General features: G+C 44.1%; 60 protein-coding genes (2 of these 60 only partly in view). 19 read left to right on the forward strand and 41 right to left on the reverse strand.

Going from position 1 to position 57,671, the window contains the following annotated elements:
- The 5 genes from topA to thiC form a co-directional block, all read right to left on the reverse strand.
- Positions 1 to 1,813, reverse strand: the 5' portion of a protein-coding gene (topA, locus tag DBT_RS04695) for a type I DNA topoisomerase (RefSeq protein WP_067617012.1). 428 nt of this gene lie to the left of the window's left edge; 1,813 of the gene's 2,241 nt are visible here — the first part of the coding sequence; its start codon is at positions 1,811 to 1,813; the stop codon falls past the left edge of the window.
- Positions 1,810 to 2,913: a DNA-processing protein DprA gene (gene dprA, locus DBT_RS04700; protein ID WP_067617015.1), complete on the reverse strand. Its 1,104-nt coding sequence runs from the start codon at positions 2,911 to 2,913 to the stop codon at positions 1,810 to 1,812. Before dprA ends, topA begins: the two co-directional genes overlap by 4 nt.
- A 49-nt stretch (positions 2,914 to 2,962) precedes the next feature.
- Positions 2,963 to 3,601 (reverse strand): YchE family NAAT transporter, encoded by a 639-nt coding sequence (locus DBT_RS04705; RefSeq protein WP_067617018.1) that lies wholly within the window; start codon positions 3,599 to 3,601, stop codon positions 2,963 to 2,965.
- 62 nt (positions 3,602 to 3,663) lie between these two features.
- Positions 3,664 to 4,644: a GGDEF domain-containing protein gene (locus tag DBT_RS04710; protein ID WP_067617021.1), complete on the reverse strand. Its 981-nt coding sequence runs from the start codon at positions 4,642 to 4,644 to the stop codon at positions 3,664 to 3,666.
- A 236-nt stretch (positions 4,645 to 4,880) separates the two neighbouring features.
- On the reverse strand, positions 4,881 to 6,188 hold the full coding sequence (gene thiC / locus DBT_RS04715; RefSeq protein ID WP_141674209.1) for a phosphomethylpyrimidine synthase ThiC: 1,308 nt from the start codon (positions 6,186 to 6,188) through the stop codon (positions 4,881 to 4,883).
- A gap of 105 nt (positions 6,189 to 6,293) precedes the next feature.
- Between thiC and thiD the strand changes: the two genes are divergently transcribed.
- From thiD to DBT_RS04745, 6 genes are all read left to right on the forward strand, one after another.
- Positions 6,294 to 7,700, forward strand: a complete 1,407-nt coding sequence (thiD, locus tag DBT_RS04720) for a bifunctional hydroxymethylpyrimidine kinase/phosphomethylpyrimidine kinase (RefSeq protein WP_067617024.1) — start codon at positions 6,294 to 6,296, stop codon at positions 7,698 to 7,700.
- A gap of 2 nt (positions 7,701 to 7,702) precedes the next feature.
- Positions 7,703 to 8,572, forward strand: coding sequence for a fumarate hydratase (locus DBT_RS04725; RefSeq protein WP_067617027.1), 870 nt, complete (start codon positions 7,703 to 7,705; stop codon positions 8,570 to 8,572).
- A complete protein-coding gene (locus tag DBT_RS04730) occupies positions 8,569 to 9,108 on the forward strand; it encodes a FumA C-terminus/TtdB family hydratase beta subunit (protein WP_067617030.1) in 540 nt (179 codons plus the stop codon). The genes DBT_RS04725 and DBT_RS04730 overlap by 4 nt, the downstream gene beginning before the upstream one ends.
- A 23-nt stretch (positions 9,109 to 9,131) precedes the next feature.
- Positions 9,132 to 10,412 carry a glycosyltransferase family 87 protein gene (locus DBT_RS04735; protein ID WP_067617033.1) on the forward strand — a complete coding sequence of 427 codons (1,281 nt, stop codon included), beginning with the start codon at positions 9,132 to 9,134 and terminating at the stop codon, positions 10,410 to 10,412.
- Between the two features lie 166 nt (positions 10,413 to 10,578).
- Positions 10,579 to 10,890, forward strand: coding sequence for a hypothetical protein (locus DBT_RS04740; RefSeq protein ID WP_067617036.1), 312 nt, complete (start codon positions 10,579 to 10,581; stop codon positions 10,888 to 10,890).
- Positions 10,891 to 11,105: 215 nt separating this feature from the next.
- Complete coding sequence (locus tag DBT_RS04745; RefSeq protein ID WP_141674210.1) at positions 11,106 to 11,444, forward strand: hypothetical protein; 339 nt, start codon at positions 11,106 to 11,108, stop codon at positions 11,442 to 11,444.
- Between the two features lie 77 nt (positions 11,445 to 11,521).
- Here the strand turns inward: DBT_RS04745 and extKL are convergent, their stop codons facing one another.
- A complete protein-coding gene (gene extKL, locus DBT_RS04755; protein WP_350297501.1) occupies positions 11,522 to 12,751 on the reverse strand; it encodes a multiheme c-type cytochrome (seleno)protein ExtKL in 1,230 nt (409 codons plus the stop codon).
- A gap of 191 nt (positions 12,752 to 12,942) precedes the next feature.
- On the opposite strand from extKL, the gene DBT_RS04760 reads away from it, so the two are divergent.
- A complete protein-coding gene (locus DBT_RS04760) occupies positions 12,943 to 13,344 on the forward strand; it encodes a helix-turn-helix domain-containing protein (RefSeq protein ID WP_067617048.1) in 402 nt (133 codons plus the stop codon).
- A gap of 160 nt (positions 13,345 to 13,504) precedes the next feature.
- Here the strand turns inward: DBT_RS04760 and prfB are convergent.
- From prfB to DBT_RS04775, 3 genes are all read right to left on the reverse strand, one after another.
- A protein-coding gene (gene prfB, locus DBT_RS04765) for a peptide chain release factor 2 (protein ID WP_244155311.1) occupies positions 13,505 to 14,639 on the reverse strand; the annotation gives its coding sequence in 2 pieces (ribosomal slippage) (positions 13,505 to 14,548 and positions 14,550 to 14,639; 1,134 coding nt in all).
- 96 nt (positions 14,640 to 14,735) lie between these two features.
- A complete protein-coding gene (lnt, locus tag DBT_RS04770; RefSeq protein ID WP_067617051.1) occupies positions 14,736 to 16,271 on the reverse strand; it encodes an apolipoprotein N-acyltransferase in 1,536 nt (511 codons plus the stop codon).
- Between the two features lie 45 nt (positions 16,272 to 16,316).
- A complete protein-coding gene (locus tag DBT_RS04775; protein ID WP_067617054.1) occupies positions 16,317 to 16,847 on the reverse strand; it encodes a type I restriction enzyme HsdR N-terminal domain-containing protein in 531 nt (176 codons plus the stop codon).
- A 100-nt stretch (positions 16,848 to 16,947) separates the two neighbouring features.
- Here DBT_RS04775 and DBT_RS04780 point away from each other — a divergent pair, with 100 nt between their 5' ends.
- The 5 genes from DBT_RS04780 to DBT_RS04800 are packed head-to-tail and all read left to right on the forward strand — an operon-like array spanning position 16,948 to position 23,412.
- Positions 16,948 to 17,670, forward strand: coding sequence for an RNA methyltransferase (locus DBT_RS04780; RefSeq protein ID WP_067617057.1), 723 nt, complete (start codon positions 16,948 to 16,950; stop codon positions 17,668 to 17,670).
- On the forward strand, positions 17,667 to 18,545 hold the full coding sequence (locus tag DBT_RS04785; RefSeq protein ID WP_067617059.1) for an ABC transporter substrate-binding protein: 879 nt from the start codon (positions 17,667 to 17,669) through the stop codon (positions 18,543 to 18,545). Before DBT_RS04780 ends, DBT_RS04785 begins: the two co-directional genes overlap by 4 nt.
- Entirely contained in the window at positions 18,518 to 19,981 is a 1,464-nt protein-coding gene (locus DBT_RS04790) for a sensor histidine kinase (protein ID WP_067617062.1), read from the forward strand. The genes DBT_RS04785 and DBT_RS04790 overlap by 28 nt, the downstream gene beginning before the upstream one ends.
- A gap of 19 nt (positions 19,982 to 20,000) precedes the next feature.
- Positions 20,001 to 21,353: a sigma-54-dependent transcriptional regulator gene (locus DBT_RS04795; protein WP_067617065.1), complete on the forward strand. Its 1,353-nt coding sequence runs from the start codon at positions 20,001 to 20,003 to the stop codon at positions 21,351 to 21,353.
- Positions 21,346 to 23,412, forward strand: a complete 2,067-nt coding sequence (locus tag DBT_RS04800; RefSeq protein WP_083186633.1) for a TonB-dependent receptor plug domain-containing protein — start codon at positions 21,346 to 21,348, stop codon at positions 23,410 to 23,412. The genes DBT_RS04795 and DBT_RS04800 overlap by 8 nt, the downstream gene beginning before the upstream one ends.
- Before the next feature lie 2 nt (positions 23,413 to 23,414).
- Here the strand turns inward: DBT_RS04800 and DBT_RS04805 are convergent, their stop codons facing one another.
- The 3 genes from DBT_RS04805 to DBT_RS04815 form a co-directional block, all read right to left on the reverse strand.
- Positions 23,415 to 23,864 carry a tetratricopeptide repeat protein gene (locus DBT_RS04805; protein ID WP_067617072.1) on the reverse strand — a complete coding sequence of 150 codons (450 nt, stop codon included), beginning with the start codon at positions 23,862 to 23,864 and terminating at the stop codon, positions 23,415 to 23,417.
- Positions 23,865 to 24,067: 203 nt separating this feature from the next.
- Positions 24,068 to 24,994 (reverse strand): manganese-dependent inorganic pyrophosphatase, encoded by a 927-nt coding sequence (locus DBT_RS04810; protein ID WP_067617075.1) that lies wholly within the window; start codon positions 24,992 to 24,994, stop codon positions 24,068 to 24,070.
- Between the two features lie 335 nt (positions 24,995 to 25,329).
- A complete protein-coding gene (locus tag DBT_RS04815; RefSeq protein WP_067617078.1) occupies positions 25,330 to 26,730 on the reverse strand; it encodes a DUF342 domain-containing protein in 1,401 nt (466 codons plus the stop codon).
- Positions 26,731 to 26,815: 85 nt separating this feature from the next.
- On the opposite strand from DBT_RS04815, the gene fsa reads away from it, so the two are divergent.
- Together fsa and DBT_RS04825 are read left to right on the forward strand one after the other, a co-directional pair.
- A complete protein-coding gene (fsa, locus tag DBT_RS04820) occupies positions 26,816 to 27,463 on the forward strand; it encodes a fructose-6-phosphate aldolase (protein WP_067617081.1) in 648 nt (215 codons plus the stop codon).
- Between the two features lie 6 nt (positions 27,464 to 27,469).
- Complete coding sequence (locus DBT_RS04825; RefSeq protein WP_067617084.1) at positions 27,470 to 28,024, forward strand: lytic transglycosylase domain-containing protein; 555 nt, start codon at positions 27,470 to 27,472, stop codon at positions 28,022 to 28,024.
- Between the two features lie 26 nt (positions 28,025 to 28,050).
- Here the strand turns inward: DBT_RS04825 and DBT_RS04830 are convergent, their stop codons facing one another.
- From DBT_RS04830 to DBT_RS04890, 13 genes are all read right to left on the reverse strand, one after another.
- The gene (locus DBT_RS04830) at positions 28,051 to 31,728 is read right to left on the reverse strand and encodes a cytochrome c3 family protein (protein ID WP_067617087.1); all 3,678 of its coding nucleotides are present in this window, start codon (positions 31,726 to 31,728) and stop codon (positions 28,051 to 28,053) included.
- Positions 31,729 to 31,773: 45 nt separating this feature from the next.
- Positions 31,774 to 32,166, reverse strand: coding sequence for a hypothetical protein (locus DBT_RS04835; protein ID WP_067617088.1), 393 nt, complete (start codon positions 32,164 to 32,166; stop codon positions 31,774 to 31,776).
- A gap of 82 nt (positions 32,167 to 32,248) precedes the next feature.
- Positions 32,249 to 33,166, reverse strand: a complete 918-nt coding sequence (locus DBT_RS04840; protein ID WP_067617091.1) for a cytochrome c3 family protein — start codon at positions 33,164 to 33,166, stop codon at positions 32,249 to 32,251.
- A gap of 13 nt (positions 33,167 to 33,179) precedes the next feature.
- Positions 33,180 to 34,586 (reverse strand): hypothetical protein, encoded by a 1,407-nt coding sequence (locus DBT_RS04845; protein ID WP_067617094.1) that lies wholly within the window; start codon positions 34,584 to 34,586, stop codon positions 33,180 to 33,182.
- 186 nt (positions 34,587 to 34,772) lie between these two features.
- Positions 34,773 to 35,891, reverse strand: coding sequence for a rod shape-determining protein RodA (rodA, locus tag DBT_RS04850; protein ID WP_279614775.1), 1,119 nt, complete (start codon positions 35,889 to 35,891; stop codon positions 34,773 to 34,775).
- Between the two features lies 1 nt (position 35,892).
- A complete protein-coding gene (gene mrdA, locus DBT_RS04855) occupies positions 35,893 to 37,794 on the reverse strand; it encodes a penicillin-binding protein 2 (RefSeq protein WP_083186634.1) in 1,902 nt (633 codons plus the stop codon).
- Positions 37,787 to 38,269, reverse strand: a complete 483-nt coding sequence (locus tag DBT_RS04860) for a hypothetical protein (protein WP_067617097.1) — start codon at positions 38,267 to 38,269, stop codon at positions 37,787 to 37,789. Before DBT_RS04860 ends, mrdA begins: the two co-directional genes overlap by 8 nt.
- Complete coding sequence (gene mreC, locus DBT_RS04865) at positions 38,269 to 39,108, reverse strand: rod shape-determining protein MreC (RefSeq protein WP_067617100.1); 840 nt, start codon at positions 39,106 to 39,108, stop codon at positions 38,269 to 38,271. Before mreC ends, DBT_RS04860 begins: the two co-directional genes overlap by 1 nt.
- Before the next feature lie 27 nt (positions 39,109 to 39,135).
- On the reverse strand, positions 39,136 to 40,167 hold the full coding sequence (locus tag DBT_RS04870; RefSeq protein WP_067617103.1) for a rod shape-determining protein: 1,032 nt from the start codon (positions 40,165 to 40,167) through the stop codon (positions 39,136 to 39,138).
- A gap of 53 nt (positions 40,168 to 40,220) precedes the next feature.
- Positions 40,221 to 40,529, reverse strand: a complete 309-nt coding sequence (locus tag DBT_RS04875; protein ID WP_067617225.1) for a hypothetical protein — start codon at positions 40,527 to 40,529, stop codon at positions 40,221 to 40,223.
- A gap of 62 nt (positions 40,530 to 40,591) precedes the next feature.
- Complete coding sequence (gene dfsP, locus DBT_RS04880; RefSeq protein WP_141674213.1) at positions 40,592 to 41,212, reverse strand: DUF166 family (seleno)protein DfsP; 621 nt, start codon at positions 41,210 to 41,212, stop codon at positions 40,592 to 40,594.
- 29 nt (positions 41,213 to 41,241) lie between these two features.
- On the reverse strand, positions 41,242 to 42,414 hold the full coding sequence (locus tag DBT_RS04885; RefSeq protein WP_067617109.1) for an iron-containing alcohol dehydrogenase: 1,173 nt from the start codon (positions 42,412 to 42,414) through the stop codon (positions 41,242 to 41,244).
- A gap of 94 nt (positions 42,415 to 42,508) precedes the next feature.
- On the reverse strand, positions 42,509 to 43,207 hold the full coding sequence (locus tag DBT_RS04890) for a lipid-binding SYLF domain-containing protein (RefSeq protein ID WP_067617112.1): 699 nt from the start codon (positions 43,205 to 43,207) through the stop codon (positions 42,509 to 42,511).
- 429 nt (positions 43,208 to 43,636) lie between these two features.
- On the opposite strand from DBT_RS04890, the gene speD reads away from it, so the two are divergent.
- Genes speD through dusB form a run of 4 tightly spaced genes read left to right on the forward strand, consistent with a single transcriptional unit; the run spans position 43,637 to position 46,690 of the window.
- Complete coding sequence (gene speD / locus DBT_RS04895; RefSeq protein ID WP_067617114.1) at positions 43,637 to 44,074, forward strand: adenosylmethionine decarboxylase; 438 nt, start codon at positions 43,637 to 43,639, stop codon at positions 44,072 to 44,074.
- Between the two features lies 1 nt (position 44,075).
- Entirely contained in the window at positions 44,076 to 44,945 is an 870-nt protein-coding gene (speB, locus tag DBT_RS04900; RefSeq protein WP_067617117.1) for an agmatinase, read from the forward strand.
- 2 nt (positions 44,946 to 44,947) lie between these two features.
- Positions 44,948 to 45,715 (forward strand): metal ABC transporter ATP-binding protein, encoded by a 768-nt coding sequence (locus DBT_RS04905; RefSeq protein WP_244155312.1) that lies wholly within the window; start codon positions 44,948 to 44,950, stop codon positions 45,713 to 45,715.
- Between the two features lie 3 nt (positions 45,716 to 45,718).
- Complete coding sequence (gene dusB / locus DBT_RS04910; protein ID WP_067617119.1) at positions 45,719 to 46,690, forward strand: tRNA dihydrouridine synthase DusB; 972 nt, start codon at positions 45,719 to 45,721, stop codon at positions 46,688 to 46,690.
- Here dusB and DBT_RS04915 read toward each other — a convergent pair.
- The 6 genes from DBT_RS04915 to DBT_RS04940 form a co-directional block, all read right to left on the reverse strand.
- Entirely contained in the window at positions 46,680 to 47,450 is a 771-nt protein-coding gene (locus tag DBT_RS04915) for a GGDEF domain-containing protein (RefSeq protein ID WP_067617121.1), read from the reverse strand. The two genes, dusB and DBT_RS04915, sit on opposite strands and share 11 nt — an antisense overlap.
- The gene (locus DBT_RS04920) at positions 47,440 to 47,658 is read right to left on the reverse strand and encodes a hypothetical protein (RefSeq protein ID WP_141674214.1); all 219 of its coding nucleotides are present in this window, start codon (positions 47,656 to 47,658) and stop codon (positions 47,440 to 47,442) included. Before DBT_RS04920 ends, DBT_RS04915 begins: the two co-directional genes overlap by 11 nt.
- Before the next feature lie 345 nt (positions 47,659 to 48,003).
- Entirely contained in the window at positions 48,004 to 48,603 is a 600-nt protein-coding gene (locus tag DBT_RS04925) for a DivIVA domain-containing protein (protein WP_067617128.1), read from the reverse strand.
- 18 nt (positions 48,604 to 48,621) lie between these two features.
- Positions 48,622 to 48,921, reverse strand: a complete 300-nt coding sequence (locus DBT_RS04930) for a YggT family protein (protein ID WP_067617131.1) — start codon at positions 48,919 to 48,921, stop codon at positions 48,622 to 48,624.
- Positions 48,922 to 48,925: 4 nt separating this feature from the next.
- Positions 48,926 to 49,963, reverse strand: a complete 1,038-nt coding sequence (locus tag DBT_RS04935; protein ID WP_067617135.1) for a molybdopterin-binding protein — start codon at positions 49,961 to 49,963, stop codon at positions 48,926 to 48,928.
- Positions 49,960 to 50,556 carry an FmdE family protein gene (locus DBT_RS04940; RefSeq protein ID WP_067617138.1) on the reverse strand — a complete coding sequence of 199 codons (597 nt, stop codon included), beginning with the start codon at positions 50,554 to 50,556 and terminating at the stop codon, positions 49,960 to 49,962. Before DBT_RS04940 ends, DBT_RS04935 begins: the two co-directional genes overlap by 4 nt.
- Before the next feature lie 230 nt (positions 50,557 to 50,786).
- On the opposite strand from DBT_RS04940, the gene DBT_RS04945 reads away from it, so the two are divergent.
- On the forward strand, positions 50,787 to 51,623 hold the full coding sequence (locus tag DBT_RS04945; RefSeq protein WP_067617141.1) for a class I SAM-dependent DNA methyltransferase: 837 nt from the start codon (positions 50,787 to 50,789) through the stop codon (positions 51,621 to 51,623).
- Here the strand turns inward: DBT_RS04945 and phoU are convergent.
- From phoU to ffh, 10 genes are all read right to left on the reverse strand, one after another.
- Positions 51,620 to 53,005 (reverse strand): phosphate signaling complex protein PhoU, encoded by a 1,386-nt coding sequence (phoU, locus tag DBT_RS04950; protein ID WP_067617144.1) that lies wholly within the window; start codon positions 53,003 to 53,005, stop codon positions 51,620 to 51,622. The genes DBT_RS04945 and phoU overlap by 4 nt on opposite strands.
- Positions 53,006 to 53,026: 21 nt before the next feature.
- The gene (locus DBT_RS04955) at positions 53,027 to 53,389 is read right to left on the reverse strand and encodes a YraN family protein (protein WP_067617147.1); all 363 of its coding nucleotides are present in this window, start codon (positions 53,387 to 53,389) and stop codon (positions 53,027 to 53,029) included.
- Positions 53,386 to 54,009: a ribonuclease HII gene (locus DBT_RS04960; RefSeq protein WP_083186636.1), complete on the reverse strand. Its 624-nt coding sequence runs from the start codon at positions 54,007 to 54,009 to the stop codon at positions 53,386 to 53,388. The genes DBT_RS04955 and DBT_RS04960 overlap by 4 nt, the downstream gene beginning before the upstream one ends.
- Positions 54,009 to 54,356, reverse strand: coding sequence for a 50S ribosomal protein L19 (gene rplS / locus DBT_RS04965; RefSeq protein WP_067617150.1), 348 nt, complete (start codon positions 54,354 to 54,356; stop codon positions 54,009 to 54,011). Before rplS ends, DBT_RS04960 begins: the two co-directional genes overlap by 1 nt.
- A 2-nt stretch (positions 54,357 to 54,358) precedes the next feature.
- Positions 54,359 to 54,928: an RNA methyltransferase gene (locus tag DBT_RS04970; protein WP_067617152.1), complete on the reverse strand. Its 570-nt coding sequence runs from the start codon at positions 54,926 to 54,928 to the stop codon at positions 54,359 to 54,361.
- Positions 54,925 to 55,656: a tRNA (guanosine(37)-N1)-methyltransferase TrmD gene (gene trmD, locus DBT_RS04975; protein ID WP_067617155.1), complete on the reverse strand. Its 732-nt coding sequence runs from the start codon at positions 55,654 to 55,656 to the stop codon at positions 54,925 to 54,927. The genes DBT_RS04970 and trmD overlap by 4 nt, the downstream gene beginning before the upstream one ends.
- Positions 55,646 to 56,191 (reverse strand): ribosome maturation factor RimM, encoded by a 546-nt coding sequence (gene rimM, locus DBT_RS04980; RefSeq protein WP_067617158.1) that lies wholly within the window; start codon positions 56,189 to 56,191, stop codon positions 55,646 to 55,648. Before rimM ends, trmD begins: the two co-directional genes overlap by 11 nt.
- Before the next feature lie 19 nt (positions 56,192 to 56,210).
- Entirely contained in the window at positions 56,211 to 56,441 is a 231-nt protein-coding gene (locus DBT_RS04985; RefSeq protein ID WP_067617160.1) for a KH domain-containing protein, read from the reverse strand.
- A 20-nt stretch (positions 56,442 to 56,461) separates the two neighbouring features.
- Positions 56,462 to 56,719 carry a 30S ribosomal protein S16 gene (rpsP, locus tag DBT_RS04990; protein ID WP_067617163.1) on the reverse strand — a complete coding sequence of 86 codons (258 nt, stop codon included), beginning with the start codon at positions 56,717 to 56,719 and terminating at the stop codon, positions 56,462 to 56,464.
- Between the two features lie 87 nt (positions 56,720 to 56,806).
- Positions 56,807 to 57,671 carry the 3' portion of a signal recognition particle protein gene (gene ffh / locus DBT_RS04995; RefSeq protein WP_067617166.1) on the reverse strand. It continues 464 nt past the right edge of the window, so only the last 865 of its 1,329 coding nucleotides appear in the window; its start codon lies beyond the right edge, outside the window — the gene reads right to left on this strand; its stop codon occupies positions 56,807 to 56,809.

Here is a 57,671-nt window from a genome sequence, read left to right on the forward strand (position 1 = left end):
ACCTTGAGCACGCTATAAATTCTCCGCTTTTACCATACCGTATCACAAGTAATGAGCCGCATTCCGGGCACTCAATATCTGTTTCGATGCCCTGAGCCTTGAGGGATCTCATTTCCTTCTTAGCTCGAATCAAACTTTCCTTGAAAGGACCATAAAAACCCTTTAGTAGATCTAAATATGTAGCCTCACCTGTCTCGACTTTATCGAGCCCTTCCTCCATCTCTGCGGTAAAGTCTATCTCAAAGACCTTTGGGAAATGCTTTACTAGAAGGTCCGTAACAATCATGCCCAATTCTGTTGGCACAAAATGGCGCTTCTCCATGCGCACATAATCCCTTTGCCGTATATTTGAGAGGATAGTTGCGTAGGTACTCGGTCTTCCTATACCCTTTTCTTCAAGGGCCTTTATAAGACTTGCTTCAGTATAACGGGGTGGAGGCTGAGTAAAATGTTGTTTGGGTTCAAGCTCCAATAGCTCGAGAATCTCTCCCTCTCTAAGCACAGGTAGCTGCTCTTCTGTACTCTGGTCTTCAGCCTCCTCTTTATAAAGGACTGTGAAACCTGGGAACTTCATTACAGTACCAGATGCCCTCAAAATATAATCTCCACCTGAAATTTTGATCTGTGTCTGGTCAAAGACGGCAGGGGCCATCTGAGAGGCCATAAATCGTTTCCATATGAGTTCATAGAGTTTTAACTCATCTTCTGTCAAATAGCCCTTCACAGCCTCAGGGCTACGCTCCACAGACGTTGGGCGAATGGCCTCATGGGCATCCTGAGCAAGCTTTCCCTTTTTGAATTTCCTCGCTCCCTGTACTACGAAATCCTTACCAAATTTGTGCTCAAGGTATGCCTTTGCTGAATTCACTGCCTCTTCAGATACCCGTGTCGAGTCCGTCCTCATATACGTAATAAGTCCAACTGGACCTTCTTCTCCTATATCCACACCTTCGTAGAGCCTCTGTGCAATTTGCATGGTCTTTTTCGCAGGAAACTTAAGGCGTCTGGACGCTTCTTGTTGAAGTGTACTGGTAATAAAGGGAGGAGGTGAATTTTTCTTAATCTCTTTCTTTTTTACCTTTTCAACCTTAAAGGTTGCCCCCTTGAGATCACTGAGTACCTTTTGGCAGGCGGTCTCATCTTTAATCTTTAACTTCTCGCCCTTGTATTCAACTACGCGCCCTTGAACGACCTTCGAGGCATCAGAGGCCTTCAGATTTGCAGTTACGGTCCAATACTCTTCTGGAGTAAAGGCCCTAATCTCCTTTTCCCTTTCGCATATCAGCCTTAAAGCTACGGACTGTACCCTTCCTGCAGACAGACCGCTCTTTACCTTTTGCCATAGGAGCGGAGAGACCTCATAGCCTACGAGTCTGTCCAGGACTCGTCTGGCCTTCTGGCTCTCATACTTTTTGTCATCTAGCTCTACAGGACTCGCCATTGCCTCTTTAATGCCCTTGGCTGTCAACTCCTTAAATAACACCCTGTGAAAACTCCTCTTTTCTCCCCTTGCCTTTTTCAGCTCCTCTGCAATATGCCAGGCAATAGCCTCTCCTTCCCTGTCTGGGTCTGGGGCCAGATAAATATCGGTGACCTTGGAGGCAGCTTGTTTTAATTCCTTGAGAATCTTCCCTTTTCCCCTGATTATTTCGTACTTTGGGGCAAAGCCGTTATCTATGTCTACGCCTAGTTCCTTTTTGGGAAGGTCCTTTATATGCCCCACCGATGCCTTTACCTCATAATCCTTCCCAAGATAACGTGATAAGGTCTTAGCCTTTGTGGGAGATTCAACTATGACGAGTCCTCTTTTCATGGATTTAGCTTCTCTCCTATCTGAAAATATTTTCCCGGCAGAGCCACAACAAAGCCATCAAGTTCAAGCTCAAGCAATATGGAGCCCAAGGGGCCAGGCCCTATACCAGTCTTTTGACAAATCTCATCAATGTGAATAGGATATGGCCCTATACAGTCTAAAACTCTTTGTTTTTGTATATCATCAAGATGGACCTTTATTTCACTCTTATTTTCAACACTATGTTTATCTAAACCCAAAGCCTCTAATACATCTTCGGCAGTCTCCACAAGAGTTGCACCCTGTTTTATCAACCAATGAGTACCCCGACTCACATTGGAACGTACACTACCTGGCACTGCCATGACCTCACGTCCCTGTTCAAGAGCAAGAGAAGCAGTTATTAGAGAGCCAGAACGAAGTCCTGCCTCAACAACCACTACCCCAAGAGATATCCCACTTATTATACGATTTCTCTGGGGGAAATTCTTGGGTTCTGGAGGAGTTCCAGGCAAAAACTCTGTTATAACTGCCCCATTTTTTACTATATCCTGCATAAGGCGCCTATTTCTCAGGGGATATGGAACGTCTATACCAGAGCCTAGGACCGCTACGGTCTTGCCCCCGGCCTCTATGGCTCCTCTATGGGCAAAGGTATCAATCCCCATCGCCATTCCAGAAACAACAGTCACTCCGCTTTGGGCAAGTCCCCTTGCAATCTTCTGTGCCGCCTCTTGTCCATATCTAGTGGCCCTCCTTGAACCAACTATGGCAACGTTGGGCCCATTAAGAACTCGTTTTTCCCCAATGCCAAACAACAGCACAGGGGGATTGTAGATCTCAGCAAGAAGATGAGGATATTCTCCTTCACCTTTGGCAAGGGTCCATGCCTTTACCTTTTCAAGGGCCTTTTCACACTCTAAAAGTCTTTCCCGATCTGGTCCTTTGATTAAGGCCTCTCTAGTGGAACTGTTAAGCCATGAAATAGCCTCCAACTCTGAGCTCCTGGCACTCAGAACCCTCTCAGCCCCTTTAAAATGGGCCATAAGCCGTCCAATAGTCACAGGCCCCATCCCTCTTATTGTCATTAAGGCCAATATGAATCTCTTAGATTCTTCCATAACAAATTTTGAGGGGTACTCCACCTATTTATTAGATGTCAAGAGATTTTTAGGGTCCTTTTAATGTGGGGAAGAGATCCTGTAACCCCTTTGCCATAAATTCTACTGCTATACTTGCAAGAATAAGCCCCATGAGCCTTACAATAATGTTAATGCCTGTAGCCCCCAACCTCGCAGAGATAGGCTCTGAGAGCCTTAGAGCAATCCAAATGCTTAACCCCACCACGGCTATTATGACACATAAAATCAACTTTTGATGAAGTCCTGGGAGCTGATGTGCATAAAGTATCACAGAACTTATGGCACCAGGGCCTGCTAGAAATGGAATGGCCAGGGGGACAACAGCGACGGATTCCTTTTGAACCGCCTCTTTTGCCTCTTCTGGGCTGTGTTTTGCATGACTTATACGTGCATGCATCATGGAAATGGCCATTAATAGAATTAATATGCCACCCCCAACCCTGAACGAAGCTATACTAATACCAAAGAAGGAAAGTATAGGCTCACCTAAGAAGGTCGACACCAACAACACCAAAAACGTGGTGAATGCAGTAATCTTTGCTATCTTTTTCCTGGAATCTGCTTTTTCGTCGACAGTGAGACTGACGAATACAGGGATGGCCCCGATTGGATTTACAATAGAGATAAGACCAGCAAAAACTTTGAAGTAGTCTACATAAGGCTCCATTTTTAAATTATAGTGACCAACTCCATCTCCCCCAATAGTAAATCAAAAAATTTCTCATTTATTCACTCACTGGATGCAACCTGGTTTCGCCCGGCCTTTTTTGCATAATACAGTGCCTTATCCGCCCTATCCACTACCTCATTATATGAACTATCAGATTCTTTCCAAGAAGACACACCAAAAGATGATGTAATCCTAATCTCTATACTTGGATCATCTTTTCTTCTCAGGATGTGTCTTTCAATCGTCTCTCTAATCCTTTCTGCTGCAATACAGGCGCCTTCAAGAGACGTATCCCTCAACAGGATCAAAAACTCCTCTCCTCCGTATCTATAAAGCGCATCTACATCCCTTATCTGACTCATTATCAACCTACTAAAACTTTTTAATACCTCGTCCCCAATCGCATGGCCGTAACTATCATTTATCTTCTTAAAGTGATCAATATCTGCCATTACAATGGAGAAAGGACGTTTGTATCTGCGACTCCTGGCAAATTCCAGTGGTAAGTCTTCCTCCATTGCACCGCGATTCAAGGCCCCTGTAAGGATATCGACCCTAGTCCTCTGTTTTAATTTATTAACCTGTTTTTCTCTCTCTCTTAACTGTTCTCTGGTCTTTTCGAGCTGAACGCTCATCTTCAGATTGGCCTTTAAAATTTCATCTAGGGCCACCTTTATGGTTTCAAGACTAGAGCCGTTTTTATCGAAGATTCTTCCCCTCCCTTCCTTTATTGCTGTTGTGTGAGAATCGAGATCTTTTCCAAAAGATTCAAGATCCCCATCGATCCTGTGCACCATCTTCTCAAGACTGTGCACCAAAATAGTGGCAACTTGACCTGCTGGGATGCGGGCCATCAACCTTTCCACCAGGTCATTGAGCCCAAGGGCCTGAGCCTGATTAAAGAATTCTTCTTCGTAAATTGGAGGGATAGGCGCTCTTCCTTGGCTGACTATATTTTTTAAGGCCTGCCTCGCCACCTCAGAGATGTCCTGATAGGAATAAAGGCAATCCTTTAATTCTAAAGGCCTACTTTTTGCCATAAATATTCTCCTTTATGAAAGGTTTCATTTGAACGTATCGAAAAAATAGACCTTGGACTTTAACATTGGGCCGAAATCCTGCAATTAATTAGTTTACAAAAGATGCAAACCAGAGGGGACGCAAACCTATCAATAACATGCATCATCCCTCCTACAACAAAAGAATTCTTAAAAATTGCCAATCCAGCTAGACGCCGAATGCGACAATTCACCACACTCGGCGTCCAGCAATTAGATCAAATTTTATCCCCCTTCAAAAATTGATTCAGGGTTACTTCGGCATTTTTAAGGGCACATAGTTCTCCGCACATTGAGCATCCCTTTGAGGTAAGAGACCTTCTGGATTCAAGGATTTTCTTAGCGTCTTCTGGGAAAAGCATCTTGTCGAACTGATCCTTCCATTTAAATTGACGCCTGGCCTTACTTATCTCCTTATCAGGGATGTCTGCTCTGCCTTTGAGCTTGACGCAATCACCAATGTGTGCTGCAAGACGAGCCACCTTAACCCCTATCTCTACATCCTTTTCATCAGGGAGAGCTAGGTGTTCTGCAGGGGTGATGTAACATATGAGATCTGCCCCATACATAGATGATTGGGCCGCTCCAATAGCTGCTGTTACGTGATCCCACCCTGCTCCAATATCGCAGGGAAGGGGACCAAGCATATAGTATGGAGCGTTATTAGACATCTTCTTTTGCAACACGATATTGGCCTCGATTTCATCCAGTGGCACATGCCCCGGCCCTTCAACCATGGCCTGACATCCTCGCTCCCTGGCACGTTCGGCTAATTCACAATTCAAAACCAGCTCTGCCATCTGGGCCCTATCAAGGGAATCGTGAATAGCACCGGCCCGAATACCATTTCCAAGACTTAACACCGTATCATATTTCTTTAATATATCGCAGACCCTTTCAAATTGCTCAAAAAGGGGATTTTCCCTGTTGTTTCTCATCATCCACTGGATCATTAAGGTGCCACCTTTTGAACAGAGACCACCGTACCTATACCCCTGGTGTTTCATACGTTCTATGGTAAAGAGATTGATCCCACAGTGGATGGCCATAAAGGCGATACCGTCTTCACACTGCCTTTCAATGAGATCAAAAAGGTATTCAGGGTCCATTTTAGAAGGGTCTTTATACTTCTTTATGGTCTCACAAAAGGCCTGGTACAATGGGACGTTTCCAACAGGGATACTGACCTCGTTCAAAACAGCATTTCGAATTTCATCAAGATCCCCTGCAGCAGAAAGCTCCATCAAGGTGTCAGCCCCAGTCTTCTCTGCTACGCGTGCCTTGCGCTTTTCATGCTCTAAATCACAAATATCAGTTGAAGTACCTATGGACGCGTTGATCTTGGTACGAAGGCCTAACCCGATTCCAACTACACGTTCATCATTTCGTCTACCTTTAAGTATTACTATCTGACCTTCTTTTACGCGCTCCAAAACTACATCTGCTGAGATACCTTCCTGGCGGGCCACTTCCTCCATTTCAGGGGTTATGACTCCCTTTTCGGCCGCCTCTAGTTGATTGATCAATGGTCTTTTACCTCCTCATGATATAAACTTTAATAATCTTGTCTATTATAGAAGCTCCTCTAAACCTTGCAATAAAGGTGTAGTTAAATTAAATCTAAATTTACTATGAAAACATTACACGATTGGTTTAGACATATTGTACACAATGACGTAAAGGTAATGGCCATCGGGGGATCAGATCCTGGAGGTGGTGCAGGGATTCAACAAGACATCCGCACTGTCACTGTTCTGGGAGGATACGGTTCAGGCATACCCACAGCCCTTACGGTCCAAAATAGCCTTGGAGTGGAGGACGTAAGCCCTGTTGACAGTCTCTATCTGGAACGACAGTTGGAAAATTGCCTATCAGATATTCAATTCGATGCGATCAAGATCGGGATGATTCTAACCAAAGAAAATGTAGAGGCAATCTCAAAAGTTTTAACTCGATATGCCCAGGGCATACCCGTGGTCCTTGATCCAGTCCTAAGCTCCAAAAACGAAAAAGCCCTACTTAAAGAAGAGGCTTTAAAGGTTTTCTTTGATAAAATCTTACCTGTGGTTACAGTTATAACCCCCAACATTCCCGAGGCAAAGAGGCTTCTTGGCGACGAAGATGACCAGACAATAGACCAAGAAGAACTAGGTAAGCGACTCTTCAAGCTAATTGATGGACTAACTCAAAGAGATATAGCCGTAATAATCAAAGGTGGACACGGAACAGAGGGAGAAAAGGTCAAAGATGTCTTGGTAGACAGAGACGGGAAAGTGGCAATCTACGGTCAAAGAATCGCTACTACTCACTCTCATGGAACTGGTTGTGCCTATGCCTCCAGTCTTGCCACCTTCCTAGGCGCCCACGTATCCCTTAGAGATGCAATGAGACTTGCCAGGGAATTTATAGAGATTTCTCTCAGGGAGAGTTCAAGTCTTGGGGCAGGCATTGGCCCTGTCAATACCCTAACAATACTCAAGCGAGCCTATGAAAGAGAAATCGTAATTGGGGCCTTAAAAGATGCATGTTCAAGGCTAGAGTCCCATCCCAAAGCCGGTTTGCTTTGCCCTGAAATTCAGATAAATCTTGGCTATGCCCTATCAGCTGCATCCCAAAAACACGACATAGCTGCATTTCCTGGGAGAATCGTGAGAATCGGGACACAGCTTACGCGGGTTAGAGAGCCAGAGTTTGGGGCCTCATCTCATGTTGCCAATATTATCTTGACTGCAATGAGATTCGATCCATCTATTAGATCTGCAATGGACATCAAGATGTCTGACCAGTTCCTTGAAAAGGCCAATAGGGTTGGCCTTAAGGTTGCCTTTTTTTCAAGAAAGGATGAGCCCAAAAATATTAAAGAAATAGAGGGATCAAGCCTATCGTGGGGTGTAAAAACAGCAATAGAGGCCAATCAAGGCCTAGTACCCGATCTTATTTGGGATGATGGTGATATTGGAAAAGAACCTGCTATTAGGGTGCTGGGCAAAGATCCACTCGACGTAGTAAAAAAGGCTCTGTCCCTTATTGAAGGATAGCTATGGTGGGAACCAATATTACCAGAGAAAAAATTGTTGAGACTGTTTCAAACCTTGTAATCAAAGCGGCGAAGATCTTGCCTGCAGGCGTTATCCATGCCCTTAAAAAGGCCAAAACAGAAGAGGAATCTCAGACAGCGAAAAAGGTCTTGGAAATCTTGATAAAAAATGCCGAGCTAGCTGAAAAAAACTCGCTCCCAATCTGTCAAGATACGGGAATAGACTGCGTATTCGTAGATTTAGGGCGAGAACTTACCCTAGAATTTGACCTTGAAGAGGCCATCCAGGAAGGCATTCGCCAGGGAACCAAAAAAGGTTTTTTAAGGGCATCGGTTGCCGATCCGCTGAAAAGAAAAAATACAGGTGACAACACCCCTGGGATTATTCACCTCAACCTTGTCAGTGGAAGACAACTTGTGATCAAGGTCCTTCCCAAGGGATGCGGCAGTGAAAACATGAGCGCCCTTTATATGCTCCCTCCATCAGCAGGGGTTGACGGTATTATAGAAAAAGTTGTGAACAGAGTGTTTGAAGCTGGCGCCAATCCGTGCCCCCCCGGAATCATAGGCATTGGTATAGGTGGAACAATGGAGATGGCTGCCCTCCTATCCAAAAAGGCCCTTTTGAGGCCCATTGGAGAACATAGCAAAAGTGATGATGTGAGGGAGCTTGAAAAGAAGATACTCCATAAAATCAATGACCTTGGAATTGGTCCACTAGGCCTTGGAGGTAAGACCACAGCCCTGTGGGTTTCTATAGAGGTCTATCCGTGTCATATAGCAAGCCTTCCTGTGGCAATAAATTATCAATGTCATGCTGCACGGTGTGCAACTGCCACTCTAGTTGATGGTGAAATGGAGGTAGCCTTTTGATAACACTTAATCCCCCTCTCAAAAAGGATAGTTTAAAAGGGCTCAAGGCAGGTGAGTGGGTCTCGATAACAGGTGTCTTGTATACAGCCAGAGACCAAACGCACAGAAGGATTGTTGAACTCATGGAGAAGGGAGAAACCCTTCCCATAGACCTCACTGGGGCGATTCTCTACTATGTTGGCCCCACTCCTACTCCTCCAGACCGAATTTGTGGTGCAGTTGGTCCAACTACCAGTTATCGGATGGATGCCTATACCCCAAAGATACTTGAACTTGGAGTTTTGGCCCTAATGGGCAAGGGCAAACGCTCACCACTTACCAAGGAGGCCCTAAAACAGCACGGAGCCATATACCTCGCCACATTGGGAGGCGCCGGGGCATACTTGTCTGAAAAGGTGAAGGCCATGGAACTTGTGGCATTTGCTGACCTTGGTCCTGAGGCCCTCTATAAAATGGAAGTAGAGGATTTTCCCGCAATTGTTATAAATGACTTGGAGGGAAACGATTACTATGAGACTGTGTTGTCAGGGAAATAGCCAATAACCCCAGTCATTTCCTTATGAACTGGGGTTATTTCTTTAAAAAGTCCAGTCCTCTTTTATTATTTTCTACCTATTATTACTTACACCACATAGACAATCTGCCATTAAAAATTATCCAACTGACTCTGATTACCGCTGTTCAAACAATTTTGATTTTAACCTATGTTTACTTTTCCCAGGCATCCAAGGATTCAAACAGTAGCCTAAAAGAGCTACTATTCTGGTCTTTTACTTTTAGGATATTGTTTGTATTTAATGAACCAGTTCTGTCTGATGATCTTTATCGATACATATGGGACGGCTATATCAGCCATCTTGGGTTAAATCCCTATGGCTTTCCACCGGTTCACTTCTTAAACACCGCCCTACCAAATGAGGTGAGAGTACTTTTATTTAAAATTAACCACCCGGATCTCATTACAATCTATCCACCTGGAGCCCAATTGATCTTCTTTATTGGTACCATTTTTACAGAGAAGGTTTGGGGGATAAAACTCTTCTTGATCGCGCTTGACATTTTTCTCATCTACATACTTTCCCTTTCTTTTAAAAAAAATCTTTCTGTCGTTACACTATATGCCTGGAACCCCTTGCCAGTCTTAGAGATTGCGTATTCAGGCCACATTGATGGAGCTATGGGCCTTTTTCTTATCTTAGGGCTTCATCTTATTTGTAAAAAATATTTTTTTCTCTCTGGTCTATGTTTAGGCTCAGCAGTTTCCATTAAAATAATACCTGCAATCTTTTTTCCTGTGTTCTTACTAAAAGCTGAAAGATTCAGAGATAGGTATTGCTTTTGTCTAGGAACATTGTTGAGTCTGTTATTAACATTTGTCATCTACTTTAATGGTATTGAAAATATGTTCCATACCCTATGGATATACCTAACTCATTGGGAATTTTCAGGTTTTTTATACAACAAACTCAAACTTATATTCACAAACAGTGTGTCGAGACTGATTTTAGCCATTTTATTTTGCTTGGGATATATGATCACCCTCTTTGCAGTTCAAGATTTCAAGCAAAAACTCGCAATAATTTCACTTTTATTTCTTATTACTCAACCAACACTCTATCCATGGTATGCCTTATCTTTTTTAGCCTTATTGACCTTTGTCCCATGTTATTTGTGCCAATCATTCATATGGGCCCTTGGCCTTTCTTATTGTGTATTAATTCCATATAAGCTCGCAGGAATATGGATAGAAAATGATACCATCACTTCCCTCATCTTTTTTACTGCCTTCATAAGTCTCATTCACATGGCCCTTTCCATTGCCCCTAGTCGACAAAATTGACGACGAATCTATCAGTTGTCGAAATCATCAGATCACAAAAACTCTACAAGCATAGAGATAATATGCTGTTTTTATTGAATATTTTTTTCAAAACATTTCTGGCACAATAATTGATTTTACTTATTTACGAGTTGGCCAACTCAAAAAACTAAAAGGAGGCATTAAAATGAAGACTATTAAAAAGCTGGCATCAACCGCACTATTAATGTGTGCACTTATGGGCACTCCTGGAATTTCAATAGCAGGGCATGGTCTTGGACCAGGGAACGGAACAGGCCCTGTTGTTTCTATCTATGATGGCAGCCCAATTACCGTGTCAGGCGTTGTTACAAATGTTGGGACAATGGGACAGGGACTGAGCATTGACACAGGATCTGGGATTATCACCGTATATGGCATTGGTCCTATACGCTATTGGAATTCAATTGGCATTACAAGGCACACAGGTTGGGGAGACGGTTCAGATCAATGGATATGAAGTCACCTTTTCCGATGGAACTACGAAAATTATTGCCACAAGTATTGAGATCGACGGTAATGAAATTCAGCTTAGAGACCCAACAACTGGCTATCCTCTCTGGAGAGGAGGCATGGGAAGAGTCCGCTAGTTTTATGTAAGTTTTGATAACACTCAGCACAGCCCTAGACTACCTGAGTGGGGCTGTGCAAAAAAAAATGAAAGGAGCAAGGATTATGAAAGGAATCAAAATTGGTCTAATTCTAGGAAGCTTGATGATTGCTACTGGAGTGTATGCCGCAAGTGACTACAGCAACTATTCCATTGATGAACTAGCAAACATGAGGGGCACCCTTAAAAATGCCACTCAAGAGGAACGAAATGCCTTCAGAGCAGCATGGCAGGAGAAAATTCGTGCTTTAAGTCCTGAAGAACGCCAGGCCTACACACGAGGTGGACAAGGATCAGGCCCAGGTAGAAGAGGAAGTAGTTACAATGCCGGTGGTGGTAACCATTGGAATGGCTATCATGATTCAATGGCTGGTTCCCATGGACGTGGAAGGTGTGGACGCTAGATGACCATTTATACAGTCCCTTCACTCCATTTTAGAGTGAAGGGACCTTCTATTATTCCAAATTATGTACCAACTACCTAGTCTTCACCATAAGACACCTTCTTGCTGATTGAACGGACCACATCGCATTTACTACCATTGATACAATAGTACACCTTTACGTCTACTAGGGCCTCTTCAGTCTCTTTGGGAAGGGTGAAGAGGAAGCGCTCATCGCGCTTTTGTAATGGAGGAAGTGTTAAATCTGCCAATTCCTTGATTTGCCAGGCCCCATAGCGCATACGACCTTCAATATCCAGACCAATCTCAAAATACTCTTTCTTTTCCTGATGTAATACTTTACCAGTTTCAGGATCTTCAGCGATCACTTCCAGGACCACCTTGCCTGACCAAAGTCAGCCATCTGGCACGCGGTGGCCTGCCTTATTGAACAACGTGGCCTCTACGTTTACAGCTGGGACCCACTTACCTACCCCATATCTAAAACCAAGGATTTCAGCATGAAGCTTAAGACCTTCTTTCACGATACTTGAATCGTGTCCTCCAGGGAAACGATGTCCGCGACCTTTGGCATACATGTGGCATTCCTGACAGGTCTTGCGACCTCCCATGGAGATGTAGTTGTGGTAATAACTCTGTGAAAGGGTATTGCACATGATAGACTCTCCATCAGGGGCCACATAAATTCCATGACACTGAGCACAAAAGGCTGCTCTCTTGAGTGTAGGACTGTATTCCGTTGAGTGGGCATCAGACTCCACTTCCTGATTGGCTGTATATATAGTATCAGGATCAGGTTCACCAAACCAACTAGGAGCGGCCCTGTAGACAGCGATATTGTGACACCCATAACAAGTAATATTTAACTTTGAAAGCCTGTTCACTGCCTCTTTGAGTCGAGAATCATCTTTAATCTCCTTAGCCCTTTTAGCCTGTATCATGAGATTGGCAATTTCCTTAGTTAGACGTTCGGTGGCAAACTTAATCTGGGGAAGATGACAGTCGAGACACTTCATTATTTCGACTCTATCCAACTTTTTCTCCCATTCCTTTGGCACTCCTACAGTAAAAAAATTTGAAATCCCCTTGATGGAAGATACCATTGACCGTGCATGATAGGATTCCTGCCACTCCTCAAATATGTCTTCATGACATTCCATACATTTCTTGGAACTAAAGGTCTCGACAAATTCATCAAAATCGTCGATGAACTTTCCACTAGGCAATTTGAGTTCTTCCTCCGATCCATAGAGAGGAAAGGCCATAAAAAAGAAAAAAAGGCCCATGAAACATACCAACCTTCTCATACCAGCACCTCCTAAAAAGTCTTGTCGTTGCAAAGCATTGCTTGGCAACTTGACTACCACTATGTGGTAGTATATCTTATCGCTTATATTAGCGTTAATATATTGTCAACTATTTTTTTATTGCATTCAATTTTATTTTTTAATCAATTCAAACTTCATAATAACAATCTTTTTCATTAGGGATATAACTCATGAATAAGAAAGAATTTGTGAAAGCAAGGAAGATCCTTGGCAAAACCCAAAAACAAATGGCTGAACTCTTGGGGACCTCTTTAAAAACAGTGTCGAGCTATGAACAGGGCTGGAGATCAATACCTCCTTATATTGAGCGTCAGATCTATTTCCTCCTTTCCAGAAGGGCAGGTATCTGTGAGATTATGCGTCCTTGCTGGGAATTAAAAAAATGCCCTGATGAGATCAAAAACATCTGTCCAGCCTGGGAATTTAACGCTGGAAAGCTTTGTTGGTTCATAAATGGTACATTTTGTAAGTCTTGTTCAAAAAAAAGCTGGGAAGAGAAAATAAAACTATGCAAACAGTGTAGCGTTTTTACACCTATTGTAAAAATGATTGAATATAAACAAACTACTTAAAAATATTGAAAAACAGTCCCATTTAGCCACGGTAAGCACGGATCTTGCCACTCCATTACTCAATACCATAGCCAAATGGAACTGTCGTATGAAATGCTATTTCTTATCTTAGGATTGGCATTCGCATGGGATATTTTGATTTAATACTTTGACATTATTATTATTCCCCAGGGACTGAGGCCTTTAAAAAGGCCTCTATAAAACCATCTAAATTTCCATCAAGTACGTCTTTTACATTTCCCACCTCGTAATCCGTCCGATGATCCTTTATGAGTTGGTATGGCTGGAGCACATAGCTCCTTATCTGGCTTCCCCAGGCAATCTCTTTTTTCTCACTATGGAGCTTTTGTTTTTCTTCTTCACGCTTTTTTAATTCCCTCTCATATAGCCTTGCCTTTAATATCTTCATGGCTATAGCCCTATTTTTGTGCTGAGAACGCTCATTCTGGCACTGGACTACGATTCCCGTAGGTATGTGAGTGATCCTTACTGCAGAGCTGGTCTTATTGACGTGTTGTCCCCCAGCACCACTTGCTCTGTATGTGTCAATGCGGAGATCCTTCTCATTTATTTCAACATTAATAGTCTCATCCACCTCCGGGGCAACAAATACAGAGGCAAAGGATGTATGACGTCTCCCAGAGGCATCAAAAGGAGAAATACGCACAAGCCTGTGCACTCCGGCCTCTGCTTTCAAGTACCCGTATGCATAAGGTCCCTGTACGAGAAAAGTGGCTCCCTTTATGCCGGCTTCTTCCCCAGGCATAATGTCCAACATTTCCACTTCAAATCCCCTTCTCTCTGCCCAACGGAGATACATTCTGAGGAGCATGTCTGCCCAATCTTGAGCCTCTGTGCCCCCAGCACCAGCATGTATGGTGACCACCGCATTATTCTTGTCATGAGGACCTGACAGGAGTCTTTCGAGCTCTGCCTTGGCCACTTCCTTTTCGAGTTCTTCTCCAAGGCGTATGGCTTCTTTTAAGGTCTCGAGATCCTCCTCCTCTTCAGCCATATCGAGTAGTAGCTCAAGTTCCTCCAGTTTTTCTTTGAGATCCTCTACTCTCTCCTTTTTTTCCATCAACATAGAGCGTTCCTGTAGAATCTCCTTGGACTCTTTAGAGTCCCAAAAGTCTGGAGAGAGCATTGCCTTTTCAATCTCTTCCAAGCGAGCTGTCACTTTGAGGTCATCAAAGATACCCCCTTAGATTATCTATTCGTCCACTAATATTGCGGATTCGAGAACGAATTTCCTGGGCCTCCAAGGAGGCCTCTTTAAAAGTCTTTGCTTCCATGCTCAATCTCCTTAGAAGAATCGATATTACCAATAAATTTGGTTGATTTCGAAAAGTCTGGAGTAAACGGCCAAGGTGTTGATGTGCCGTCACCCATTAAAGGGTAAGTCCTTGCCTGCATGCTGTAAATGGCAGCACCGGCACACATAATAGCAGCACGAAAAGGAAAAATCCATAGTCCCCATACCTGACATATGGGCTCTTGTCCGTCAAAAGTCCTACTTTGGCCGTGATCACTGCAGGGACAAAAATTTCAGTGGTCTCTATACGCGTCCCATCTGGAGCGATTATGGAACTGACCCCTGTATTGGCGGAACGTATAACCCATCTTCTGGTCTCAACTGCCCTGAATACGCTCATGGCCTCATGCTGATATGGCGCAGGGGTCCTTCCAAACCATGCATCATTGGTCATCACAGCAAGAATATTAGCACCATGATTTACAGCATCCCGAGCAAGCCCTGGGAATATACTCTCAAAACATATAAGGATTCCCACAGTCAGACCATCTGTTGCCCGTATAGCAGCACCACGCACTCCAGTATCAAAATCACCAGCAGTAGGAAGATAGTGTTTTGCTAGCTCACTAAAGGGTCCTAGAGGCATATATTCGCCAAAAGGTACCAGGTGTCTTTTATCGTATCTTCCAAGCAAATCTCCATTTGGGCCAATGAGATAAGCACTGTTAAAATATTGAGGTCTTGATCCTGGTGTTGAAAATTCATACGAAAGAGACCCAAACAAGAGAAATACCCCATTTTCCCTGGAAAATTCCTGCAATCTCTCCTGTACCACCGAATCGTCTTGATAATATGTAGTGACTGCAGTCTCTGGCCAAACAACAAGTCTGGTTTTGTTGTCACAGTCCCTCTCAAAACAGCCCTCTTTCGTCAGGGAAAAATATTTGTTGAGAGTCTCCTCCATGACCCCTGGATCCCATTTTATGCTTTGGGGAACCGCTCCCTGCACAGCCACAGCACAAATATCAGGAGGGACGTCATATTCGTTCATCTTCACCTTTCCATAATAAACTGCTCCTAGGAACACGGTCCAAAAGCCAAGAAACAAGTAAAGGGATTCTTTCCAGCTTTTATTTCTCAAATGGATAATAAAACCCCATATCAAAAGGACGCTCAAAAAAAGGAGCGAGCTAATACCATAGATGCTCAGTAAATCTGCTAATTGTATTAACAGTGGAAAATCGTGAAGACTTGAGGCCAAAACCCCCCAGGGGAAACCTGTAAATAGAGTTCCACGCATCCACTCAGTAAGCCCCCACAGCCCTCCTCCTAGAGTAGCCAAAACTATGCGTGGTGTCTTTTTTAAAAAATACGTGTAAACACACGCCCATAATGCTGGGTAGAGCGAAAGATAGAGCGCAAGAAGGGCAACTACAGGAAAAGTTAAAGGGAGGGGGAGCCTTCCGTACTGGTTAATGGTTGGGGCCAACCACCAAAGTAATAGAAAAAAATGCGACATACCAAAGGAAAAACCAGTGTAAAATCCCTGCCTTGGCCCCTTATCCTCTAGAGCATACAAAAAGAGGAGAAGGCCCAAGAATAAACACGGCAGACAACCATAGCCCGGAAGGCCCAGGGTATAAAAAAGACCACCGAAAAGGGCAAAAAACATCTACCTGCAAATCAAGACGTCACCTGACGTCTCAAGCCTGTTCTTTCACCCGTGAGTATCATAGGAATACAGGATTTGACGTTCTACTGGAACCCTCTGTTCAGGTAGCTTAGGTGGTGGCCACTGTGAGGTCATGGAAATAAGTTCTTTTCTGGTGGGGATATTGTCCCATCCATAGGCCACTGCCTTTTTCTTCTTAACGTCTAGAATAGAGGCATCGAATAGGTTGGCCTGAACTGCCCAGGGCACAATATAATCTGTCTCAAGGAGCCTCGCAGCTGCCACTGTCCCAGATTCCCTGGTTACCACAGATCCCGGCCCACCTCTTAGGATCATGAGAGTCTTTCCATCTACCACCACGCTCAGATCTACAATTGCCTTTACCTTTACTCCTCCTACTTGAATAAGTATATCTCTGTCGACCACAAAATCGTCTAAATAATATCCGAGTTCCTCTACCATGAAACGGGCAAGCTTCTGTTTAATCCTCTCACGGTCTGTATCATAAACCAGTCTACCTGTTATAAAACAGGGGATCTTCTCATAGATTGAATAGTTCGAGTCTTGAAAACCCATCTTCTACCTCCTAAATTACGCAGTGTAACCAATCACAGGTACAGACGATATACTTTTAAAAGCCCAAAGAGTACCGTAGAGCAAGGAAAAACATTTTTCTATGAAGGTCAACCTAAAAAACTGCTACATTGTCCTAAATGAGCCAAGATACCCTGAAAACATAGGTGCCAGTGCCAGAGCCATTATGAATATGGGGCTGGGTGGGCTTATCGTTGTAAATCCATACAGATTTGACATGGATGCAATCAACAAGATGGCAACCCACGAGGCTTCATCGATTGTGGAGGAAATGAAAGTATATGACGACATCTTAGAGGCCTTGGCACAGTTCAATTACTGCGTAGGCACCACTGCGAGAACAGGCCGTGGAAGACGCCCTACTCACACACCTAGGACCATTGGGCCACATGTTGCCCCCCTGTCTCAGGAAAATAAAATCGCATTTCTCTTTGGGTCAGAAAAATTCGGTCTCTCAAATCAGGTCCTCCGTCTCTGTCAGGCCATTGTTACCATACCAACAGCAGACTTTTCTTCCTTAAATCTTGCACAAAGTGTCATGATTATTTCATATGAACTATTTCAAACTGATCTACCCCAGACTGTTTTCACTCCCCAACTAGCTAATTTAAGGGAACTTGAGGGGATGTATGAACACCTCAAAGAGGTCTTTCTGGAGGTGGGATATATTAATCCAGAGAATCCAGATTATTTTATGCAAAACTTTAGGAAGCTCTTTTCTAGAATTCAACTCAGAAAAAAAGAAGTCAAGATGATTAGGGGATTTTGCAGGCAACTCTTGTGGAGGATCAATTCATTAAAGTGAAAGAGGCCATCTCAATATTTTTTTTTATTTTTTGGGCGATAATGGCCTTCTTTTTTTATAAGATACCAGTCTGCCTTGGCACTCAGGGCCCAACTATTACGGTGATTGTATCTTCAGAGATCCGCCCTTATAAAGAAGCCCTTGGAGGCCTAAAGTCATCTCTAACTTTTCCGATTCAAGAGTACAACTATCGCTCAAATCCCAAACTTGTGGAACATGTCTTAAAGAGTGAATCCTCTGATTTTGTTGTGGCAATAGGCCCTGAGGCCGCTAAGGCAGCCAGAGCCTCATCCCCATTACCTCCTCACAAGAAACTGTACCTTATGGTACTGGACCCAAAGAGTCTACTTAAACAACAAAAAATTTGTGGAGTAGATCTTAGGATCCCTGTGGAAAGGCAACTTGATGCAATATCGAAGAGGTTTCCACCGCCTGTTCGAATCGGAATTCTTTACAATGCTCTGGAAAATCAAAAGATCATCGATGAGTTTGTAAAAAAGGCAGAGTGGTTCAACGCCACGGTTACAGGGATCCAGGTCAACACTCCAAAAGACTGTCCTGGGGCATTGATAAAAAACAGAAAAAATATAGACATACTCCTCTTCATACCAGACACCATAGTCATCAAAGAGGCCTTAGTTCAGTATCTCATAAAAGAAAGTATTTTCAGAGGCATCGCTGTTGTGGGTTACAACCACTTTTTTATAGAAAATGGCGCTGTTATGAGTCTCAGCATAGATTACGAAGAGGTTGGTAAACTTGGAGCCAATCTTTTAAAGCAGATATGGGATGGAGGCAAATGTAGTCTACTTCCTCCCCCATTTAAACTGGAGTGGAATCAAAGGGCATGGGATACCGTAAGGCAAAGGCGATAAGGAATCTGAGTCTCGGTAAAAGGCTGGCTCTTAGTATTGTGGCGCTCATAAGCGTGGCCACACTTCTTTTAGGTCTGTATGGCTCACGCCTTACAGAAAGGTTTATGAACGAGCGTTTTGAAGATAGGATGGCCTTTTTGGCAAGATATCTTGCACTAAATTCAGAGCTTGGAATCCTCATCGGTGATCACAGGATGTTGGAAAAGCTTGCCAAAAATCTTTTGTCTGAAAAAGACGTCAAGGGGGTGGAGGTAAGAGATTCAAAGGGCCAAATCCTGGTGTCAGTGGGAGAAACAAAAAACCAAGGCTTAAATGAAACTGTATACCCAGTGATCCTGAGGCAGGAAGAAGAAGAACTAGTATTCAGTAAAAATGAAAGGCTTAGAGAGACAAAGATCGGATCGATCCACCTATTTTATTCTGCGGAAAGTATAGAAGAGGTAGTGAAAGACTTTAAAGCAAAGACCCTCATAGCAGCTCTTTTCCTTTTGATAACCAGCGCTTTTATAGCGATCCTAATCTCCAGGGCATTGACATCTCCCTTAAAATCTCTTGCTGAGGCTGCCAGAGAAGTTGCAAAAGGGAGCCTAGACATTCGAGTCAAAGGTGGAACACTCCCCGAGACCAGAGAACTGGCCATGGCCTTTAATAACATGTTAACTGCCCTTGAAGAGAGCAGACACACCCTCGAGGCTACATACCAAGAGATGATTCAGCAAAAGGCCCTGGCAGAGGTGGGCGAATTTGCATTCACTGTTGCCCATGAAATAAAAAATCCCTTGGGGATAATACAGGGGGCCTTAGATATCATACAAAAGCCTGAAGCAGGGGAAGATACAAAAAAGACAATGATTGAATACCTCAAAGAGGAACTCATACGTTTAAATAGAATTATCCAAGACTTCTTAGAATTTTCCAGGCCTAGAGAACCAAAACTATCAAGTCAGAATCTAGGAGATCTCATAGACTCTATAGTGAAAAAAGCTATAGTTGAGTGGGAGCCTAAGGGGGTTGAAATAAAATTTCAAAATACAACCCACGACATCTATGGACGAGTGGACGCAGATCTTCTAAACCAGGCCCTCTTAAATCTGATAAAGAACGCCTGCGAAGCTTGCGAAAAAGATATTTCACCGTGTGTGATAATCACTGCTGAATTAAAAGGTAAATTTTATGAAATCAGTATTGAAGATAATGGTCCTGGCATACCAGAAGATATCAAAGACAAGATCTTTGAGCCTTTCTTTACCACAAAAGCCAAGGGAACTGGCCTCGGACTGGCATTGGTAAAACGTGTAATAGAACTGCACGGTGGTTCAATTATAATCTCTGGCAAAGAAGGCCTTGGCACCATCGTTACTTTGAGGCTTCCCATCACCCAAACCCAATTGGGTGACTCAGGTGCCAGCCAGACATATATAATAGCAGGGGCATAGAGTAGGAGGGTAATGACCTATGGCATACATCCTCGTAGTTGATGACGAATCAAAGATGCGACACATCCTGAGAATAATGCTTGAACTCAAGGGCCACAAGGTAAAAGAGGCCAGTAATGGTAGTATTGCCCTTAAACTCATTAAGGAAGAGCCATTCGATCTGGTGATATCCGACATAAAAATGCCCGAGCTCGACGGATTCGGCCTACTCGACGAACTCAAACGACTAGACCAGGGCCCACCAGTGGTCTTCATCACCGCCTTTGCCACCATTGATTCCGCAGTAGAGGCCATGAAAAGAGGGGCGGTCGACTATATTACCAAGCCATTTGAAGAAGAACGCATACATCTTACCATAGAGAAGGCCCTAGGGATCTCAAAAATAATGGAGGAGAACCGTGAACTCAAGCGACAGCTCGATGACGTTGCAGGGCCTAAAGATATTATATACGCCTCCCCTGCCATGAAAAAAGTGATAAAGATGGCAGAGCGAGTTGCAATAAAAGGCGATACTACCGTCCTTATTCTGGGGGAATCCGGGGTTGGAAAAGAAGTGATGGCTCACTACATCCACAAGATGAGTCCAAGGGCCCAAGGGAAATTCGTTCCTGTAAATTGCGCTGCTATAAATCAGGGCCTTGTTGAAAGTACTCTTTTCGGCCATGAACGCGGGGCCTTCACCGGGGCTGATAGGAGAAAAAAGGGCCTTTTTGAATATGCTCAAGGGGGAACACTCTTTTTGGATGAAATAGGAGATCTTCCCTTTGAGGCCCAGGCAAAACTTTTAAGGGCCCTTCAAGAAAAAGCGATTCAAAGAGTTGGCGGAAATGACGTTATAAAAATTGACGTGAGGGTATTGTGTGCAACCAATCAAAATCTTGAGGCCTTAGTAAAGAAAAACAAATTTCGACAGGATTTATTCTATAGGATAAATGTATTCCCTATAGAAATTCCGCCTCTAAGATCTCGTACCGAAGATATCATTCCTCTTGCAAAACATTTTGTAAAAAAGGCCATGGGGAGGGATATTGACGGTCCAATTTTTACTCAGGGAGCAGAGAGGGTCTTATTGGAACACTCGTGGCCAGGAAATGTTAGAGAACTGGCCAATGCTATGGAACGAGCTGTGATCATGGCGAGCTCAACTCCCATAACAGTAGAGCATTTGTCATTTTTAAAACCGAATAAGGCCACAGGCTCTTTAAAGGACTTTAAACTTCCTCCAGAAGGAATAAACCTTGAAGAGTTTGAAAAAGATATTATTCGACAGGCCTTGGAGATTGCAGACAATAATCAGAGCAAGGCCGCAAGACTCCTTGGTTTAACCAGATCCAAATTCAGGACAAGGGTGAAACAGCTCGAAAATGACTAATATGAAACAGGGCATTTCCATAACATTTGTCATCAATTTTATAATGATCTTGGTCCATGTCTTTGGAGTTGATAATTCTTTAGCCAATGACAGGACAGAATTGGTCTTTGTCGGAGAAGACATCGATGTCATCACCATTGCCTCAAAAAGGGCAGAATCTGTCAAATCTGCTCCTGCAATTGCATCTGTAGAGACTGAGAATAGACTTAAAACTCTCGGCATCCAGACCCTTGGAGAAGCCCTTAGACTCCACTCAGGCTTTTTCACCACAAAACGTGAATGGGGGACCCAACCCTTTCTTAGGGGGATTGAAGAGGGAATTCTGTTTCTATACGATTCCGTGCCTCTAACCTCAGACGCCACCAAAACCATTCATCCATTAGATGAAGACCTCAGTCTCTTTTTTGTAAAAAGGCTGGAACTCATTAAAGGACCTGGGTCTGTCATATGGGGCCCAGACGCATTTGCAGGCATTGTAAATGTAGTACCCAAGAGGGGAAGAGATGTAGAGGGCGTAGATGCCCAGATTGTCACAGGTGTCCCCTTTGGAAAGGCCCAGGTAGATTTCCTTTGGGGGAAAAACAAAGGTCTATGGGAGGCGCTGATTGGATTAAGTGCATCTGTTACCAGACCAAATAACAGGGATTTTACGATTGTACGATTCAGGGAGGCAGGTGACTCAAATCCAGTCCCTCCTGAACAGCGTATTGGCAAAAGCAATATAGACGACTCCAAAAATGTGGAGCTTATTTTCAATTTTACTTGGAAAGATTGGCTTAGCCTCTCTGGCAGATGGTCTGAGATGGAAAAAAACTACGTATTGAGCCAGACCAATAACGACCTTAGCTGGAACGGTCAGAGGAAAAGCCCATTTCGATTCCTAAAATTCGAGGCAAAACATCCATTGACCAACGGCTTCACATTGACAGTGAATGGATACGTCAACGAATTGAAATTTCATCAAAAGGAGATTGACATCTCATGGGAACAAACCAGTAGAGTGTATTATGGTGAAGTGCTATTTGAAAGGGAATTTTCCAAACACCTTGGTCTGATAACCCTAGGGGCAGGCATCAGGAAAAATTTCATCACTGGTGCTGTCATTGGCAAGAGCTTTATACCGGACTTTCTCCAGCCTGAAAATGAGCTATTCATACCAAAAATCGATCAGGAAGATTTCAATACCTCTTTAAAGAGTCTTTTTGTTCAAGTAAGACGTCACTGGTCCAAGATAGATGCATGGGCAGGACTCAGAGTAGACGATCACAATCAGTATAATATCACTTGGTCTCACAACATCGGTCTTTCATACCACCCTTCTTTCTCCTGGTACATGAAATTCCTGTATGGCACAGCATTTAGGACCCCCTACAACCAGCAATTGCTTGGAAGAACAGAACTTGACCCAGAATCTGTGAACAATGTCTCCATAAACTTCCATCTGAGCCCAATGACAATTGGGCAAAGTGACCATACACAATTTGAAGGGGACCTGACCCTTTTTTGGAATAGGCTTCGCCATCATGTTAAGGAAGACCCTTATGCTGGTCTTTCAAATGCAGGTCATGGCGATATCTGGGGAATTGAGATTGGGATGAATCTCAAACCTTCATCTTGGTTCAAATTGTGGACAAACGCCACCTTGCAACACTATACAGGAGATGACGATGCCTTTAAGGTACTAGACTTTGTATTTATTAGATCAGATGGTACTCAGATCCCCCACTACACTCGATGGAATAGCCCCTTTGAAAAAGGACCAGATGTCATGACCCGGTTGGGCATTACCATAGTACCAAAAGACGGAGTTGAACTTTCAACAGTATTGTCATATGACGGTCCATGGTGGGTCACCTATGACAAAGGAAAACTCAGGACTAAGATTGAAGATAAAACCACCGTGGATGTCACCCTCCATACAAAAGGACTGATCCCGCATTCAGATGCCTACATTGCAATCAAGAATCTCTTAGATGAAAGAAATGACGTGCCAGGGATATATAGCACCTATAGATCCCCTGGCATAACTGTATTCCTGGGCCTTGAAACAAGGTTTTAGGTTTAGAAGTCTACAATCTTACTCGCCTTGGTCTGTTCTTTTCTCAAGGCCATGGCGCGACTTAAATCGGCAGATGCACTCTCTTCGTCGCCTATCCTTTCATATAGCTGTCCTCTAAGCATATAGGCTGATGCATAAGATGGATCCAGATCTATAGCCCTTGAAAGGCTCTCGATGGCCTCGTCCAATGCCTCTTGCTGAAACAGAATTGCTCCCTTGTGGTAATGAAATCGAGGATTTTGGGGATTACACTCTATTGCCTTATCAATATCATGCATGGCAGCCTCCTTATCTCCTTTCCTGAGATAGGCTACTGCCCTGGCCTGATAGACCTTTCCCTCGTCGTGATCATGCTCCAATACCTTGGTAAAAATTTCTATTGCCTCATCAAATTCTTCATCCATCAACTTAAATTGTCCATCAGTAAAGAGATCTTCTAGATCATCGCGCATCCCTTCATTCACCTCCTTATATTATTTCCAAACAGGATACTGGACATCCTCCTCTCAGAATAGAGAAAATTATCTTTCCCCAAAAGAATAAATTCTGTCAACAAGTAACTTTTCTGATTGTCAATTTTTCAATGCATTTTCTTTAGACTAAAAGGGCCAGGCGTTGTTACCTGGCCCCAACATTTTAGTCTCGAGACTGTCAATTAGCCTGCGAATGCCTTTTCAAGAGGTGGTACCATCTGTTTCTTTCTGCTCATCACTCCAGGAAGCCATACAGTTCTTCCTTCCAGGGCCTTTCCAAAGGCCTTCTCCACCACACTTGGATCATCTGTAACGGCCATGAGCTCAGTACCCTCTTGCATGATATCTGTAAGCATCAAAAATACACTGTGACGATTTCCTTCTGCCTTCACCTTTTCAAGCTCTGCATAGAGGTCATCCATCATACCCTTCACGAGATCAAGGCTGACTAGTTCAAGCTGGCCGATTCCCACTGCCTTGCCGCTCATATTAAAGTCTTTGTAGTCTCTAAAGATCAAATCTCTTGGAGCGACTCCTTCAACAGCGCTCTTGGCCTTTGCCATTTCCATACCCCAGGCCATCATATCGTCAACGCCTGCTATCTTGGCAAGGGCCTCTGCCGCCTCTTTATCTGCATCTGTGCATGTGGCAGACTTAAAGAGCACAGTATCACTCAAAATTGCAGACAACATAAGGCCTGCAACATTCTGTGGAATGTCTTTTTTATACACGTCTTTATAAAGAGTATAAATTACAGTACCTGTACAGCCTACAGGCATGGCGCAGAAAAATATTGGATTGGGGGTTGTAATATCCCCTATCTTGTGGTGATCCACTACAGCCATTAACTCTCCGCTGTCCCAATTGTCAGGTGCCTGTTTGATGTCGCTGTGGTCTACCAGCATGTACTTTTCGCCACCAACGTCGGTCCTGAGTTCTGGCTCAGAAAATCCAAACTTTTCAAGAACAACCTTTGTCTCTGGGTTGAGTTCACCCTGTCTGCACGGCACAGCGTCCACACCAAGCATCTTTTGAAGTTCTGCAAAGGCGATAGCCGAGGCGACTGAATCGGTGTCCGGGCTCTTGTGCCCTAAGACATAAACTGCCATGATCTGATCCTCCTTTTATTGTAAAATTAATGACTCCCTGTTTCAGACTCCGGGAATCTTCCCCAGTTTCTTATCCAGCTCCGAGCCCCTACAGGAGCACTCGTAAGACTGGCTTTGGTTCTCTTAGACTACAAAAACATGATGTAGCACACCCGCCATTTTTTTCAAGGTAAAAAAAAGCATATTTTGTTTTTTTCTGAATGATGCTTCAATCAACCAATATGGCTGGAAGTTTAAAAGCTAGATGAGTTTTTTTGCCGATTTCCAGCTATCCCTTTGAGGTAATGCGGAGAGAAGATATTGATCTCCTCAGATTCGACCAAAAGATTTTGACGTTAATTTTTATTCTGGAGTAATGGAGATACAGTGATTGTGCCTTGATCGAATTTGAATAATGTTGGACCAAGCTCCTCCTTTATCTCCAGCCTTGCATTTTCAATCCCGATTGTACAGTTTGGATAGACCCTTTCCCATACCTGGATCTTAGATGCCTGGAGCATGCCGAGTCTTTCCTCAATTTGCCTGAGTTCGTAGCGTATTCGCTCTAGTTCATCAATTAAATTCATCAACGCAGATGTCAGGCTTTCCTTCAACACCAATCCTTTGCCCTCAAGCTTTCCTCTGGTCTTTTCAAGCTTAATCAGTTTTGAAAGACCGTCTTTAACCTTGTGAATTTTGTCTGCAGTCTCTTCAACTTGGGCAACCCTTTCTTTATACATTTTATCCAACACCGGATCTCTTCCAGAAAGGACAATGGTTGGAACAAAGGCCTGACTACCCAATACCTTGACTGCAATGCTTCCACCTACCCTAATAGCACCTCCAGCAATTAACCCCTTGCCAGTTACAGCAAATAGGTGACCTTTAGCATTGCATTCTGCATCGAGCATATAGTCTCCTAGCTCAACATCACCACCAACGGTCAAATTGGCATATTCCACAGCTCCACACGCCAGATCCTTGGATACAATAACACGTGTTAGTCCAGCCCTTATGATCCCTCGAACCTTTAGGTTGCCACCCACAGTCACCTGTGCCTCATCCTCGATGTTACCACCGACCTCGAGATCCCCTTCTGTTCTCACCTCCATGCTTCCCATTATGGATTGCCTAATTATGAGTCTCTCGCCCCAAAATACTATATTACCCGTGGAAAGATCTACTGAACCAGGTATTTCCCATTCCTTTAGTACAGTAATGGTCCCGTCTTTTAAGACTTCGAATTTGCCTGGCCAAATCGCCAATAACTCTCTGTCGTCTGAAGAGACTTCTACACCTTCACCTATCTTAAAGATTGGCCATCTTCCTGGTTCAGGCGGCACTTCTTCACCAAATATGTTGATTCCAGGGGTTCCAGTAGTAGGTGGCCTCTTCCTCGCAACCACTTGGCCTTTTTTGACATTTATTATTGTCAAATTGGTCCTGTCATCTCTATAAATCCCCTCTAATATTTCATAGTCATCGTCCTTGAACGGATATACTTCTATTGATCCATCTTCTCCGTTAACAGGATAGGTCCCACGAGCAACAATCCATCTGTCATCTTCAGGTTGAGGGAATTCCAAGATCCCATGTTTTATGTCATATTCAGCGAGTATTTCCTTTATTCTGCTAGTCCACCCAATATCGGGCTCCTGCTCAAAAACTACGTAGGCCTCCATAAAATCCTTTGAGACCTTCAATTTTGCTTTGCCTTCAAATATTGATATACCTTTTACGAGATCTTCCCTTGACATCCTTTGATCCCACTTTTTTATTCTATCGACTGTTAATGTTTAATTCATTAATTGAACCAAAAAAAATCTATAAGAAGGGGGAATTATGAAATTTTTCATTGATACTGCGAACCTTGATGAAATAAAAAAAGCAAAGGAATGGGGACTTGTCGATGGTGTAACCACAAATCCAAGCCTCATTGCAAAAGAAAATGTCTCCTTTAAAGAACGAATAAAGGAAATCTGTGAACTTGTAAACGGACCAGTTAGCGCTGAGGTAGTAAGCACTGATGCTCAAGGCATGATAGAAGAAGCACGCGAACTCAGTTCCCTGGCTGACAACGTCGTAATAAAAATCCCAATGACAATGGAAGGCATAAAGGCCACCAAAACCCTTTCTCAAGAAGGTATCCGCACAAATGTTACCCTCATCTTCTCACCACTTCAGGCCCTACTGGCAGCCAAGGCCGGTGCAACCTACGTTAGCCCGTTCGTAGGAAGGCTCGATGACATATCTCATGACGGTATGGCACTAATAGAACAGGTGGTTCAGATATTCGATAATTATGGCTTCGACACAGAAATTATCGTAGCCAGTATCAGAAATCCGATCCACGTACTCGATGCTGCAATAATGGGCGCCGATATTGCCACTATACCATTTAAGGTCATTAGCCAGCTCGCCAAACATCCACTCACGGATATAGGGCTAGAGAAATTTTTAAAGGATTGGGAAAAGGTTCCCGAAAAATAAGGTAGGATGCCCAAACTGTGTTGGATCTTTTTGGTCGCCCTATACGGTACGTTTCTAACTGTTGATACCCAAGCTCAGCTTTTCTTCTACAGGGATTCGGATGGGGTGCTACACATTTCAAATGTGGCGCCCCAAACCCCATTCCATACTAACCTCGATTATATAGAGGAAGCTGCTTATTCCTTTGACATTGACCCACTCCTCCTTAGGGCCCTTGTATTGGTTGAATCCAACGGTAATCCCAAGGCAATTTCAAGAAAAGGCGCCATGGGACTCACCCAGCTCATGCCAGGGACTGCTAAAGACCTTGGAATTGAAAATCCCTTCGACCCAAGAGAAAATGTGCTGGGGGGTGCCCGATACCTCAAGGAAATGCTAAATAGATTCCGAGGGGATCTCATATTGGCATTAGCTGCTTATAATGCCGGTCGCAATGCAATTGAACGTCATAAAGGGCTTCCAGACTATCCTGAGACCATTAGTTTCGTTAAAAGGGTGCTTGAGACCTGGAGAGAGCTAATAAAGAAAAAAGGGCCTCAATCGCATGAGGCCCTTTTTTGATGTTCCTTGTTATCTAAGCTCAGCTACTAGCGGAGAAATGCACCCCACAATTTTTCAAACAATGGACTTCCGCCTTCGCTTCCCCTTTCTGCTGCAACATATTCACCTGGCTCATTGATCTTAACCCACACATATGCGCCTACATGGGAAAGTACTTCGGCACCTTCTGCAGGCCTGAAGGCATAATCTCCATGAGACTTGACGTATACCTCAGGGTCAGCACCCTGGAATGGTAACTTAACAAACATAGTCTCATGGCCTTCACCTTCAACTCCGACCTTCAGTATGTATCCTTCTACAAAGCCCTTTCCAGCAACATACACGAATTCCTTTGCTGGCTGGAACCCAAGCTCTGTTATCTCAGGCCTGATCTCCTCTGGCACGTAGAAGTAGTGCTTATCAGACCAAGGACCATTCACCACCTGTTTGAGATAGGTCTTGTTCAACTCCTCTTCAGTTAACTTGGCACCTAGCTCAGCAGCAATCTCTGCCCCTGTAATATGGCCTTCAGCAGTCATGTAGAATAACTCTTCAGCATGGTGCCTGCTGTGAGCCAATATTTCATCCTGTCTTGCACCGAGGATGCTGAGGCCATTTGCCTCGAATTTATCAATGTAGATAACCTCTCCATCCACTACGAAGAATGGATCTGGGCCTTTTCCAGCTAAGAAGTCAGCCATAGCAGGAGTCGGCACCATGCCGGTCTTTCTCATATACTCTGCAAGACCCTCTTTTGTCTTAGCTGCCTCTGGATCAAAGGTAAGGGCCCTGTTCTTCTCCTCAAACCATGGTGGTGCCCATGGCAAGAAGCCTACGATCCTATCGGTGATACGATGTGCACCAGGATCCTTTGTGTAATCGCCGTGGCAATCGAAACAGGACTGTGCCCCGAGTGCCTTCTCTGCAGGCTGTACTCCATGGCTGTCAGAGAAGTAATGAGCAGCTATAAAGAGCATGGGCATTGGATTGGACTCGCCTTCAGCCTTTAACACCTTTACCAAGGCCTCCTGCATTGCCCTTACGTCTTCTTCCCACCAGAGCTCAGGGAAGCCATCGCCTGTGTGGTCGAAGATCACATAGCCAGAATCCTTGAGCACTACCTTACCTACATTTGGATCCTGTGCCCATGTAGGATCATTGGGTGGAATGTCTCTAAGCTGGTCTGGTGTATAGACGTAGAATGTCGCTGCAGGCAGGAACTTGTCTATAGCAGCGTTGATCTCTCTTAGATACAAGACCTTGGTTCCACCATATGCAAGAGGATTATCAGCTAGGGCGCTCATTCCTCCCTCTGGATACGGATTGGCATCGACCCAGGTAAGAATGGTTATCGGGTTACCAATCACAATCTGAGGATATCCATTCTTGGAATTTGCCCAATACAGAGGCGGATAGACCTCATTGTCATGGGCTGGATCATAGGTTATTGGCACTCCAAGGGATTTTTGCTTTTCAAGCATGATCTGATAGAAGCTCTTCCAGAAATCGAACTTGGGATTGGTCATGAGACCATTCACGAGCTGGCCTGGATCGGCCTCGCTGCTCATCCAGAAATAATCCACCATCTGTGACATGAAATCCATTGGCTGAATGCCATTACCATCAGCATCGATGTGCTGTGCCAGCATATGGAAGTGCGGGATCCCGTAGCCTGGTGAAGTTCCATATACCGGTGAAAGAGCATAGTATGGAGGAAATGCCATGGCTGGGAAGTTGGAAAGACCGCCCATCAAGGTGTAATAGCCGAATCTGTTATCGAAGTTTGAATAATAACCAAGGGTGTCGTCAAAGGCCCTGAAACGCCAGGTACGTTTATATGGAATATGACATGTTTCACATGCGATCTCGGCTATGTGCTTACCAGCCACTTCCCCGAATTTTTCTTCATGCTTTCTGGTGGGATTAGGCGCATCTGGATCCTGTCCGCTTAGATGGCAGCCTTCGCATGTCCTTGGCTTTGGATTGTTGTCAAGGTCATTTCTCACCATATGGGCAGTGTCTGTCCCCTTGAGGAAGTTGTGCTTTGCTTCAACGTCACCCGTATATCTCAGATGGCATGAACCACAGCCCATCTTCTTCCCTGACATGTGGACGTCATAGCCTGAGGCTTCTGGATCATCTGTGAAGTTTACATATTGACCATTCTTGACCCAGTCAGCTGGCATTCCAAGGGCATAAAGTCTTGCTCTGGTCCACTCAGAGTTGCCATGGTCCTTTGTCATCACATGGCACTGGCCACAGACCTTGACCCATTTCCATGAATCGACATCATCGGAACCGCCAAACATTTCAATGTCGAGAGCTCCGTCGTCACCAAGGTCGGCCACGTTGTAATATGACTTTGCCTCCCACTCATCTCCATTCTTCACGATCTGCACATAGCTGAGTGGCATGCCGTCATTATTGAGATCTAGACCCATTAGCTGTGCAGTGGGCATCATGTAGAAGAAGCTTGGCAAGAAATCATGCCTTGCAGCCATATTCTTTAAGGTATCGTATGGGATAATCCCATTTTCCCAATCAGCTATGACTTTGGTGAGATTGATTCCAAAGAATGCCTTGGGATCGAAGTATGTCATGTCCCCCTGCATAATCAGGCCGTAGGCATACTGAAATGCAGCCCAGCCCAAGCCTACGAGACCGCTATACTGAATTCCCTGACCCTCTACAAGTGGGGCGCGGACGAAATCTCTCACAGACGCATTTGGGTCGTCCCAATCAGTATAGATCTTACCAGGCTCATAGGAACGAAGTGGGAAAGGAATTGGTAGGAGTTGCCCAGTTCCTGGATCTCTAATTTCATAGCCGTACACGAATGAATTAAAGAACATTGCATTTAGATCATCCATGGTGGCCTCAGCTGGCATTAGGCCATTTTGCTTCATATAGTCCAGGATTTGGGCAAAAATAGCCCCAATGGCCTCCTGATTTGCCATTAACTTGGCCATCTCATCTGCACCACCGTTTGGATTGTAGGTGTATGCATCCTTTATTCCATTTTGGGTATAGATGTGAGGAGTAATACTTGGTGGTCCGTATAGTGCATAGGGTAGTGATTCCCCAGAGGGATCAATAGCCTTTAATCCGTCTGTCCAGATCCTGAAGAGCTCTCCTACATGGTCTTTTGGTAACATGCTAAGCTTGAAGAACTTGCTGCCTATTGGGCGAGTCATGCGCTGAATGTCATTGGTGTAGGAAAGGGCGCTTTCATTCAATACGCCTTCCTTAAGTGGCATTCCAAGGGAAATCTTAACCACCTCTCCATTTTGGCGTTCAGCAAAGATCATGAGCCTTGGCCTGAAGGGCTGCACCTTAAGGCCATCTGCTGCCTCATAAACAAATGGATTTGATTCAAGGTCTGGATCAATATGGCAGAGAAGACAGTCTGCCTCCATGACCCCACTCTTTGACCAGTCATGGCGCTTTGGATCGCCGTGATCAGCAACTGTCTCTTGAATAGACTTTCCGCTAATCAGAGACTGTGTCGTAGCATTGGGGCCATAGGTGTAGAAATCTCTATCGTAAGAGTGTGAAAGTGTGGCTTCAGCCTCTGGGCTGTCGTAAGGGGCCACAGTCCCATCAGACTTTACAATTCCTTCTGCTGGACCGCCGCCTGGGTGACAGCTGTAGCATGTCCCCAACTGATCTGCCACGCCCTGATCAAAGAAAAATGGCTTGCCCTCAGTTGAGAAAGGATTGTCCAAGGTACCTCTTTCCCTCTTAGCCGCCAACTGGCGGTAAGAGGGGGGTCACCATGCACCAAACTGTCCAGAACTCAGAAGGTGACCGTAGGCATTTGCCAGATATTTATAAAGAGTTCCGTCATTGTGTTCATCGCTCCAATGATCACTCAAATTTTCACCATTTGGTCCTGCTCCCTCTCTAAAATGGTATGCACGGGTTATGGCATCATAATCATGACACCTACCACATGTCTTTTTTGGGCTATATGCAGGTCCCCTCATATAAACCGACCCGTTTGCCGCCCGAATTACATCGTTTGGGTCTAATTGGTCCTTAATCGGGTTGCCATTTCTGTCCAACAAGGTCACAGCAGGATGTGCCATGACCATATGTGGGGCCACTACTAGAAGTAGAGCTACAAAGGACACAATACAACTTCGTAGGACATTGGTTCTCATCCTTTTCCCTCCTGAATTTGATATTCTTTATTAAGAAAGGGGTAAGAGAACTCCCAAACTCTTACCCCAAATCTTCATTGTTTTACTTTTCCTGTCTCAGGATAATGTTGGAATGACACCTCAGACAATCAGCTGTCGTGTGGCATACATTACATGACCTAAAGTTCTTTATAGCCTCTTCAGCATGTCTGGGTTCTGGTATAAAAGCGATCCAATCAGCTGCCTTGTGGGATATTGGCTTCTGGCTCCTATGACAATCAGAACAGAAGCTTGCAACGTGGCATGTTGCACACAGACGTCTATCGTGGGTTGCCTCTACACCATGTTGAGTGGTCTTCCAATTGAAGATGTGATCTTTTGGTTTCTTGGTCCTGTGACACTCTTGGCAGAATTTCTTGTCCTTACCATGACAATATTCACAGCTCTTATCGAATCTCGACTCAAATCCGTGATGCATGGCCCAATCGCCATGGTGGCTCTCAGGTGGAACATCCTTCCTCACCTTCTCATGGCAGGTTGCACATGACTTAGGAGCCTCCTCTCCATTGTGGCACTGCTGGCAAGTGGTCATTCGAGGCCATTCAATGGAATTGAGTGACTCAGCCTCTCCAAGGCCCTTATGGCACGTTGTACACTCTAGTCCATCGTGTACTTCATGGCTAAAAATTACGTCTTCAAAGCTCTTTGGCTTCTCCTTTGCAGCCCTCTCAACCGAATAGTCCTTTTTTGAGCTTTCAACAGTATGGCACACCAAACAGTCTTCGTTGGGATTATCCATGTTTATCTCATGACATTCACCACACGTGTCCATAGAGGGATTTTGCATCTTGCCTTCATCAGTGGCTGTGTGACACTGACTGCACTCGATTTCATTTTCCACCACATGTAGCTTGTGGTTAAACTTAAGATCCCCTTCCTTCTTACAACCAGAAAGGCTTAAGCTTGATAGCGTTAATATGGCCAAAAACAGTATTGTTTTACTTATTATCTGACTCTTCATGACCCGCACCCCTCTACCAACTAAAGTTAATGGTTGCGGTAAGGGCATTTATGCCCGATACCCCAAATTCTCTGTAATAATCGTCTCTCTCATATTCATATTTGAGCTCTGCCCATTTTTCTGGAGCAAGCTTGTAGCGGCAAAGGCCATAGTACTGCTGAGCTGCCTCGCCCTCTATGAGGCTGTTGACATCTTCAGTTTTATAGTAAAAGCCCGCCCCAAGAGTCATCTTTTCAGTGATTTCCTGAGAGAGATCACCGTAAACCGAAGAAGATTCGGCTTCATAAAATTCGTCCCTGTCCTCGTACCATTTGCTATAGCCAAGGGTCAGCTTTGTGCCTTTAAACAGCCACCAATCCTCCATTGAAAATCCTAAGGTCCATCTATAAAAATTGGTGTTATAGAGGTCTTCTTGTGACTCATGACTTAGACGCCTGGCAGTAAGCCTTACAAATGCTGTAAGTCCCTCCTGCCTTGGAATGGGCTGGGACAAAGAAATGGTATAGTCTATATATCCTATCTCCCTCGCAAGATACAGGCGCTTTATATCCTGAGCTAGATTGTCACTTACAGAAAAGGTATAGTCATAGATAAAATCGTCTTCTCTTTTTACCTTGAAGCGCTTATAGACATTTATTCCAATTGTTGTATTCGTTTTGGGACAGGTACCAACAAGGTCTATATTCCAGTCTCTGTTGTGTTCATCTATCAATGCCCATCTGGCCCTTACCTTAAGATCTTCCATAGGGCGCCAGAGGATTCTACCTTCAGTTGAAGTCTTTTGATAAAAGACACTCTCTAGATGGAGGGTGAGATCCCTGTTCGGCCTAAAGGCCAGGTTGATTCCACCAACACCATCTTTGTTAAGATCTGAATAGAGCTGAACAATCGCCCCGCCAAATACCTCGAAATCTAACCAATCCCTTCCTACTGCAGTACCTCTGACGTAAATTCCATCAAAGTGTACTGTCTCTGCGCTGTAGGCATATTGACGGCCAAGCCTTAAATCAATACCTTCAAGAACATCCTTTTTCTCAAAATAGGCATAAAAGGCGTCAAGCCTCTGCCTTTGGTCACTTGATACATCCACATAGTCCTGAAAGATGGATCCAAAGGCTGTTCCATCAAGATCCTTTTGATACTTTCCTAAAAAAGAGAAGGTGACCCCTGTATTTGAGTGTGACATGTCAACACCCAGGACCTCAATAAGATCCTGATCATTTGAATCATCACTCAAAAGGTCACCATTTGGACTGTCAGACCACTGGAGTTTATACTGGGTATTGCTTCGAATCTCTGCATTTCCCCAGCTAAACTCCCGGGCCCATGAAAGTTGCGCACAAAAAAAGACCCCTAACAAAAACATTAGGGGTCCTACCACTAATAAGGAATGTTTTTGGAACTCCCGTCTTGCACTCATGGCTCCCTATCCTCTTTTTTTTATTTTCCCGTGACGACACGGGAATCTTTACCTCCCTAATCTACCCATCCGCGTTGCACGAATGAGTCCCTAAATAGGATGTACCCTTGTTCACTAAGTTAGTCAACATGGAAATTTAAATTTATAATTAGGGCAAAAATAGCTATTAATTTTTTTGATAGCTAGCTACTTTCTGTGGAAAAAATATTTCCGCGACCCGACCCCCAAAAGGATGCCCATCCCCATCAAAGTCACTATTACAGAAGAGCCACCATAACTGAAAAGAGGAAGTGGTACCCCCACGACTGGCATGAGTCCGATAACCATATTTATATTCACTACTGCCTGCCAGAAAAACATGGCAGTTACTCCCACAGCCAAAAAAGATCCAAGGCGTTCATTTGATTCAAATGCAATCTTGAGGCCCCGATATACTACAATGGCATAAAGCAATACCAAAAAGAGTGCCCCAGCAAATCCCCACTCTTCACCCCAAAGACTAAAAGCAAAGTCCGTATGGACCTCAGGCAAAAAACTTAAATGGGCCTGTGTGCCTTTCATAAAACCCTTTCCCCACAAGCCACCTGAGCCAATAGCTACCTTTGACTGGATGATGTGATAGCCTGAGCCGAATGGGTCATTTTCAGGGTCAAGGAAGGTCATTATTCTCCTTTTTTGATAGGGCTTGAGATACTTCCAGACCAAGGGAAGTGCTGAAGCAATGACAACAAATATGGTGACGAACGTAGACCATCTGATTTTGGCAACCAAAACCATGGTCCCAAGGACCATGAGTATCATAACCGCTGTGCCTAGATCCGGTTGTTTTAATATAAGCAAACATGGAATCGCTGCAAAAAAGGCAGGCTTAATTAAATCCTTGAATCCATATATTGGCTTGTCATTTTCATAAAAGTACTTTGAAAAGACAATAACCATTATAATTTTGGCGAATTCAGATGGTTGCAAGTTAAAAAAACCCAGATCAAGCCAACGTTGAGAACCTCCAGCAGATCTCCCAACAAGGAGCACCAACATCAATAGGCCAGTAATAGACCAAAATTGAATATCTGCATAAAGGGCTATTGTTCTATAATCCACAAGACATATCATCAGCATTAAAAGTGTGCCCAATACGCACCAGATGATTTGTTTGAGATAAAATGGGCTATGGGCTACTACACTGGCGCTGTAAAGATTAAGAATGCCAAGACCCATTATTAAAAAGAGAGCCCCCAACAGCACCCAATCAATGGATTTAATAATGCCAAATCTATTCAACATTGAATTCTGTCTTTCGATCAAATCAGAGTGTCCTCCCAGGAAGAAGCATAGGATGCGGGGAACGGCTATTTAACCACGCCTCAATTACCTTTCGGGCTATAGGGGCAGCTACAGATCCACCATGGCCTCCATGTTCCACAATTACAGCCACTGCTATACCAGGGTCTTCACTTGGGGCAAATGCCACAAACCAAGCATGATCTCGATATTCCCAAGGTAGCTTCTCACTCTTTATTCTTTTCTTCTGTTTTATTATCTGAGCAGTACCAGTCTTACCACCAACATTGACCCCTTCTATCCTACAGGCACGACCAGTACCTTTTTTATCTTCAACTACCCCTACTAGGGCCTTCTTTACTGTAGAGAAATACTTCTTTCGGATTGGTAGCCTTGCCTTTATTATGGGGTTAAACTTTTGCTTTACTTTCCCCCTTTGAGTTCTAATCTCCTCTAAATAGGTTGGTTGGAAAAGAGTCCCACCATTGGCTACAGCAGCAATTAAATTGGCTGCCTGAAGCGGTGTTACTGTCAAGAATCCCTGTCCAATACTTACATTTAATGTCTCACCCTTTTGCCATGGCTCTTTGAAGACCCTCTCCTTCCACTCCCGGGTAGGCACAAGCCCTGCCTTCTCTCCTGGCAAATTTATCCCCGTCTGCTCTCCTAACCCGAAGAGCCTTGCATAGTGTGAAATCTTATCTATACCCATTTTAAGGCTAACCTGATAGAAATACACGTCACAGGATTCCACAATAGCCTTGTACAGATTGGTCTCTCCATGCCCCCTCCAGTCCCAACACCTGAATAGCCTTCTACCTAGTCTGAAATAGCCATTGCATCGATATGTGGTCCTGGGCGTAACCAGCCCCTCCTGTAATGCCCCTAAGGCCACTACTATCTTAAATATAGAACCAGGAGGATATGCCCCTTGAATAGCTTTATTCAGTAGAGGACGCGTAATCTTGTCGTTTAACTTCTTCCACTCTTCAGTTGAGAGCGATTTGATAAAAAGCCCGGGATCAAATCCAGGTGTACTTACAAGACACAAAACACGCCCTGTCTTTGGTTCCAGAGCGACAACTGCACCTATTTCATCACCCAGGGCCTTCAATGCCGCCTTTTGAAGGGTGGAATCAATTGTAAGGTAGAGCTCATCACCTGGTCTTGGAGGGACTGTATCGAGCACCCTGACAAGCCTTCCCTTGGCATCGATCTCCACGCGCTTTACACCTGGGGTCCCTCTCAAGGCCTCCTCATACACGAATTCCACACCACTTTTACCCACGAAGTCCCCTGGACGGGCAAAGGGAAATCTCCCGTTTTTCAAGTCATCAAGGCTCACCTCATCTATATATCCGATAAGGTGTGGAGCAATGTGGCCTTGAGGATATCGCCTCTTAGGTACGATCGTGACATCCAGTCCTGGAAGGCGATGGAGTTTTGCCTCTATCCTTGAGAGGAGATCCCAATCGATGTCTCTTAAAAGTACTACAGGCATGTACCTGGGGAGTCCCTTTTTATTGGCTTCAAGTACCTTTGCCTGTAGGACTGGAAGTTCTATCCCGGTAATATCAGACAATCTCGACAGGACCTCTATTTGCCTTTTGAATGGACCTTCTCTATAGAAGACTAAATTGAACGCAGGTCTCACTGTAGCAAGGGGTCTCCCTGCATGATCTAGGATTGTACCCCGTAAAGGCTGGAGCTTAATGGATCGAAACCTATTGTTTTCGGCCTTTAGTTTATACTTTTCATATTCAATGACCTGCATCTTAAATAATCGAACGCCAATGAGGCTAAAGACCACCAGTGAAAAGAGGACCAGCGTTAAGAAAAACTTGGTCCGCTCTCTCTGACCTTTTTCATCAAACTTTTTTAGCTGAAGATACTCCTTTTTTCTCCGCAAGGATCGGAGTTCACTCATTTTTCTCTGACTCCAACAGAGGAAGGACACTGGAAAACATCGGAAAGAGAATTATAGATAAAAGACCGTCTAAAATCGCCTGGATGGCACCCCAAGGCCAAACGGTCTCTATATAACCCGTAAAGGTCCTGATAGTTGCCTGAAATACGAATGAGGCAAGGATGACCAAAAGGGCCCTCTGCCACCAAAGCTCAGTCCTGGTATTGGAGGCGATATATCTTACGAAAAAATAGACTCCAGGGATCAGGAACAAATACGTACCCACTGCAACACCTGACATCAAATCAAAAAATAATCCCAAAAATAACACAATGATTCCACCCCATAAATCAGACACTGTTACCGCATACCAACAAAGCGATGGAATTAGAAAATCTATACGAACGAGACCAAATTGTAACAAATTGGACCACGCACTCACCACAAGGGCGTTAACAATTAAAAAACACAGGAAAAAAACGTGGACTTTCGCCATTATTCTCCTAAAATAGCCTTCTTTCTCTTGAGAATCAAAAGCTCTTCTAGACGTCCAAGATCACTTGTGGGGTTCACCTCTATCAACTGAAACAGATCGTCGTGTTCAGTGTCTTTGTCCACTTTGGTCACTGTTCCAAGGAGTAACCCTTTTGGGAAATAGCCGCCAATGCCGGATGTGATCACCTTATCTCCTACTATGACGTCAGCCCCCTTTTCTACATAAGAAAGCTGACAGCGTCCCTCACCCAGCCCTTCAAGAATCCCTCGAACTCTTGTCCTTTGTATAAGTGCAGGGATCCGGCTATTCCTATCAGATATAAGCATTACTCGACTGTAATGAAGGGACGAATTTAGAACTCGTCCAGCCACACCACCCCCTGACAGGACTACAGCATCAGGAAATACTCCGTCATTGACCCCTCGATTAACAGTTACAATAGAGATCCATGGAGTCAAATCATAACCGACCACCTGACACACTAAAAAGTCATCCTGAATGGAATTCTTCATTCTGAGTAATGATTTTAGCCTTACATTTTCTAAAGAAGCCTCTCTGTACATGTTCAACTGCCGTCTCAGCTCTGCTATCTCTATCCTTAGCTTTCTATTCTCTGTCCGTAGCCGATTAAAGGAAGACAAGTCCCGAAAGAGTTCATGGAGATAGGTTGAGGGGCCATTTAGACGCTCTTTTACAGGCCCCGTTGGTTCCAAAACAAGATTAGAAATAAGGGTATAGAAATCGTGGTTCATCCGGGCCAGGATGACAAAGATGCCTATGAGAACAATAGCACCAATTACGAATTTAAATTGTCTTAAAGACCTCTTTTTTTCAGTCAAAGGGCAAAACCCAAAGGCAAAGTGGGATTAGGCGATCATCACCTCTTTTAAAATATTTAGATTATCTAGGGCCTGGCCTGAGCCAAGTACCACTGATGAAAGGGGATCATCCGCGATGATTATAGGGAGTCCTGTCTCATCCCTAAGGAGTTTATCAAGGTTCCTCAAAAGGGCACCACCTCCTGTGAGAACGATACCTTTATCTACTATATCTGCAGAAAGTTCTGGTGGAGTGTGTTCCAATGCGCTCTTAACTGCCTCTACAATTGTCTCCACCTGCTCATTTATGGCGTCCCTAATTTCTTCGGCGTTGATTGTTACAGTCTTGGGTACTCCAGATACTAGATCTCTTCCCTTTATCTCAACCTGATCAAAGGGGGGTTCAGGCAATACATTTCCTATCTCTATCTTGATCCTTTCTGCAGAGTGTTCTCCAATAAGGAGATTGTGCTTCCTCTTTATATATTGGAGTATTGCCTCATCCATCTTATCCCCTGCAACACGCACGGATTTTGAATACACAATGCCAGCAAGGGAAATAACTGCCACCTCAGTGGTACCGCCCCCAATGTCTACAACCATATTGGCTGTAGGCTCTGTTATGGGAAGCCCTGCTCCAATTGCCGCTGCCATGGGCTCTTCTATGAGATAGACCTCTCTAGCTCCTGCTGATTCTGCCGACTCTCTTACTGCACGTTTCTCTACTTGTGTAATTCCAGAAGGTACACTCACTATAATCCTTGGCCTTACCAAGGTGCGCCGGTTGTGAACCTTCCTTATAAAATACCGGAGCATGGCCTCGGTGACTTCAAAGTCCGCAATGACCCCGTCCTTCATGGGCCTTATGGCCACTATGTTTCCAGGGGTCTTACCCAGCATCATCTTGGCCTCTTTGCCCACAGCAAGGACTCTCTGTACCTTGGCATCCTTTTTTACTGCTACGACAGAAGGTTCCCTAAGCACAATCCCTTTACCCTTGACATAGACAAGGGTATTGGCAGTGCCAAGGTCAATGGCCATATCACTTGATAACCAACCGAGTAATGAATCGAATATCATGATGGCAACACTACCAAAGCCAATTCGAATTGGCAAGAAAAGAAGTGATAGGATTAAAGTTTCTTTCTAGGACTACCTACTTCATCAGGACTCGAGAGCGAATATATCCTGACCTTCCTACTCCTAGGGCACTCCCTTTTCAAAATGGATTTTATCACCTTTGGAAGATCACTTTCTCCGACTCTCTTTTCCTCTTCAAAATAACCTCTCTCCCTGACCCAGAAAAAGTCATCTGCTTCTTTAATAATTGCGAGACCACGATTCCTCTTATAGGTCAGGACCTCTAAGCCAGTATTGACTGGCTGTTTCTTCAAGATCTGAAGTATACGTCTTGGGGCTGATTCAATATTTACAAGGGCCATAGCCTCATCCCTATCGCCATTCAACTAATAAGCCACAACCATAACGACTGGATTGAATCTCGCTATCCCAATTTAACCAATTCTAAGGCTTTTTTTAAGGCCTTTATGTGCACATCTCCTGCATAGTGCAGTTGGCTCTTTTGGCTGATGGGATCAAAATTTGAAGGATCTGCCACACATTCATATTGAATGATCCTTCCAAATGTGCTCAGTGCCTCATCAGGATCAAGTCCCACTAAGGACTTCGCCTTTTCCCATGTTATTCCACAAGGAGCACCCCTCAATACCTCCACATCCACTATCCTGTTTTGCTCCACCCTGACCTTTAACTTTGGGACCCCAAATAATCTTCCATATTGCCCTAGCGAGGAATACTCTCCGAGCCCACAGCATGTAAAGGGTGTTATTGCCCCCTTTACCTTTTGCCCAGAGGCCACTACTGGGATCCCCTTCTCAGTATAAAGGTCTACTATGTATTGGGATATATCAGGGTGTTTTACGAAGTTAAGACAAAGATCTACTGAAAAGTCCCCTTGCACAAGATCTTCAGGCTCTTCCACAAACTCAGGGAAAGGGCCTCCCACATCTATAACATCAATTATCTGAATGCCCTTACCATAGGTCTCAATACCCTGTATCTTTCGTCTACCAGAACCACGTTCTTCAAACACTATAACCTTCATAAAAAAAATCCCTTCGGAATTTAATTTTTTCAAAGGGCGAAACTCAACACCTCCCTGATTGTATCCCTATCATAGACTTTTTCCATACCCCAAATCTTCGACTGAACCAGAGCATTTTCTGCAATTGCGTCAATGGCATCTTCTCCAATATTTAAATCACCAAGGCAAATGGGTACATCTATGGATTTCAACCATGCGGAAAATGCCTCTATCCCCATCTCAATAGTTGCCATGCTGTCTGCCTGCTCTTCCACCCCCATTACATTGGTGGAGAATTTGATCAATCTCTCTGGCCTCTTTTGGGAAAAGTACCTCATCCACCCTGGCAAGAGTGCTGCCAAGCCTGCCCCATGAGGCACGTTATATATGGCACTTACGGCGTGTTCGATGAGATGTACAGGGAAATGATGATCGCCTACACCTGCCTTTGTAAGACCATTTAAAGCAAGGGTCGCTCCCCACATCATTGCCCCCCTATGTTCATAGGAAGTAGGATCAGAAATACAGCCCTCAGTCGCTTCCATGATTGTCCTCATTAACCCTTCTGCCAAGGCATCCTGAACAGGAGTGAAAGGGGCAGGGCCATTAAAATAGGGTTCCATGAGATGACACACTGCATCCACACCGCCGTAGGCCGTGTAATCCTTTGACACAGAATATGTGAGTTCAGGATCCAATATGGATACCTTTGGATAGAGCAATATAGAAGCGGTGGCGAGCTTATGCCCGGATTGTTCGTCGGTAATAACCATGTAACCATTCATCTCAGAACCTGAAGCCGCTAGAGTCGGAATTGTAAAGACAGGCAGCGCACTTTTTATTTCGGCCTTTCCAAGAAAGGCGTCCCAGATGTCTCGATCATCCATTACAGCCCCAGCGGCTATGGCCTTGGCACTGTCCATTACGCTTCCCCCACCTAGGGCAAGAACTCCATCAAGTTTTTTTTCTCTCGCTATTTTTATCCCTTCTCTAACCTTTGAGAGCAGTGGATTCGACTTAACGCCTTCAAGTATTTCAAAACGGACACCAGAGCTCTCTAAAGAATCTTTTACCTTTTGAAATGCCCCTGTGTGCCTTGCACTACCGGAGCCCATGACCAAAAGGACTGTTTCCACAGTCCCTTTGAGCACATCCCCTATTTTTGTCACTTCTCCTCCACCAAATATTATCTTGGTTGGATTGTAAAATTCAAACTTTTCCATTTTAGGCCTCCTTTTAGGTTCAAAGTTCAAGGTTCCTTCAACTCAAAACTCAAAACTCAAAACTTCTGAACTACTCAACACTTTAAAATAGCCTTTATTTCCCCAACTTCTCCAGATAGGTAATTATTGCCTTGGCTGACTCTGGAATGACTGATACACGACCTTCCAATATTTCCCTTGGCGTATAAGGCTTCTTCCAAAAGGCCTCATCTGCATTGTAGTCATGGGCAATATATGTTCCTTCCAGTGAAATACCTGCAAAAAAGCCCTTACTCCTTGAATAAGAGTATATTTCCGACCTTAAGGTGATATCAGTGGATGCCTCTAACTCTCTCCCAACTGGGCCGGCTGATACTCCAACTTCACCGCCGAGAGTAAAGTTTCCTCTAAAGAAGGGGCGAAGTCCCCTATCATTCATCACGACCAATATTAGATCTGTGGATTTTACCCCTATCTGCCATCCAAAGCTCCCGCCACCAATCGTAAGAAATACCGGGCCAAACCACTTATTACTTTTGGGATCTCTGGCAAAAATAACACCTCTTCCAAAGCTCCCGCCAATAATAAAGCTACCTTTGTATACAGATGGAAAAATTGCTATTGCCCTACATCTTTTAAAGAGCTCTTTTGGAATAGTCCTTTCCGGTATAGCTTGGGCTTCTTTGAGCACAGCAAGGGCATTTTGCAACCGTTGTTGTTCACCCCCTGCCAATACCATTTCAGTAGATAAAAAAAACATTGAAAAAAACACAATTAGACCCATTTTGATTGTCTTTGAAAATCCCATCATCATGACGTATAGTCCTCCTTTGATACTTTCTCCTAAATCCCATAAATTCTAATATAGTGAATGGAAGAAAAAACATATTTTTCAATTCATATTGACAGGTTACAACTCTTTAACTCAGTATTAGAGGAACATTATTGTGAAAAATGTGCTCACGCCAGCTTAGGGATTAACAATTTCGCCCAATCTGCAGGGTTGTCAGTGGCTTGACATACCAAAGTACGCCTTTTTCCATCCACCTTAATCCAATGGCCCTCTTGCCTATTTTAAGGATTTAGGGATTAGGTAATCTCTAGTCATCATATCATAAAACCCTCTAAGATCTACTTTTCCCTTGACATTTTTCTACCATAACCTTATAAAGTAGCGCCTCACCGTTAAATCTCTATATCCCCTTTAGAAGTGGGATTAAAATTCATTTAAGGGGGGATGGCCATGGACACAATCGAATACGGCTTTGGTCAGCACTTAATGTTGGACGGTTACGGCTGTGACAGGGAAAAACTTATGGATCTTAATGGTATCTACGATTTCTTAAGCAGATACCCAGATGAGATTAACATGACAAAGATAATGCCTCCTTACGTATTTAAATACTCAGGCAAAGTGCCAGAAGATTGGGGGATATCTGGTTTCGTTCTCATCGCAGAGAGTCATATCAGCATCCATACGTTCCCTGAAAAGCTATACTTGAGCCTTGACATCTTTTCCTGCAAGGCCTTTGACTCAGATGCAGCTATAGAGCACATTAAAAAGATCTTCGACATTAAAAAGGTAGAGATAAAGCTCCTCGACAGAGGACACGAATTCCCAAAAGTTATCAGGAAAGTACATCACTTCTTGAGAAACGAACGGGCCAATATGACTGTCTAAGGTGCAGAACCAATTCCTCAACCTCACACCTCCATATTCAAGCCGGGACCAAGCCAAATGGTTTTTGATCCCGGCACCTTTTGATGCATCTACGTGTTACAGACCTGGAGCACGTTTCGGGCCACAGGCCATCATTGAGGCCTCTACTCAAATGGAACTCCTGGACGAGGAATTGCTGTTTGAGCCCTACAAGATAGGTATACATACGACTCAGGCAATTGAACCTGTGCTAGACCCTGAAAAGATGGCTGAGTTGGTAAGAGAAGAGGTGTCAAAGGCCATTGACCAGGGGAAAATGGTATGTACCCTCGGGGGAGATCATTCAGTCAGCATTGGGGCAATAACTGCCTTTTTTAATGCCTTCGGACCGTTAAACATAATCCAGTTTGATGCCCATCTGGATCTAAGGGAAAGTTATCAGGGCTCTAGATTTAGCCATGCGTGTGTAATGAGAAGGGTCTGGGACCTAGGCAATCCCATTCAAGTTGGAATCAGATCATTTTCTGGAGAAGAGCTTACCTTTTTGAAAGAAACAGGGGCCAAGCCTATTTTTGCAAAGGATATATTTAGTGATCCGCAAGGTTCCATTGACTCAGTCATAAAAAGCCTGGACAAGAGCCTTCCCACCTACATTACTATCGACCTTGATTGCCTCGACCCATCTGTTATGCCTGCAGTTGGTACGCCAGAACCAGGAGGCATGTTGTGGTATACCCTTCTCAACTTCCTGCAGACGATTATTTCTAATTCTAATATTGTTGGCTTTGATTGTGTTGAACTTTCTCCAGTACCGGGTATAAATTTCCCAGAATTTACAGCAGCTCGTCTCATTTATAAAGTCATCGGTTATTGTCAAAAGGACAAAATATAATTGTGACTTCTCCAACTAGAGTAAAAGGTAATCCAGTAGTAGAAGTAGAACATGTCGACTTTTTTTATGGGAAACACATGGTACTCGAAGACGTTACCTTCTCAATTATGCCAGGGGATTTTCTCGCGGTTATTGGCCCCAATGGTTCTGGGAAGAGTACACTACTTAAATTGATTTTAGGGCTTCTAAAACTCCAAAAGGGAAAAATCCACATAATAGGCAAGGACTTAGAACATTTTAATGAATGGTGGCGCATAGGATATGTACCGCAAAAGGCTGTTCATGTAGATAAAATATTCCCAATCACTGTAGAAGAAGTAGTTGGCCTTGGAAGAGCATCAAAAAAAAACCATCTAAAATGGCTAAATAGAGAAGACAAAATAGCTGTAAAAAGGGCATTGAAAAAGGTCGGTATGGCCCAATTTTCTCAGAAAAAACTCTCTGATCTTTCTGGTGGACAGCAACAACGGGTCTTTATAGCAAGGGGTATCGTGAACGATCCAGAAATATTGTTTCTTGATGAACCAACTACAGGAGTAGACGTTAAGGCCCAAGATGAATTTTACGAAATGCTCCAGGAATTCAATAAAAATGGCATCACCATCGTCATGGTTACCCACGACATAGCTGTAGTAAACAAGTATGTCAATAAAGTGGCATGTCTCAACAGACGACTGGTATTTCATGGAACCCACGAAGAATTTTGTTCTTCTAAAGAGGCACTGTCACTATTTTTAAGAGATCATCACCTTGTGGGACACCGACATTAGAAAATGTCTGAAACTGGCTTGGATTATATCTTAAAAACAGTTCATTGCCGTCCCATAATTGCCTTGGCACCACTGGCTGGTCTTACGGACCATCCCTTTAGAAAGATTTGCACGAGATTTGGGGCAGATTTTGCCGTCACTGAGATGATATCCTCTGAAGCCCTCATAAGACGAGTTCCCAAGACACTCCACATGTTAAAATATGTGGATGAGGAACCACGCACCTTGGTCCAGATTATGGGCTCTAGTCCCAAAGTCATGGCAGAGGCTGCAAAGATTGCAGAAGACCTCGGTGCCATGGCCATTGATATCAACATGGGGTGTCCTGAGAAGCGTATAGTGTCCCAAGGAGCAGGCTCAGCCCTTTTAAAGGATCCAGAACGAGCAGTACAAATTGTAAAAGAGGTAGTGAAGGCAGTCGATCTCCCTGTCACGGTGAAAATACGCCTTGGATGGGGCCATGGAGAATTTCAGGCAAAGGAGCTCGTAAAGGTATTTGAAAACCTTGGGATCAAGATGGTCGTCATTCATGCCAGGACGAGGAATCAGATGTTTAGAGGAACTCCTAATTGGCTGGCCTTGAGCTCTATTTCTCAGGATTTAAAGATCCCCTTAATCGCAAATGGTGATGTTGTCAATAGTGCCACATTCAAATCCTGCCTTTCTCAGGCAAAGGCCCAGGGTGTTATGATTGGTAGAGGGGCCCTTGGACGACCATGGATTTTTAGCCAATTAAATGCAACCTCTAATGAAGCCCCTAAGGAAGAAATGCTACATATGCACAAGGATCTAATTTTAGAGCATCTCCATTCCATCATATCCTTTTACGGTAGCCATAGGGCCATCACCCCCCTTAGGCTCCATCTTTCATGGTATTCCAAAGGCCTTAAGGGGAGTGCCAAATTTAGGGAGACGCTCACAAGGACTCAATCACCATCTAGTATGATCAATGAATTCGAAAAATTTATAGTGTGAAATAACAGTTCCTACCAGCCCGTTTTGCAGCATAAAGTAAGTCATCTGTGAGTTTTATCCAGGCTTCTTTTCCCAATTTTCCATCCCACTGACTCACGCCTACACTAACTCCTAATTTTTTCCCAAAAGGCGTCTCAATGTCCAGCTTGTTTACGGCATTTATTATCCTCTCTACAAGTATTTTGGCCTCTTCAAGTCCTGTATTTGGTAACAAAATGGCAAATTCATCTCCCCCCAGCCTGGCAACCAGGTCTGAGGCACGAATCATATCTTGAAATACCACTGCCACCTTTTTTAATATGCGGTCTCCTTCATCGTGACCAAGGCTGTCATTGATCTCTTTGAAATTGTCCAAGTCCAGTATGGCGAGACTGATTGGAAAACCATAACGGCTGCTACTTGTCATGAGTTCTTCAATCTTTTCCTCAAACACCCTTCTATTTGCCAACCCAGTGAGGGCATCCATTCTTGACTGTCTGTAGAGTATCTCAAAGTAAAATACCCTTTCGAGAGTATTGGTGAGGATCTTGACTCCGCGTTCAATAATGCCAAGCTCGTCAGCAGAAAACAGCTCTCTTTTTCGCAAAACAATAAGCTTGATAACCCCCATCGAGGTCTTAATGGTCTCAATTTTAAAACCGCCTCTTTGTCTATTTCTTTCTACAATAGCCTTAGCGGTATCTATGAGGTGGGACTGTTCAGAACCATGGTGTGAGCACACAAAATGCCACTTGCCACTCAACTCATCCCTAATTCCCAAGGCACACAACTTCCTGACTTAACCACAGGGAAAATGCATCAACAGCCCCATGTATATCAACTACCTTTGCAAGTCGCTCGTAGAGGGCATTTTCCAACTCTATATTCCGTATTTCAGAAAACAGTTTATTGACATCTATTCTGGAAAAATCAGAAAACATCAATTGCATAACATCGGCTTGTTGTTCGACTTGTCTATATCTCAACATATATTTCCTCCCCAAAGGATCGGGAACAACCATGACTTGATGGATAGCCGCCTCCTGGCCTTACCTATTACTTAGTAATTTTAAAATGCAAAATACGTACCACCATCGAGTCCATAGAGGGATTACAAGAACAAAAAATATAACTATACGCATAAGTTATTGTGGAATAGTCACTTTCCAGAAGTAGAGTTTTTGACGCCTGTGGCCGATTCAAATCTAATAATTCACCATTTTTTAAAGGCGTAAGGCGATTAAGTGGACAGTGGTAGGAAAATTAATGTAGGAGATGTTAATATTTCCTATCAATAGTGACAAAAAATTGACATCATCAAAAACTATAAAAGATCAGATGTCAAACTCATCGTCTTCAATGAGTTCCACCCCAGTGAGCCTTGAATCTGACAGATCCTTTGACGGCTCCTTTGGCTTGGGGGAGGAATCTTTGCTGGGCTCAGGCCCCTTCTGGGACTGGGGCTCTTGTAATTTATAGTTTTTTTCCAACTCAGCTTCCTTCTCTAATGCCTCTAAATAGCCCATTAACATTGACTTGAGTTGGCTTATCAACTGGCTCTTTTTTCTCCTGAGTTCGTCTATAGATAGACTAAGACGCCTTTGCTCATCTCTTGCCTCGTCAAGGAGTCTTTCACTCTTTGCCTTGGCCTCTTTTATGATTAGGTCTGCCTCTTGTTTGGCCTGGGCCTTTAGCTCATCAATGACCTTTTGTGCAGAAACAAGGACCTTGTTTATCTCCCTTTCTTGTTCCTTGAAATTCTTTAATTCCTGTTCAAGTTCATGGACACGTTCTCTGAGTGCATTTCTCTCCTTGACGAGGCCTGTAAAGGTTTCGGCTATTTCTTCTAAAAAACTATCCACCTCATCCTTGTCATAGCCCCTTAGAGCCCTCTTAAACTCTTTTTCAAGTATGTCATTGGCTGTGATGGCCATAGGGCAATCTCCTCATATTTAGACAAGCCTATAAGCAAGCTGGTGAAGGGTGGTCACTAGAAAACTTTTAATAAACACAATGGCTATTATTACTACCATTGGGGTTAAATCAATTCCCCCAAATTGCAAGGGAAGTATCCTCCTTACTCTATAAAATACTGGTTCAGTTACTTGATATAAAAATCTTACAATAGGATTAAAGGGATCTGGGTTCACCCAGGAGATTAGAGCCTGTACTATGACGATCCAAATGTAGAGTGAAAGCACCATATCAATGACTGAGGCCAATGCATTTAAGAAATTGGCGAGAATAAACATTTTTCTATCCACCTCCTTTTCCAAAGGGACACACAGGGAACTTACAGGACTTACAGTTCAGACAAAGGCCACCATGGCCCAAAGCTGCAATCTTCTCCCTTGTAATACGCTCTCCAGCCACTACTCTAGGCAAGATTAGATCCAGGACCGTGACCTTGAAATACATGCCGCATGCAGGGATTCCAAGTATAGGGATGTCATTGATATAGGATACTAAAAACATTGCTCCAGGAAGCACTGGTGAACCATATACCTCATCTGTTCCACCGGCAAGCCTTATCCCATATCGTGTGACATCGTCAGGATCAACACTCATTCCTCCAGTACATAGGACCATTTCCGCTCCTCGGTCTATTGCTGCCCGAATCTCTTGAGCTATCCTTTCCGGCTCATCTGGACAAAGTACTGTCGACACAACAATTATCCCCAGAGAGGACAATTTTTCAGCCATACGTTTTCCAAAGGCGTCCTTGACTCTTCCCTCAAACACCTCTCGGCCTGTAATCACTATGGCACCTCTTTTTATTTTCCACTGGGCAATGGATATTAACCCGCCTCGGCTCTCGCCTATGGATTCCACCTCATCAATGATTGATTCCTTAATAATAAGGGGTATGGCCCGGCCTGCTGCCACCTGGTCTCCTGCTCTGACCACGGTGTTGTTGTGTATTGTAGAAAGCATGACTTCTCCAAGGAGATTCATTTTATAAAGCCCTTCTACGTCAACCTTGAAGAGGCCATCTACTTTTGCCCTGAACCCAACCTTACCCTCTTTTGGATCTTCATCCCATAGAATATTCGGACCAGCCACTGCCCTTGCCAGCCGTAGTGCTGCGTCATCTTCATGGAGCTCTCCTTCCTCGAGTTCAAGGCAAAATATGTGCTCCTTGCCCAGACGCTTGAGATGTTCCACATCCTCAGGCCGTATGACATGCCCCTTTCTAAAAGCGGGTCCTTTTTTCTTACCCGGCACAATCTCTGTAATGTCATGGGGAAGGATCATCCCCACAGCCTCTTCAACAGGGACCTTTTTAAGGCTCATGAGTCTTTCCTCCTGTAGTATCCTCCGTAGGCACAGGCACGACACAAAATCTTTCCATCTTTTTCCACCTCACGACAATCTTGAACGTATTCCCCACACGATTCGCACTGGACTCTTCTCAGAGGACGTCCTGGAAGATCACACTCAGGGATCTCTACCTCAACTTCCTGGACTTCAAACAATTCCTCATCTGGCATTACCTTATATGCCTCTAGCTGACGTTTATACTTGTCCTCGATTTCTGGAAAATAGTTTTTGGAGAGCTCCCGTGCCTCTTCCCTGGCAACTACCCTATAGGATATCCCCTTTTTGAGATGGACAAATGTGGCTGCCATGACTCCATAGTCCTTCCAGCGAAGGGACCTTTTTCCTAGGCTGCAGCCAGTTACTGACTGAATGGCATCGGTGGCACACCTATCTATTTCCACAAAGACCATAAAGGCCTTCCTGTCCTTTCCCTTAGGATCCTCAATTCCTATCAGCTTTAGCCCAAGCATTGCAAGCCGCACTCCAAGGACTTGTCCTGGACAAAGATGGCCGTGGAGTTTAACAGACTCTTCCAAAAGCATTTCAAAGCGTGATCCTTCAACCATTTTATGCTATTCTCCTCACAAGAAATATGCATACATAATGCCTGCGTTGGTCTGTGGCCGGCTTAACCAACCACACGTACACGTTTCGTTCGCTGACTTGCCACAGACGAACAAAGGCAGTGGTAATGCAAACATATTATACCAAAAATGCAATTTCTCACAGGGTAAGCAGTAGCTATACTTAAAAAAAGGGCACCCAGGGGGCTCAAACGGCGAAAGGAGAACTTGTCATGAAAGGATTTCCAGGGCCAGATTTTTGGAGGGAGCGCCTAAGACCAAAGGGAGAAGGGGAAAACAGACGTGAACTAACAGGCCAATGTTGGGATAAAGCAGCCAAGACATACGATGATCTTGAAAATGAACCTGACTACGCCAAACTCACCCAAGGGGTCTTTGAAAAGATGGCCCAAAAGGGCATCCTCACAAGAGATTTTAGCCTAATCGATATTGCATGCGGTACTGGGAATTATGCCCTCGTCTTTGCCCCATATTTAAAGGAGATAACAGGCGTTGATATCTCTGCTGGAATGCTGGAGAGGTTTAGAGAAAAGGTTAAAGAGCGAGGGATCTCCAACTGCAAAATAATCCATCAGGACTGGCGCTCATTCGAAGCAAAAAAGGAATTTGACATCGTATTTTCCTCAATGAATCCTCTTCTCGGATACCACAAAAATATCGATCAAATGCTAAATCTCTCTAAAAGATTCGTCGTCCTCATAGGTTGGGCAGGTGTCAGAAAGAATGTCTTTCTTGAAGAGATCAGTAAGAAAATTCTAGGACATCCCCCCCAGGCTCCAAAGAGCGACATAACAGTGGTATTCGGGTATCTTTATTCCCTGGGATATGCTCCTGAGATTCAATATTTTACTGGAACATGGCACAGGACCTATGAGCTAAGTAAACAGATTGAAAGAATAATCTGGCGCCTTGAGTTTGAAAGGGATCTTACAGCCAGGGAACGTGAGATTGTCAAGGATGAACTCATGGCCATCTCAAAAAACGGCATGGTCACCCTGGAGACGAAGGTCAGAATTGGTATGATATTTTTGGACAAGGATCTCAATTAACGGGCTATCATAGACCTCAAAATATCAGCCGCGTTCTCAGCATGATCTGCTGCACGGCCTATGAGTTCTATTAGCCTCAACATGTACATTGCATCAATGGCTCCGTCTACCCTTTCAAAAATGAGCTTTTTTAGTCTATGCTCAAGGGTATCTGCCTCATGTTCTCTTGTCCTTAAGGCTAAAATCTTATCCTTAATGTGGACTCGAATGTCTTCGTCTCCTGTCTGAAAATACGTACGTGCTGCATGTATGATCGGTTTGAGATCTTGGCATATGGAAAGGCAAGTACCATAGAGTTCAAAAATCTTTTCTTTGACATCAGAGTCTAAAGAAACACTCCTATAACTCAACCACTCAACTATGTCTTCTGCGGTATCTGCTACGTTGTCTTCTTCTTGGAGGTACAAAAACAACTCAAACTTATCTATGGGCATTATTATGCCCTTTGGAAGGTGAGATCTAACATTTCTACTTATGAGATCTGCAGCATGTTCAAGCTCACTAACCTTTTCGCTTATTGCCTCAAAGAGCTTTTTCTCACCATTAAAGTAGGCATCAAGTGCGCTCCTTGCCTCCTCAAAACAATCTGCAACATATTTGGCATGATTCTCTAGGCATTCGAGTGGTTCCCTACGCCTTCCATCAGACTCTGGTGGGCATGGAAATGGTTCCTCTTTTTCCTCAGTCTTTGTTTTTATCTCTAGTTTTTTCCCAGGTTCCTTTGCCTCTTTGTGTCGAACGAGTCTACCCTCTACGAAAAATATTACGTCTTCAGCAATATTAGTGGCAAGATCGGCAATTCTTTCTATATTTAATGCAAGGATAATATGATATATGCCGGCACGGATTTCCAGACGCGAGGCCTCAACCGCATCTATCTCTTCCTTCATTACCTGGCTATATAATTCATCTACAATCTTATCTCGCTTTTTCACCTCCCACGCTAGATTAGTATCGCCGTATACGAAGGAATTAATACTGTCTCCGAGCATTGATATTGCATGATTTGCCATATCTTTTAGTCCAGGAGAGGCAATAGCAAGGGTTATTTGTCCCTCTGAAAGTTCATGGACCTTTTCAGAGATATTTACCGCATGATCCCCTACTCTTTCCAATTGCTCAGCAATCTGCATTGCAGAGGTGAGAAACCTTAAGTCCACTGCCATAGGCTGTTGAAGGACTAAGGTCTTGAGGACGAGGGAATCGATCTTGTTTTCCATTTCATCTATTTCCCAATCATGATCAATAACCCTTTGGGCAAGATCTGGATTTTTTTGCTGCCAGGCAAGTATGGACGTCCTAACTGCCTCTTCAACAAGGGCAGACATTTGAAGTAACAAATTTTTTATTTCTGCAATCTCTCTTTGGACCTTGGCAGTCATTTGCTCTCCTACCCCTTTCTCTCATGCCTCAAAGGCAGAGACAATATGGTGAATCTTAGTATTTTCCTTTTCCCCTATAAAGAAAACACAGTCAAACCGAAAATTAAATTTTTCAACTCCCTTTTCCATAATATACCATTTAGCGGCCTTTAAAATCCTGTCTTTCTTCCAGTCAGTAATGGCCTCTTCTGGTCCGCCGTATCTATCGCTCGTCCTGGCCTTTACCTCCACAAATACAATATAATTTCCCTGCCTAATTATAAGGTCTATCTCTCCAAGAGGAGTTCTGTAATTTTTTTCGAGTATATCATACCCCCTTTTTTGAAAAAAGGCGCATGCAGCCTCTTCCGCCCATTTGCCAAAGCACTTCCTTGAAGGATTCATTGGACTACCCCACGAAAAGACCTCCTATGAATGGGACAAGGCCCAAAACGTCTTAGAGCTTCCCTGTGTTCCTTAGTAGGATAGCCCTTATTTTTAAAAAAATTGTAGTGCGGATACAAATTATGGAGCCTTTCCATTATCTGATCCCGGTGAACCTTTGCAATAATAGAAGCAGCACTTACTGATTGAGAAAGAGAATCTCCTTTTGGGATGGTCCTAAGGGGAAGTTGACAGGGGAATGGCTGATTCCCATCCACCAATACAGCGTGTGGGGTTGGTTTGAGGGCCTCCACTGCAAGGCTCATGGCCTTTAGGGAGGCCTGAAGGATGTTTAATGAATCTATATCATCTGGCCCGATTTCTTTAACAGACCACGCAACTGCTCTTTTCTTTATCTCAACACTAAGATGCTCACGGGCCTTAGCACTCAGGGCCTTAGAATCGTCAATTCCCTCAATAATTTCACCTTTAGGTAGGACAACAGCACAGGCAACAACAGGTCCCGCGAGACATCCTCTTCCTACCTCATCAACTCCTGCCACTAATTCCAGGCCCTGGTCCCAAAAAAGCCTTTCAAACCGTAGCCTGTCTGGACATTGGGACTTGGCCTCGAAAAGCATTACTTAGTACGAATCTTCTGCTTAGCTGCTTTGCCCCTAAGATTTCTGAGATAGTAAAGGCGTGCCCTTTTTCTCCTACCAACAGTAACGAGTTCAATCTTATCGATCATCGGAGAATGGACAGGGAAGGTCTTCTCTACACCTACTCCATATGAGACCTTTCTTACGGTAAAGGTCTCAGAAAGCCCACCACCTCTGCGCTTAATAACAACACCTTCGAAAACCTGAATCCTCTCTTTTTCTTCACCTTCTCTGATCTTAGTATAGACCTTGACTGTATCCCCAGGCCTAAAATCTGGGATGTCCATACGCATCTGTTCAAAGGCAAGTTTTTTGAATATATCCATCTTTAAATCCTCCTTGACAAGAGTCTATCTAAGGTTATGGCGACTGCACTCCTTACAGACAAATGATTGTAGCAATTTTTACCCTTAATTGGCTCAATAATAAAGTCTGAAATTGAAAAAACTTCTTCTGAAAGGCCTCCTGCTGTACCAAACAGGATCAACACTGGCTGCTCGCCTGACTCATCTATGCGTCTTCTGGCATCCTGCCAACAAAGCCTATTTTCTCCGTCCCTAGCGCTTGTTGTCCAGATTTCTGGCCTCATCCCAGTCTCCTCCTCTATAGAGGAAATGGCCATTTCCACACTTTCTAGCCCCTTTACAACTGAGAAGGCCTCTTTCCTCTCAGGGTTCGACTTCCCACCAGCCCCTTTTTTCCAATGTGCCATTATATCGTTTAGAAGCATAAGTTGGGTCTCTGAAGGATTTATCACAAAAAATGAGTTGACCCCAAAGGTCCTGCAGGTTCTCGCTATATCATGAATATCCAGATTGGTAATTGCGGATATAACTGGCTCACCCCTTCTATTGACCACAGGATGATGCACAAGCCCAACATAAATTGGCTTTTTCATGGCGTGGACCCCAATTCATCTAAAAGATTCATGTCCTGCTCTGAAAGTTCTATCTTCTCCAGGAGATCAGGGCGCCTAATAAGCGTAGTCCGTAAGGCCTCTTTTCTTCTCCATTTGGCGATCTTCTTGTGGTCGCCAGACAAAAGGACTTCAGGCACCTTCCATCCCAAGAATTCCCTGGGCCTTGTGTATTGTGGGTACTCCAAGATCCCCGTAGAAAAAGACTCATTTTCAGGAGATTCTGCACAGCCAAGCACCCCAGGCAATAGCCTCATTACGGCATCCATAACCACAAGGGCTGCTGGTTCGCCTCCGCTAAGGACATAGTCTCCAATTGAGAGTTCAAGGTCCACAAGGTGCTCTGAAACTCGCTCATCTACCCCTTCATAACGTCCGCAGATGAGAATGAGTCGCTTCTTTTGAGCAAGCTCTTCACAAAGTGATTGATCAAGTAGTCTTCCTCTGGGGCTCAATAGTACAACAAATGGACTGGGGCCTAGGGGAGTAACGTGCTTGAGGCAATGATAAATGGGCTCCACCTTCATTACCATGCCCTCTCCTCCCCCATAGGGCCTATCATCAGTTGTCTTGTGTTTATCCTGGGCAAAATCCCGTATATCCCAGGTCCTGACATCAAAGGCCCCCTTCTCACGACCACGCCTAAGAATACTCACATTTAAGGGAGAAACAAAAAATTCTGGAAATATTGTCAGTATGTCAAAGAGCATTTGCCTCTATAAGACCAGGAGGAGGGTCAACAACTATGACTTCTTCCTCCTTCCTAATCTCCTTTACAATATCAGCTACTAAAGGGACGAGAAATTCCCCAGTCTCACCCTCACACACTATTAAATCATGTCCTCCTGTTTCCAGGCAGCCCTTGACTACTCCAAGAGAGTTGCCCGACAGGTCTACAACTGCAAAGCCCTCTATCTCAAACCAGTAAAACTCGTCTGGCTCTAATTCGGGAAGATCATCAACCCTACATAAAACTTCACACCCCTTCAGGAGTTCAGCAGAGGTCCTGTCTTCCAATCCAACGAGTTCAAGGATTAATCTCTTTTCTCTCTTTGGCCTAACCCGCTTAACTTCGTATTCTTTATCAGCCCCGGCCTTTCCAGCGCCCCCGAGCACAACAACCTGCACGCTCGACAGCACCTCGGGGTTTCCTGAATACAAAAAAATTTCGAGAGCACCACGCACCCCATGGGCTCTCGACACCCTTCCAATGGGCAAAAGGCCCCTATTTCGAGCCTTCCTCACTATTGTTTAGTGATAAAAATTACTCAAGAATCTCTAGCACAGCTCTCTTCTTGAGCTTTGTTGAGGCTGCGCTCAAAATAGTTCTCATGGCCCGGGCTGTTCTGCCTTGACGACCAATAACTTTACCGAGGTCTTCCTTGGCCACCTTGAGCTCGATGACCGATGTCTGCTCACCCTCGATCTCATTTACCTCCACTGCATCTGGATTATCTACCAGAGCCTTTGCAATGTATTCAATCAACTCCTTCATGAACACCTCCAGGGATTGGGTTATGCAGCCTGATCTTTATAAAAACCGGCCTTTTTTAATAAACTGTGTACTGTTTCTGTGGGCTTTGCACCTTTTGCAAGCCACTTCTTCACCTTTTCAGCATCTACTTTAAACTCGTAGGGATCCTTTAGCGGATCATACGTCCCGAGGATCTCCAAAAAACGGCCATCTCTAGGCGCTTGAGATTCCGCAGCCACTACCCTGTAAAAAGGACGCTTTTTCCGTCCGCCCCTTGAAAGCCTAATGCGAATCGCCATTAAAACCTCCTACACTAGATCACAAAGTATTTCCCAAACAGGAGCGCTAAAAAATAATTTAAAAAAAGGGCAAGCGCAAGATCAAAATCAACCAAATAATCCCTGCGGAAAACCACGAAACTTCCCCTTTTTAAACTTTTTTATCATTTTATGCATTTCTGCATAATTTTTTAAGAGCTTATTAACGTCCTGGACCGTTGTACCACTGCCCTTGGCAATCCTCCTTCTCCTACTGGCATTAATAATCTTGTAGTCAGCTCTCTCCTCAGGAGTCATGGAATTTATTATTGCCTCTATATGAATGAGCTCTTTTTCGTCTGGCACAAGGCCCTTCATCTTTTTTAATTTATTGAAGCCAGGGATCATGCTAAGTATCTGTTCCAGACTTCCTAGGCGCCGTATCTGACGAAGCTGATCCCTAAAGTCCTCCAATGTAAAGGCATCCTTTTTGATCTTCTCCTGGAGCTTGAGGGCCTTTTCTCGATCAATGGTCTCCTGAGCCTTTTCAATAAAGCTCAAGACATCGCCCATTCCCAAGATTCTATTTGCAACACGGTCAGGATGAAAGGCCTCCAGTTCGTCCAGTTTTTCTCCTATACCGACAAATTTGATTGGCTTACCAGTTACTGCCAGGATACTTAGAGCAGCACCACCACGGGCATCACCCTCGAGCTTGGTAAGGATTACACCTGTTATTCCAAGGGCATCATCAAAGGCCTTGGCCATATTCACTGCATCCTGTCCTGTCATGGCATCTGCCACAAGGAGGATCTCTTGAGGCGCCACCTTTTCTTTCATGGCCTTCAATTCGCCCATAAGCGCTTCATCAATATGAAGCCGGCCAGCAGTATCAATGATGACCGTATCAAGATTCATTAAAGGCGCCTTGAGCACAGCCTTTCTTGCAATCTCTACAGGAGGCTCCTTTGGATCACTAGGGTAACACTCTACC

The sequence above is a fragment of the Dissulfuribacter thermophilus genome (assembly GCF_001687335.1).
Classification (GTDB): Bacteria; Desulfobacterota; Dissulfuribacteria; order Dissulfuribacterales; family Dissulfuribacteraceae; genus Dissulfuribacter; species Dissulfuribacter thermophilus.

Excerpts from the sequence above, each read along its gene's own strand:
- dprA (WP_067617015.1), bottom strand. The coding sequence starts at position 2,913 with ATGGAAGAATCTAAGAGATTCATATTGGCCTTAATGACAATAAGAGGG.
- DBT_RS04705 (WP_067617018.1), bottom strand. The coding sequence starts at position 3,601 with ATGGAGCCTTATGTAGACTACTTCAAAGTTTTTGCTGGTCTTATCTCT.
- DBT_RS04710 (WP_067617021.1), bottom strand. The coding sequence starts at position 4,644 with ATGGCAAAAAGTAGGCCTTTAGAATTAAAGGATTGCCTTTATTCCTAT.
- thiD (WP_067617024.1), top strand. The coding sequence starts at position 6,294 with ATGAAAACATTACACGATTGGTTTAGACATATTGTACACAATGACGTA.
- DBT_RS04725 (WP_067617027.1), top strand. The coding sequence starts at position 7,703 with ATGGTGGGAACCAATATTACCAGAGAAAAAATTGTTGAGACTGTTTCA.
- DBT_RS04735 (WP_067617033.1), top strand. The coding sequence starts at position 9,132 with ATGAACTGGGGTTATTTCTTTAAAAAGTCCAGTCCTCTTTTATTATTT.
- DBT_RS04740 (WP_067617036.1), top strand. The coding sequence starts at position 10,579 with ATGAAGACTATTAAAAAGCTGGCATCAACCGCACTATTAATGTGTGCA.
- DBT_RS04745 (WP_141674210.1), top strand. The coding sequence starts at position 11,106 with ATGAAAGGAATCAAAATTGGTCTAATTCTAGGAAGCTTGATGATTGCT.
- DBT_RS04760 (WP_067617048.1), top strand. The coding sequence starts at position 12,943 with ATGAATAAGAAAGAATTTGTGAAAGCAAGGAAGATCCTTGGCAAAACC.
- lnt (WP_067617051.1), bottom strand. The coding sequence starts at position 16,271 with ATGTTTTTTGCCCTTTTCGGTGGTCTTTTTTATACCCTGGGCCTTCCG.
- DBT_RS04775 (WP_067617054.1), bottom strand. The coding sequence starts at position 16,847 with ATGGGTTTTCAAGACTCGAACTATTCAATCTATGAGAAGATCCCCTGT.
- DBT_RS04780 (WP_067617057.1), top strand. The coding sequence starts at position 16,948 with ATGAAGGTCAACCTAAAAAACTGCTACATTGTCCTAAATGAGCCAAGA.
- DBT_RS04790 (WP_067617062.1), top strand. The coding sequence starts at position 18,518 with ATGGGATACCGTAAGGCAAAGGCGATAAGGAATCTGAGTCTCGGTAAA.
- DBT_RS04795 (WP_067617065.1), top strand. The coding sequence starts at position 20,001 with ATGGCATACATCCTCGTAGTTGATGACGAATCAAAGATGCGACACATC.
- DBT_RS04800 (WP_083186633.1), top strand. The coding sequence starts at position 21,346 with ATGACTAATATGAAACAGGGCATTTCCATAACATTTGTCATCAATTTT.
- DBT_RS04805 (WP_067617072.1), bottom strand. The coding sequence starts at position 23,864 with ATGCGCGATGATCTAGAAGATCTCTTTACTGATGGACAATTTAAGTTG.
- DBT_RS04810 (WP_067617075.1), bottom strand. The coding sequence starts at position 24,994 with ATGGCAGTTTATGTCTTAGGGCACAAGAGCCCGGACACCGATTCAGTC.
- DBT_RS04815 (WP_067617078.1), bottom strand. The coding sequence starts at position 26,730 with ATGTCAAGGGAAGATCTCGTAAAAGGTATATCAATATTTGAAGGCAAA.
- fsa (WP_067617081.1), top strand. The coding sequence starts at position 26,816 with ATGAAATTTTTCATTGATACTGCGAACCTTGATGAAATAAAAAAAGCA.
- DBT_RS04825 (WP_067617084.1), top strand. The coding sequence starts at position 27,470 with ATGCCCAAACTGTGTTGGATCTTTTTGGTCGCCCTATACGGTACGTTT.
- DBT_RS04835 (WP_067617088.1), bottom strand. The coding sequence starts at position 32,166 with ATGAGAACCAATGTCCTACGAAGTTGTATTGTGTCCTTTGTAGCTCTA.
- DBT_RS04840 (WP_067617091.1), bottom strand. The coding sequence starts at position 33,166 with ATGAAGAGTCAGATAATAAGTAAAACAATACTGTTTTTGGCCATATTA.
- DBT_RS04845 (WP_067617094.1), bottom strand. The coding sequence starts at position 34,586 with ATGAGTGCAAGACGGGAGTTCCAAAAACATTCCTTATTAGTGGTAGGA.
- mrdA (WP_083186634.1), bottom strand. The coding sequence starts at position 37,794 with ATGAGTGAACTCCGATCCTTGCGGAGAAAAAAGGAGTATCTTCAGCTA.
- DBT_RS04860 (WP_067617097.1), bottom strand. The coding sequence starts at position 38,269 with ATGGCGAAAGTCCACGTTTTTTTCCTGTGTTTTTTAATTGTTAACGCC.
- DBT_RS04870 (WP_067617103.1), bottom strand. The coding sequence starts at position 40,167 with ATGATATTCGATTCATTACTCGGTTGGTTATCAAGTGATATGGCCATT.
- DBT_RS04875 (WP_067617225.1), bottom strand. The coding sequence starts at position 40,529 with ATGGCCCTTGTAAATATTGAATCAGCCCCAAGACGTATACTTCAGATC.
- dfsP (WP_141674213.1), bottom strand. The coding sequence starts at position 41,212 with ATGAAGGTTATAGTGTTTGAAGAACGTGGTTCTGGTAGACGAAAGATA.
- DBT_RS04885 (WP_067617109.1), bottom strand. The coding sequence starts at position 42,414 with ATGGAAAAGTTTGAATTTTACAATCCAACCAAGATAATATTTGGTGGA.
- DBT_RS04890 (WP_067617112.1), bottom strand. The coding sequence starts at position 43,207 with ATGATGATGGGATTTTCAAAGACAATCAAAATGGGTCTAATTGTGTTT.
- speD (WP_067617114.1), top strand. The coding sequence starts at position 43,637 with ATGGACACAATCGAATACGGCTTTGGTCAGCACTTAATGTTGGACGGT.
- dusB (WP_067617119.1), top strand. The coding sequence starts at position 45,719 with ATGTCTGAAACTGGCTTGGATTATATCTTAAAAACAGTTCATTGCCGT.
- DBT_RS04920 (WP_141674214.1), bottom strand. The coding sequence starts at position 47,658 with ATGTTGAGATATAGACAAGTCGAACAACAAGCCGATGTTATGCAATTG.
- DBT_RS04925 (WP_067617128.1), bottom strand. The coding sequence starts at position 48,603 with ATGGCCATCACAGCCAATGACATACTTGAAAAAGAGTTTAAGAGGGCT.
- DBT_RS04930 (WP_067617131.1), bottom strand. The coding sequence starts at position 48,921 with ATGTTTATTCTCGCCAATTTCTTAAATGCATTGGCCTCAGTCATTGAT.
- DBT_RS04935 (WP_067617135.1), bottom strand. The coding sequence starts at position 49,963 with ATGAGCCTTAAAAAGGTCCCTGTTGAAGAGGCTGTGGGGATGATCCTT.
- DBT_RS04940 (WP_067617138.1), bottom strand. The coding sequence starts at position 50,556 with ATGGTTGAAGGATCACGCTTTGAAATGCTTTTGGAAGAGTCTGTTAAA.
- DBT_RS04945 (WP_067617141.1), top strand. The coding sequence starts at position 50,787 with ATGAAAGGATTTCCAGGGCCAGATTTTTGGAGGGAGCGCCTAAGACCA.
- phoU (WP_067617144.1), bottom strand. The coding sequence starts at position 53,005 with ATGACTGCCAAGGTCCAAAGAGAGATTGCAGAAATAAAAAATTTGTTA.
- DBT_RS04955 (WP_067617147.1), bottom strand. The coding sequence starts at position 53,389 with ATGAATCCTTCAAGGAAGTGCTTTGGCAAATGGGCGGAAGAGGCTGCA.
- DBT_RS04960 (WP_083186636.1), bottom strand. The coding sequence starts at position 54,009 with ATGCTTTTCGAGGCCAAGTCCCAATGTCCAGACAGGCTACGGTTTGAA.
- rplS (WP_067617150.1), bottom strand. The coding sequence starts at position 54,356 with ATGGATATATTCAAAAAACTTGCCTTTGAACAGATGCGTATGGACATC.
- DBT_RS04970 (WP_067617152.1), bottom strand. The coding sequence starts at position 54,928 with ATGAAAAAGCCAATTTATGTTGGGCTTGTGCATCATCCTGTGGTCAAT.
- trmD (WP_067617155.1), bottom strand. The coding sequence starts at position 55,656 with ATGCTCTTTGACATACTGACAATATTTCCAGAATTTTTTGTTTCTCCC.
- DBT_RS04985 (WP_067617160.1), bottom strand. The coding sequence starts at position 56,441 with ATGAAGGAGTTGATTGAATACATTGCAAAGGCTCTGGTAGATAATCCA.
- rpsP (WP_067617163.1), bottom strand. The coding sequence starts at position 56,719 with ATGGCGATTCGCATTAGGCTTTCAAGGGGCGGACGGAAAAAGCGTCCT.